The 56,889-nt window shown below is 71.4% G+C and carries 49 protein-coding genes (1 of these 49 only partly in view); 27 read left to right on the top strand and 22 right to left on the bottom strand.

The window, feature by feature from the left end; all coding sequences use genetic code 11:
- On the top strand, positions 1-510 hold the 3' portion of the coding sequence (gene rarD / locus ASF20_RS13740; protein WP_056222036.1) for an EamA family transporter RarD. Its footprint begins 348 nt before the window's first position; 510 of the gene's 858 nt are visible here — the last part of the coding sequence; its start codon lies off the left edge, out of view; its stop codon occupies positions 508-510.
- 86 nt (positions 511-596) lie between these two features.
- Positions 597-1,640 carry a P1 family peptidase gene (locus tag ASF20_RS13735; RefSeq protein WP_056274941.1) on the top strand — a complete coding sequence of 348 codons (1,044 nt, stop codon included), beginning with the start codon at positions 597-599 and terminating at the stop codon, positions 1,638-1,640.
- Positions 1,641-1,697: 57 nt separating this feature from the next.
- Here the strand turns inward: ASF20_RS13735 and ASF20_RS13730 are convergent, their stop codons facing one another.
- Positions 1,698-1,982, bottom strand: a complete 285-nt coding sequence (locus tag ASF20_RS13730) for a hypothetical protein (protein ID WP_056222045.1) — start codon at positions 1,980-1,982, stop codon at positions 1,698-1,700.
- A 28-nt stretch (positions 1,983-2,010) separates the two neighbouring features.
- Positions 2,011-2,217 carry a hypothetical protein gene (locus tag ASF20_RS13725; RefSeq protein WP_056222048.1) on the bottom strand — a complete coding sequence of 69 codons (207 nt, stop codon included), beginning with the start codon at positions 2,215-2,217 and terminating at the stop codon, positions 2,011-2,013.
- Between the two features lie 428 nt (positions 2,218-2,645).
- Between ASF20_RS13725 and ASF20_RS13720 the strand changes: the two genes are divergently transcribed.
- Positions 2,646-4,217 carry an ATP-binding protein gene (locus ASF20_RS13720; protein WP_056222051.1) on the top strand — a complete coding sequence of 524 codons (1,572 nt, stop codon included), beginning with the start codon at positions 2,646-2,648 and terminating at the stop codon, positions 4,215-4,217.
- Between the two features lie 20 nt (positions 4,218-4,237).
- Here ASF20_RS13720 and ASF20_RS13715 read toward each other — a convergent pair whose 3' ends face one another.
- Positions 4,238-5,134 carry a LysR substrate-binding domain-containing protein gene (locus tag ASF20_RS13715; RefSeq protein WP_056274939.1) on the bottom strand — a complete coding sequence of 299 codons (897 nt, stop codon included), beginning with the start codon at positions 5,132-5,134 and terminating at the stop codon, positions 4,238-4,240.
- 114 nt (positions 5,135-5,248) lie between these two features.
- Between ASF20_RS13715 and ASF20_RS13710 the strand changes: the two genes are divergently transcribed.
- Positions 5,249-5,638 carry a tautomerase family protein gene (locus ASF20_RS13710; RefSeq protein WP_056274938.1) on the top strand — a complete coding sequence of 130 codons (390 nt, stop codon included), beginning with the start codon at positions 5,249-5,251 and terminating at the stop codon, positions 5,636-5,638.
- Positions 5,639-5,647: 9 nt separating this feature from the next.
- Here ASF20_RS13710 and ASF20_RS13705 read toward each other — a convergent pair whose 3' ends face one another.
- Positions 5,648-6,700, bottom strand: a complete 1,053-nt coding sequence (locus ASF20_RS13705; RefSeq protein WP_056222058.1) for an ABC transporter substrate-binding protein — start codon at positions 6,698-6,700, stop codon at positions 5,648-5,650.
- A gap of 364 nt (positions 6,701-7,064) precedes the next feature.
- On the opposite strand from ASF20_RS13705, the gene ASF20_RS13700 reads away from it, so the two are divergent.
- Positions 7,065-7,478, top strand: a complete 414-nt coding sequence (locus tag ASF20_RS13700) for a DUF3597 domain-containing protein (RefSeq protein WP_056274936.1) — start codon at positions 7,065-7,067, stop codon at positions 7,476-7,478.
- A 113-nt stretch (positions 7,479-7,591) separates the two neighbouring features.
- Here the strand turns inward: ASF20_RS13700 and ASF20_RS13695 are convergent, their stop codons facing one another.
- Entirely contained in the window at positions 7,592-8,497 is a 906-nt protein-coding gene (locus ASF20_RS13695; RefSeq protein ID WP_056274934.1) for an ATP-binding protein, read from the bottom strand.
- A gap of 298 nt (positions 8,498-8,795) precedes the next feature.
- Between ASF20_RS13695 and yajC the strand changes: the two genes are divergently transcribed.
- From yajC to ASF20_RS13670, 5 genes are all read left to right on the top strand, one after another.
- A complete protein-coding gene (gene yajC, locus ASF20_RS13690) occupies positions 8,796-9,131 on the top strand; it encodes a preprotein translocase subunit YajC (protein WP_055949106.1) in 336 nt (111 codons plus the stop codon).
- Between the two features lie 80 nt (positions 9,132-9,211).
- Positions 9,212-10,822: a protein translocase subunit SecD gene (gene secD / locus ASF20_RS13685; RefSeq protein WP_056222070.1), complete on the top strand. Its 1,611-nt coding sequence runs from the start codon at positions 9,212-9,214 to the stop codon at positions 10,820-10,822.
- A gap of 191 nt (positions 10,823-11,013) precedes the next feature.
- Positions 11,014-11,961 (top strand): protein translocase subunit SecF, encoded by a 948-nt coding sequence (secF, locus tag ASF20_RS13680; protein WP_056274932.1) that lies wholly within the window; start codon positions 11,014-11,016, stop codon positions 11,959-11,961.
- An 8-nt stretch (positions 11,962-11,969) separates the two neighbouring features.
- The gene (locus ASF20_RS13675; protein WP_056222075.1) at positions 11,970-12,359 is read left to right on the top strand and encodes an MTH938/NDUFAF3 family protein; all 390 of its coding nucleotides are present in this window, start codon (positions 11,970-11,972) and stop codon (positions 12,357-12,359) included.
- Between the two features lie 13 nt (positions 12,360-12,372).
- A complete protein-coding gene (locus tag ASF20_RS13670; RefSeq protein WP_056274930.1) occupies positions 12,373-13,254 on the top strand; it encodes a phytoene/squalene synthase family protein in 882 nt (293 codons plus the stop codon).
- 114 nt (positions 13,255-13,368) lie between these two features.
- Here the strand turns inward: ASF20_RS13670 and ASF20_RS13665 are convergent, their stop codons facing one another.
- Entirely contained in the window at positions 13,369-14,292 is a 924-nt protein-coding gene (locus ASF20_RS13665) for a manganese catalase family protein (RefSeq protein WP_056222081.1), read from the bottom strand.
- 267 nt (positions 14,293-14,559) lie between these two features.
- Here ASF20_RS13665 and ASF20_RS13660 point away from each other — a divergent pair, with 267 nt between their 5' ends.
- Both ASF20_RS13660 and ASF20_RS13655 read left to right on the top strand, forming a co-directional pair.
- Positions 14,560-16,278: an L-lactate permease gene (locus ASF20_RS13660; protein ID WP_056222231.1), complete on the top strand. Its 1,719-nt coding sequence runs from the start codon at positions 14,560-14,562 to the stop codon at positions 16,276-16,278.
- 142 nt (positions 16,279-16,420) lie between these two features.
- Entirely contained in the window at positions 16,421-16,951 is a 531-nt protein-coding gene (locus ASF20_RS13655) for a GNAT family N-acetyltransferase (RefSeq protein WP_056274928.1), read from the top strand.
- Here ASF20_RS13655 and ASF20_RS13650 read toward each other — a convergent pair.
- From ASF20_RS13650 to ASF20_RS13635, 4 genes are all read right to left on the bottom strand, one after another.
- Positions 16,932-18,257, bottom strand: coding sequence for an MFS transporter (locus ASF20_RS13650; RefSeq protein ID WP_056274926.1), 1,326 nt, complete (start codon positions 18,255-18,257; stop codon positions 16,932-16,934). The genes ASF20_RS13655 and ASF20_RS13650 overlap by 20 nt on opposite strands.
- Positions 18,258-18,394: 137 nt before the next feature.
- Entirely contained in the window at positions 18,395-19,825 is a 1,431-nt protein-coding gene (gene trmFO, locus ASF20_RS13645; protein ID WP_056222087.1) for a methylenetetrahydrofolate--tRNA-(uracil(54)-C(5))-methyltransferase (FADH(2)-oxidizing) TrmFO, read from the bottom strand.
- Between the two features lie 63 nt (positions 19,826-19,888).
- Positions 19,889-20,863: a S1C family serine protease gene (locus ASF20_RS13640; protein WP_056222089.1), complete on the bottom strand. Its 975-nt coding sequence runs from the start codon at positions 20,861-20,863 to the stop codon at positions 19,889-19,891.
- Positions 20,864-20,956: 93 nt separating this feature from the next.
- Entirely contained in the window at positions 20,957-22,360 is a 1,404-nt protein-coding gene (locus tag ASF20_RS13635) for an FAD-binding oxidoreductase (protein ID WP_056274924.1), read from the bottom strand.
- Between the two features lie 269 nt (positions 22,361-22,629).
- Between ASF20_RS13635 and serA the strand changes: the two genes are divergently transcribed.
- The 3 genes from serA to ASF20_RS13620 all read left to right on the top strand — a co-directional run bounded on the left by serA (position 22,630) and on the right by ASF20_RS13620 (position 25,408).
- A complete protein-coding gene (gene serA, locus ASF20_RS13630) occupies positions 22,630-23,877 on the top strand; it encodes a phosphoglycerate dehydrogenase (RefSeq protein WP_056222096.1) in 1,248 nt (415 codons plus the stop codon).
- Positions 23,878-24,116: 239 nt separating this feature from the next.
- Positions 24,117-24,641, top strand: coding sequence for a sigma-70 family RNA polymerase sigma factor (locus tag ASF20_RS13625; RefSeq protein WP_056222237.1), 525 nt, complete (start codon positions 24,117-24,119; stop codon positions 24,639-24,641).
- The gene (locus tag ASF20_RS13620; protein WP_056274922.1) at positions 24,638-25,408 is read left to right on the top strand and encodes an anti-sigma factor; all 771 of its coding nucleotides are present in this window, start codon (positions 24,638-24,640) and stop codon (positions 25,406-25,408) included. Before ASF20_RS13625 ends, ASF20_RS13620 begins: the two co-directional genes overlap by 4 nt.
- 31 nt (positions 25,409-25,439) lie before the next feature.
- Here ASF20_RS13620 and ASF20_RS13615 read toward each other — a convergent pair whose 3' ends face one another.
- The 7 genes from ASF20_RS13615 to ASF20_RS13585 form a co-directional block, all read right to left on the bottom strand.
- Positions 25,440-27,671: a xanthine dehydrogenase family protein molybdopterin-binding subunit gene (locus ASF20_RS13615; protein WP_056274921.1), complete on the bottom strand. Its 2,232-nt coding sequence runs from the start codon at positions 27,669-27,671 to the stop codon at positions 25,440-25,442.
- On the bottom strand, positions 27,664-28,737 hold the full coding sequence (locus ASF20_RS13610; protein ID WP_056274918.1) for a xanthine dehydrogenase family protein subunit M: 1,074 nt from the start codon (positions 28,735-28,737) through the stop codon (positions 27,664-27,666). The genes ASF20_RS13615 and ASF20_RS13610 overlap by 8 nt, the downstream gene beginning before the upstream one ends.
- Positions 28,734-29,252 (bottom strand): (2Fe-2S)-binding protein, encoded by a 519-nt coding sequence (locus tag ASF20_RS13605; protein ID WP_056274916.1) that lies wholly within the window; start codon positions 29,250-29,252, stop codon positions 28,734-28,736. Before ASF20_RS13605 ends, ASF20_RS13610 begins: the two co-directional genes overlap by 4 nt.
- 75 nt (positions 29,253-29,327) lie before the next feature.
- Positions 29,328-29,768, bottom strand: coding sequence for a DUF305 domain-containing protein (locus ASF20_RS13600; RefSeq protein ID WP_056274914.1), 441 nt, complete (start codon positions 29,766-29,768; stop codon positions 29,328-29,330).
- 20 nt (positions 29,769-29,788) lie between these two features.
- A complete protein-coding gene (locus ASF20_RS13595) occupies positions 29,789-32,920 on the bottom strand; it encodes an efflux RND transporter permease subunit (RefSeq protein WP_056222112.1) in 3,132 nt (1,043 codons plus the stop codon).
- Positions 32,921-32,931: 11 nt separating this feature from the next.
- The gene (locus ASF20_RS13590) at positions 32,932-34,677 is read right to left on the bottom strand and encodes an HlyD family efflux transporter periplasmic adaptor subunit (protein WP_056274913.1); all 1,746 of its coding nucleotides are present in this window, start codon (positions 34,675-34,677) and stop codon (positions 32,932-32,934) included.
- 94 nt (positions 34,678-34,771) lie between these two features.
- On the bottom strand, positions 34,772-35,200 hold the full coding sequence (locus tag ASF20_RS13585; RefSeq protein WP_056274911.1) for a hypothetical protein: 429 nt from the start codon (positions 35,198-35,200) through the stop codon (positions 34,772-34,774).
- A 235-nt stretch (positions 35,201-35,435) separates the two neighbouring features.
- On the opposite strand from ASF20_RS13585, the gene cobF reads away from it, so the two are divergent.
- Positions 35,436-36,206: a precorrin-6A synthase (deacetylating) gene (gene cobF / locus ASF20_RS13580; RefSeq protein ID WP_056274909.1), complete on the top strand. Its 771-nt coding sequence runs from the start codon at positions 35,436-35,438 to the stop codon at positions 36,204-36,206.
- A gap of 240 nt (positions 36,207-36,446) precedes the next feature.
- Positions 36,447-37,724, top strand: coding sequence for a hypothetical protein (locus ASF20_RS13575; RefSeq protein WP_056274907.1), 1,278 nt, complete (start codon positions 36,447-36,449; stop codon positions 37,722-37,724).
- Positions 37,725-37,757: 33 nt separating this feature from the next.
- Here the strand turns inward: ASF20_RS13575 and ASF20_RS13570 are convergent, their stop codons facing one another.
- Positions 37,758-38,348 (bottom strand): PAS domain-containing protein, encoded by a 591-nt coding sequence (locus ASF20_RS13570; RefSeq protein ID WP_244476432.1) that lies wholly within the window; start codon positions 38,346-38,348, stop codon positions 37,758-37,760.
- Between the two features lie 345 nt (positions 38,349-38,693).
- On the opposite strand from ASF20_RS13570, the gene ASF20_RS13565 reads away from it, so the two are divergent.
- From ASF20_RS13565 to ASF20_RS13525, 9 genes are all read left to right on the top strand, one after another.
- A complete protein-coding gene (locus tag ASF20_RS13565; protein ID WP_056222129.1) occupies positions 38,694-39,332 on the top strand; it encodes a ParA family protein in 639 nt (212 codons plus the stop codon).
- A complete protein-coding gene (locus tag ASF20_RS13560) occupies positions 39,316-39,642 on the top strand; it encodes a ribbon-helix-helix domain-containing protein (RefSeq protein WP_056222132.1) in 327 nt (108 codons plus the stop codon). Before ASF20_RS13565 ends, ASF20_RS13560 begins: the two co-directional genes overlap by 17 nt.
- A gap of 370 nt (positions 39,643-40,012) precedes the next feature.
- Complete coding sequence (locus ASF20_RS13555; protein WP_056274906.1) at positions 40,013-41,539, top strand: septal ring lytic transglycosylase RlpA family protein; 1,527 nt, start codon at positions 40,013-40,015, stop codon at positions 41,537-41,539.
- A gap of 169 nt (positions 41,540-41,708) precedes the next feature.
- Entirely contained in the window at positions 41,709-42,935 is a 1,227-nt protein-coding gene (locus ASF20_RS13550; protein ID WP_056274903.1) for a D-alanyl-D-alanine carboxypeptidase family protein, read from the top strand.
- Positions 42,932-43,663: a dTMP kinase gene (gene tmk, locus ASF20_RS13545; RefSeq protein ID WP_056222144.1), complete on the top strand. Its 732-nt coding sequence runs from the start codon at positions 42,932-42,934 to the stop codon at positions 43,661-43,663. The genes ASF20_RS13550 and tmk overlap by 4 nt, the downstream gene beginning before the upstream one ends.
- On the top strand, positions 43,653-44,717 hold the full coding sequence (locus ASF20_RS13540; RefSeq protein ID WP_056275082.1) for a DNA polymerase III subunit delta': 1,065 nt from the start codon (positions 43,653-43,655) through the stop codon (positions 44,715-44,717). The genes tmk and ASF20_RS13540 overlap by 11 nt, the downstream gene beginning before the upstream one ends.
- Positions 44,718-44,808: 91 nt before the next feature.
- The gene (gene metG / locus ASF20_RS13535) at positions 44,809-46,383 is read left to right on the top strand and encodes a methionine--tRNA ligase (RefSeq protein WP_056274901.1); all 1,575 of its coding nucleotides are present in this window, start codon (positions 44,809-44,811) and stop codon (positions 46,381-46,383) included.
- Positions 46,384-46,457: 74 nt separating this feature from the next.
- Entirely contained in the window at positions 46,458-47,237 is a 780-nt protein-coding gene (locus ASF20_RS13530; protein WP_056275081.1) for a TatD family hydrolase, read from the top strand.
- Between the two features lie 72 nt (positions 47,238-47,309).
- Positions 47,310-48,119, top strand: coding sequence for an MBL fold metallo-hydrolase (locus tag ASF20_RS13525; protein ID WP_056274898.1), 810 nt, complete (start codon positions 47,310-47,312; stop codon positions 48,117-48,119).
- 144 nt (positions 48,120-48,263) lie between these two features.
- On the opposite strand, the gene ASF20_RS13520 is transcribed toward ASF20_RS13525, so the two are convergent.
- The 3 genes from ASF20_RS13520 to ASF20_RS13510 form a co-directional block, all read right to left on the bottom strand.
- On the bottom strand, positions 48,264-49,124 hold the full coding sequence (locus ASF20_RS13520; RefSeq protein WP_244472574.1) for an SGNH/GDSL hydrolase family protein: 861 nt from the start codon (positions 49,122-49,124) through the stop codon (positions 48,264-48,266).
- A 1,370-nt stretch (positions 49,125-50,494) separates the two neighbouring features.
- Positions 50,495-51,700: an acyltransferase gene (locus tag ASF20_RS23380; protein WP_082501335.1), complete on the bottom strand. Its 1,206-nt coding sequence runs from the start codon at positions 51,698-51,700 to the stop codon at positions 50,495-50,497.
- A gap of 51 nt (positions 51,701-51,751) precedes the next feature.
- Positions 51,752-53,128 (bottom strand): O-antigen ligase family protein, encoded by a 1,377-nt coding sequence (locus tag ASF20_RS13510; protein WP_156648066.1) that lies wholly within the window; start codon positions 53,126-53,128, stop codon positions 51,752-51,754.
- Between the two features lie 585 nt (positions 53,129-53,713).
- Here ASF20_RS13510 and ASF20_RS24090 point away from each other — a divergent pair.
- A complete protein-coding gene (locus ASF20_RS24090; protein WP_156394260.1) occupies positions 53,714-53,875 on the top strand; it encodes a hypothetical protein in 162 nt (53 codons plus the stop codon).
- 38 nt (positions 53,876-53,913) lie between these two features.
- Here the strand turns inward: ASF20_RS24090 and ASF20_RS13505 are convergent, their stop codons facing one another.
- The gene (locus ASF20_RS13505; protein WP_056274893.1) at positions 53,914-56,499 is read right to left on the bottom strand and encodes a hypothetical protein; all 2,586 of its coding nucleotides are present in this window, start codon (positions 56,497-56,499) and stop codon (positions 53,914-53,916) included.
- Positions 56,500-56,889 lie beyond the last annotated feature (390 nt).

Below are 56,889 nucleotides of genomic sequence, written 5' to 3'. Positions count from 1 at the left end.
CTGCGCCCGGTCCAGGCCGCGGCGGTGGCGCTGGCCGCCGGCGCCGTGCTCCTGGCCGTCGCCCTGGCGGGCAGCCTGCCCTGGGTCTCGCTCGCGCTGGCCGGCAGCTTCTCGCTCTACGGGCTCGCCCGCAAGGTCGTGGGCGTCGACGCCATGGTGGGCTTCGCCGCCGAGACGCTGGTGCTCCTGCCGGTGGCGCTGCTCTACCTCGCGGCCTTCGCGCCGCCGGTGATCCAGGGCGACCCCGTGCGGGCCGGCCTGATCCTGCTCACCGGAGTCACCACGGCCCTGCCGCTGATCTGGTTCGCGGCGGCCGCCGAGCGGCTCACCCTGGCGACGCTCGGGCTGATGCAGTACCTCGCGCCCTCCTGCCTCCTCCTCCTCAGCACCCTCGTCTACGGCGAGCGGCTGGAGCCGCACCGGATGGTGCTGTTCGGGCTGATCTGGCTGGCGCTGGCGATCTACGCCGCCGACGCCTATCGCGCCGCCCGGCAGGCGCGGGCCGGCTGAGGGCCCGCGCCGGAACCCCTCGCCCCGAACCCCTCGCCCGAAGCCCCGCCGCGTGCGATCCTGGCCCCCCCGGGAGGAGGTGACCCGTGCCGACCAACCGCATCACCGACATCGCCGGCCTCCGGGTCGGCCACGCCAGCGATCCGCGGCTCGCCAGCGGGGTCACCGCGCTCCTGTTCGACGCGCCCGTGGTGGCGGGCGTCGACGTGCGCGGCGGCGGCCCCGGCACCCGCGAGACCGACCTCCTCGATCCCGAGCGCACCCTGGAGCGCATCGACGCCCTGGTGCTCTCCGGCGGCTCGGCCTTCGGCCTCGACGCCGCCGCGGGCGTCGTCGCCCACCTCGCCGAGACCGGGCGCGGCTTCGCGATCGGCCCGGCGCGGGTGCCGATCGTGCCGGCCGCGATCCTGTTCGACCTCCTCAACGGCGGCGACAAGGCCTGGGGCCGGTTCTCGCCCTACCGCGACCTCGGCTACGCGGCGGCCCTCGCCGCCACGCGGGCGTTCGCCCTCGGTTCCGTCGGGGCCGGGACGGGGGCGGCCACCGCCAACCTGAAGGGCGGCCTCGGCTCCGCCTCGGCGGTCGTCGCGGGCCTCGCGGCCGCCGGCGTCGCGGCCGGGGGGCCGGCCGAGAGCGGATCGCCCGTGCGGGTCGGGGCGCTGGTGGCGGTGAACGCCTTCGGCCGGGTGACGCTGGGGGAGGGGCCGCATTTCTGGGCCGGCGCCGACGAGGTGGGCGACGAATTCGAGGGCCTCGGGTTGCCCGCCGCGATGCCGGCCGATGCCTTCGCCTGGCCGCCGCGCAAGGCGCTGGCCGGGGCGAGCACCACCCTGGCGGTGGTGGCCACCGACGCCGCCCTCACCAAGGCCCAGGCCCGCCGCCTGGCCGTGATGGCCCAGGACGGCCTCGCCCGGGCGATCCGCCCGGTCCACACGCCGCTGGACGGCGACGTCGTCTTCGCGGTCTCCACCGGGCGGGTGGCGCTGGCCGATCCCGTCACCGACCTCGCCCGCATCGGCGACGCGGCCGCCCGAACCCTGGCGCGCGCCGTGGCGATCGGCGTGCATCGCGCGACGGTGCCGCCCGGATGGACCGGGCCGCCGGCCTGGCGGGATCGCTTCGGGACGTGACCGGTTCGAGACAGGGCCGGCCGGTTCAGGCTCGGCGCGATTCGGGCTCGGCCCGGTTCACGTCTGGCCGAGTTCGGCCTTCGAATCCGCGATGAGGCCGGCGAGGCCGGCATCGACCTCGGCCCCGAGCAGGCGGCGTTCGGCCTCCGTCAGGTCGGCGGCCCAGCCGCGCTGGCCGAAGCCCTCCGCGCACTTGGCCCGCTCGGCCGTGAGATAGGCCTCCGTCTCGGCGGGCTGCGTCCGCATGGCCTGGACCAGGCCGAACCAGGCCGCGCGCTCCACCACCGCGAGGCGGGCGCGCAGGCGGATCATCACCGCGCGGTCGGGGTCGACGTCGTCCATGGCGTGTCCGGTCTCCGGGAGCGCCGCGTCAGCGCCGCGGCTCGCAGCGCGTCTTCACGTAGGTGCCCTGGTCGTTGCCGTGCCCCGCATTGGCGGCGAGCACGGGCCCCTGCATCAGGCATTCCTGCAGGGTGTGGGCGGGGCCCGTGATGATGTCGAGCGCCGTGTCCCGCGAGCAATCCGGGGCCTGGACGGTGGAGGCGCAGACGAGGGCGACGACGAGGACTGGGTTCATGGGGGGATTAACTGGATCAGGCCGGCGACGCGGCAAGGGCGGCCTTTGCCGCGGGTGCAGTTTAATGCCTGCGGGGTGATGCCTGCGGGGCGCCTCGACGCCGGCCGCTCTCCGCGCCGGCCCGCGTTCCTCCTTTGTTCCAGCAGGGGCTCTGGGATCGCGTCGGTCAAGGCCAAGATACCTAGGATATTGCGCCTAGGTTCTTCAACCTAGGACAAGAGGCTTATCCTCCGCATTGCCTTCCAAGGTGCCTCGAACGAAAGAGGAACAAAGGGGGCCGCCGGCTCTGTCTGCGCGCCGGGTGCGGCCCCTGGCCTGTGGATGCCGGGCCCGCGCGACGGACCGGCCCGATGGCGCGCGTGTTAAGGTCTTCGTGCGAGAGCCAGGAGGTGCGGAGGACCAGCCTCCGCGCGGGAGCCGGAGCAGGCATGACGGTCGGCATCGAGATGGGTCTGAGCATGGGGCCGGGGGCGGAGCCCGCGCGCCTCGACCTCGAGGAGCTCCTGGCGACGCGTCTCCTGGTCCAGGGCAATTCGGGCTCGGGCAAGTCGCACCTGCTGCGGCGCCTGCTGGAGCAGAGCGCCGGCGCGGTGCAGCAGGTGGTGATCGACCCCGAGGGCGACTTCGTCACCCTGGCGGAGGCCTACGGCCACGTGGTGGTGGACGGCGCCCACGGGGAGGCCGACCTGCAGGCCATCGCCGCGCGGGTGCGGGCGCACCGGGTCTCGGTGGTGCTCACCCTGGAGAGCCTCGACATGGAGGCGCAGATGCGCGCCGCGGCCGCCTTCCTGGGCGGGCTGTTCGAGGCCGAGCGCACCCACTGGCACCCCGCCCTGATCGTGGTCGACGAGGCCCAGATCTTCGCGCCGGCGGCCGCCGGCGACGTCTCCGACGAGGCCCGCAAGGCCTCGCTGGGGGCCATGACCAACCTGATGTGCCGGGGCCGCAAGCGGGGCTTGGCCGGCATCATCGCCACCCAGCGCCTGGCCAAGCTCGCCAAGAACGTGGCGGCCGAGGCCACGAACTTCCTGATGGGCCGCACCTTCCTCGACATCGACATGGCCCGCGCCGCCGACCTCCTCGGCCTCGACCGGCGCGGGGCCGAGCGCTTTCGCGACCTGTCCCGGGGCGAGTTCGTGGCGCTCGGCCCGGCCCTGAGCCGGCGGCCCCTGGCGCTGCGCATCGGCCCGGTGACGACCTCGGCGCGCTCCGGCTCGCCGAAGCTCGTGCCGCTGCCCGCCCCGGCGGATGCGGACCTGCGCGCCCTCATCCTCACCCGCTCGCCCGACGAACCGACCCTGGCCTGGGCGCCGGCGCCGCGCACGCCGCCGACCCCGCGCGCCACCCCGGCCGATCTGATGCGCGAGCTCAGCGCCTACCGTCCGGAGCCGGTGGAGGCGCCCGAGCCGATGAGCGAGGACGAGATCCGCGCCGGGCTCGACGCGGTCCTGCGCGGCATCGCCGCCGACCCGGATGCCGGCGGCCAGCCGGTGGCGGTGGTCTACCAGGACTTCCTCGTGCGCTGCCGGATGCGCGGCCTCGACGGCGAGGCGATCAGCCTGGCCGCCTTCCGCCGCCGCCTCGGGGTCGCCCGGGCCGGGTTCGACGGGGCCGACGTCGCCCCGGACGAGGCGGACGGGCGCTGGGAGGAGGCGCAAGGGGTCGCCGCCACCCTGCCGGACGAGGTCCAGGGCCTGTTCCTGCTGCTGGCCCGGGCGGCCCTCGCCGGCGAGCCCTGTCCCGGCGACGAGGCCCTGGCCCGGGCGATCGGCAGCCGCTCGCCCGGCCGGGCCCGGCGCCTGCTCGCCTATGTGGAGACCCGCGGCACCATCGTGTGCCGCATGGATTACCGCGGCAACCGCATCGTCGCCCTGCCGGCCCTGGCCTGCGAGACCGGACCCGGTGATCCGAAGGCGCCGGTCGAGGCCAAGTCCGGCGCCGCGGCCGCGGCGCCGCCGGCCGCGGAATCCGGCCTGCCGGGCCTGTTCGCCGCCGAGTAGGCCCGCGGGCGAACAGGCTCTCAGCTGAACAGACCTGGGGCCATCGCCGCGCGCAGCATCTCCGCGAGGCGGTCCAGCGCCGGGGAGCGGCGCCCGGTCGAGGCCCGCAGCGACAGACCGATCCGGGGCAGCGCCGGCAGGTTGGCCTCGGCCGGCTCCAGGGCGCGGAGGGTCGGCGGCAGCCCGTGGGGCACCCGCAGGGCGATGCCGAGGCCGGCGGCCACCGCGGCCCAGAGCCCCGTGAGGCTCGGCGACGCGAAGGCGACCCGCCACGGGATCGCGGCCCCGTCGAGGGCCCGCAGGCCGGCCTGGCGGAACAGGCACGGCGCGGCGAAGGCGACCAGGGGCAGGGTCGCGTCGGGCGCGCGCACGAACCCGTCCCGCGGCCCGATCCAGGCCATCGGCAGGTCGAGGCGCGCGAGCGGCGCCGGGCCCGGCCAGGCCTCCGACGGCACGGCGCCGGATTCCCAGGCCAGCACGAGGTCGAGGCGCCCGGCCTGAAGCCCCGCCAGCAGGGCGGCGTTGGTCTCCACCCGCACCTCCACCTGCACGCCGGGGTGCTGGCGCGCGAAGGGGCCCAGGAGGCCCGGCAGCCAGGTCTCGGCGAAATCCTGCGGCAGGCCGAGGCGGACGGTGCCGGCCAGCGCCGGTTCGCGCAGCCGGGCCAGGGTCTCGTCGTTGAGGGCGAGCAGGCGCCGGGCCGGGCCGAGGAGGGCCTCGCCGGCCTCGGTCAGGGCGAGGCCCCGGCCGGACTTCCGGGTCAGCGGCTGGCCGAGCTGCGCCTCGAGCTTGCGCAGCTGCAGGCTGAGGGTGGACGGCGAGCGGCCGAGGCGGTCGGCGGCCTTTGCGAAGCTGCCGAGGTCGATTCCGGCGACGAAGCTGCGCAGGGCATCGAGGTCGAGGCTGGTGGCGACCATTCGGTTTTCCCAAACGATCCGTTCGGATCTTCGCGATTTTCGCGACGATGCTGCGCCTCTAAGCCTGGATGGGTCAACACCACACCCCGCGAACCCCATCCGCAGGAGCCCCCCATGCCGTTCGTCCGCGTCACCCTCTCCGGCCCGCCCCCGAGCGGGCGCGCCCGCGAAGCACTCCAGGGGGGCGTCACCGCCCTGATGGCCGAGGTCCTGGGCAAGCGCGCCGACCTGACGGCGGTGCTGGTGGAGGGCACGGCGCCCGGGGCCTGGAGCATCGGCGCGGAACCGGTGGAAACCGCGGCCCATCTCGAGGCCACGGTCACGGCCGGCAGCAACAGCCCGGCCCAGAAGGCGGCCTTCCTCGCGGCGGCGCACCGGCTGCTCGCCGAGACCCTCGGGGCGGCCCTGCCCCTCGCCACCTACGTGGTGGTGAACGAGGTCCCGGCGGAGTCCTGGGGCTATGGCGGGCTCACCCAGGCGCAGCGCGCCCGGGACCGGGGCTGACGGGGGCCTTCAGCGCTTCGTGGCGGCCTCGTAGTATTTCGGCTCGAACAGGCCCTCCAGGGGGACGTCCTTGTCGAGGGTGCCGATCGAGACCTGGTAGGCCTGCATCGCCTTCGTGGCCGCGATGATCTGGCGCGGGTCGGCGGTGAACTTCGCCGCCGGCGAGGTCAGCGCCCGGGTGATGGTGGCGGTGTCGGTGATGCCCTTGCCCAGCGCCGCCTCCACGGGCTTGGCCGCGCGGGCCGGATCGCTCTTCAGGAGCTCGGTGGCGCGCACCACGGCCTTCACCAGGCCTTCCACGGCGGCGGGGTTCTTGTCGGCGAAGGCCCCGAACACGCCCACCACGGTGCCCGGCTGGTCGGGGAACATCTCGCCCCCGGTGGCGACGAGCTTGATGGCGGGGTTGCGCATCTGCACGATGGTGAGCGCCGGCTCGCGGATCGAGGCGCCGTCGACGGCCCCGGCCAGCATGGCCTGCTGGGTCGCGTCGATGCCCATCGCCACCACCTCGGCATTGGCCTTGTCGGCCTTGGCCACCTGCCAGAGCCAGTGCTGCAGGGTGGTGTTGGGCACCGAGCCCGGCGGCTGCGTGGCGAGGCGGGCGGGTTTGCCCTCCTTGGCCCGGAACTGCGCGAAGGCCTGCGCCTTGTCGGCGCCGTCGGCGAAGTAGGGCGCGAGCTTCGGGCCGGCCACGAACACCATCTCCTCGATGGCGGTGGCGGCCACCACCCGCACGTCGATGCCCTTGGTGCGGGCGACGGCCAGCGGCGCGACGCCGGCGACGTAGACGTCGATGGTGCCGGAGGCCAGGGCCTGGATCATGTTCGGGCCGGATTCGAAGGTGGTGAAGGTGGGTGCGAGGCCCGCCTCCTTCAGCCAGCCCTCGCCGTTGGCCACGAAGATCGGCGCCGCGCCGATCACCGGGATGACGCCGATGCGGACCGGGACCGGCGCGGCGGTCTGCGCCGCGGCCGGTCCGGCGGCGAGGAGGCCCGCGCTGGCGGCGAGGGTGGCGGCGAAGAAGGTCGCGGCGAAGGTGACGGTACGGCGGGTCGGGCGCATCGGGTGGTTCCGGTCGGGGGCGGGCCGAACCCGGGCGCGCACGCGGCGGGACGGCGTGCGGCGGCGCGGGGCCGGCCAGGAGGATGCCGCGCAGTGGCACGCACGGGGCGTCAGCGCAAGAATCCGCTCCGGTCTCGGCGCCCCACCCCGGATGTTTGGCGTTTTCATCTCCACCGCATGCGCGAAGGAGAAGATGAATCTCCCGCCGGCGAAGGGTTGCGGGCGGGCCGGCAAGGTCGAGAGCCCGTCGAATTCGCCCGCGCCGCCTTCGGGATCCGTCCCGTTACGGGAACGGGTCCGGACCCACCCCGTTGTCACCCCGTCGCGGCACCGGCCGCCGACGTGAGATTGAGGGAAACCTGTTATGAGCCTCCTCGGCAGCATCGTCAGCAAGATCCTCCATCCGTTCGGCGGCGGCGACGCGCAGGCCAAGCCGTCCGAGGCGAACGCACAGCCCTCCGCCGGCGGTTCGGACGCCCCCGCCTCGACCCCGACCAGCACCGGCGCCCCGGCCGGCGGCCCCGTCGACGTCGAGCAGGTGCTCAACGGCATGGCGGCCAAGAATTCGCAGACCCTGAACTGGCGCACCTCGATCGTCGACCTGATGAAGCTCCTCGACCTCGATTCGAGCCTCACCGCCCGCAAGCAGCTCGCCGACGAACTGCACTACACCGGCGACAAGGAGGACTCGGCCACGATGAACGTCTGGCTGCACAAGCAGGTCATCAAGAAGCTCGAGGAGAACGGCGGCAAGGTGCCGGCCGATCTCAAGGACTGATCTTTTCCGACTGATCCGGCGCGGCCTGCATCCGGGTCGCGCCGTCGGGGCAGGGGACGGCGTTCCCTGCCCCTTTTCTATGGTGGTCCGGGTCGCCGGCGCGCGGACCCGCCTCAGCCCTCCAGCCGCTGCCCCAGGCGCCCGGCGAGATCCTGGATGAACTGGAACGCGGTCCGGCCCGAGCGCGAGCCGCGGGTGGTCGCCCATTCGAGGGCCTCCGCGCGGACCCGGTCCGGCTCGGCGCGCAGACCATGGCGCGCGACATAGGCGCGGATCATCGCCAGATACTCGTCCTGGCTGCACTTGTGGAAGCCGAGCCAGAGGCCGAAGCGGTCGGAGAGGGAGACCTTCTCCTCCACCGCCTCGCCGGGATTGATCGCCGTGGAGCGCTCGTTCTCCACCATGTCCCGGGCCAGCAGGTGGCGCCGGTTCGAGGTGGCGTAGAACAGCACGTTCTCGGGCCGCCCTTCGATGCCGCCGTCCAGCGCCGTCTTCAGGGACTTGTACGAGGTGTCGTCCCCGTCGAAGGAGAGGTCGTCGCAGAAGACGATCCAGCGATGGGCGTCGCCCCGCAGGGTCGCCATCAGGTCGGGCAGGGCCTCGATGTCCTCGCGGTGGATCTCCACCAGCTTCAGGGGGAGGGCGCCGGGCGCCCGCGCCGCGTTGATCTCCGCGTGCGCCGCCTTGACCAGCGACGACTTGCCCATGCCGCGCGCGCCCCAGAGGAGCGCGTTGTTGGCCGGCAGGCCGTCGGCGAACAGGCGGGTGTTCGCCACCAGGGTGTCGCGGGCCCGGTCGATGCCGGTCAGGAGGCCGATCGCCACCCGGTTGACGCGTGGCACCGGGATCAGCCGGCGCTCCGGCCCCCACAGGAAGGCGTCCGCTTCCGTCAGGTCGACGGGCGCGCGCGGGGCGGGGGCGGCGCGCTCCAGGGCGGCGGCGATCCGCTCCAGCACCGGCAGGAACGCCGCCAGGGCTGCCGGATCGACGGCCGGGTCGGCGGGGGGCGTGGCGGTCATGGACGGCTCCTCGAACTCGGGTCCCGCGACGGGGCGGACAGGGCGGGTCGGACGTGGCGGGTCGGACGTGGCGGGTCGGACGTGGCGGGTCCCGTGCTTTACGGTGCCGGAGCGCCGCGATGAACCCGATAAATCGCGCCGCCGCCGGCGATTCGCGGCCCCGGACCCATTCGCCTCACCCGGGCGGCGTTGCTTTCACTTAGGCCCTGGCTATAGTCCGCGCGCTTTTTGACAAGCCCGGACGCCCCCTCGACCGAGGGTCTGGCGGCGCGGGCCTTATCCTTGAGGAGTCACCCGCTTGATCACCCCCGCCTTCGCGCAAGGGGCCACCTCGGCCGCTGGCGGAGCGGACATCGCCTTGCAGGTGGTGCCGTTCGTCCTCATCTTCGTCATCATGTACTTCCTGATCCTCCGCCCGCAGCAGCGCCGCGTGAAGGAGCATCAGAACATGGTCAAGAACGTCCGCCGCGACGACACCGTCGTGACCACCGGCGGCATCGTCGGCCGGGTCACCAAGGTCGCCGACGAGGCCTCGGAGATCGAGGTCGAGATCGCGCCCAACGTCCGCGTCAAGGTCGTGCGCGCGATGATCTCGGAAGTCCGCGTCAAGGGCGCGCCGGTCAAGGCCGCCTGAAGGCGGCGACCCGGGCGCTGCAGGCCGGGCCCACGGCCCGCGGCGCCCTTGAGGAAACGGACACAGGACGGACCCGGCCGATGCTGCGCTTCTCGAGAACCAAGATCGTCACGACGCTGGCCGTCATCCTGATCGGCCTCAGCCTCGCCGTGCCGAGCTTCTTCTCGGCCGAGCAGCGCAGCCACTTCATGGCCTCCCTGCCGAGCTGGTTCCCCAGCTGGATCGTGCCCCAGCGCGCCATCGTGCTGGGCCTCGACCTCCAGGGCGGCTCGCAGCTCCTCCTCGAGGTCGACCAGAACGACCTCGCCAAGTCCCTGACCACGGCCCTGCGCGACGACGTCCGCCGGGTCCTGCGCGAGGCCGGCGGGGTGACGCCGGAGGGCGGCATCCAGATCATCCCGCGCGGCGTCCAGCTCCGGATCTCCAACGAGGCCGCCCGCGCCAAGGTGCTGCCGAAGCTGCGCGAGCTCGCGCAGCCGATCTCCAACGCCCTGGTGGGCCAGGGCGGCGGCCAGACCCTGACCGTCGCCGAGAAGCCCGAGGGCGTGATCCAACTCACCCTCACGGATGCGGGCCTGACCGACCGGACGCGCCGGGCCGTGACCCAGGCCATCGAGGTCATCCGGCGCCGCATCGACTTCGGCGGCACCAAGGAGCCCTCGATCCAGCAGCAGGGCGCCGACCGCATCCTCGTCCAGGTCCCCGGTCTCCAGGATCCGCAGAAGCTGGAGGACCAGCTCGGCAAGACGGCCAAGCTCGAGTTCCGGATGCTGGCGGATTCGCCCTCCGGCGACGTCGACCTGCTGCCCTCCAAGGACGAGAAGGGGGCCCGCGTCCCCGTGGAGCGTCGCGTGATGGCCTCCGGCGCCGACCTCACCGACGCCCAGCCGGCCTTCGACCATCAGACCCAGGAGCCGATGGTCAGCTTCAAGTTCAACCTGAAGGGCGCCCAGAGCTTCGGCCAGGCGACCTCGGAGAATGTCGGCCGCCGCATGGCCATCGTCCTCGACAACGAGGTGGTCTCGGCCCCCCGCATCAACACGCCGATCACCGGCGGCTCCGGCCAGATCACCGGCAACTTCACCGTGGCCCAGGCCAACGAGCTCTCGATCCTGCTGCGGGCCGGCGCGCTCCCGGCCAAGCTCACTGTGGTCGAGCGCCGCGTCGTCGGCCCCGGCCTCGGCAGCGACTCGATCCAGGCCGGCAAGTACGCCACCCTGGTGGCCGGTGCCCTCGTCATCGCCTTCATGTTCGCCACCTACGGGGTGTTCGGCTTCTTCGCCAACATCGCCCTCATCGTGCACGTGGGCCTCATCCTCGGCCTGATGTCGGTGCTGGAGGCGACCATGACCCTGCCGGGTATCGCCGGCATCGTGCTCACCATCGGCACGGCGGTGGATTCCAACGTGCTGATCTACGAGCGCGTGCGCGAGGAGGTCCGGGCCGGGCGCTCCATCGTGTCGGCCCTCCAGGCCGGCTTCGACAAGGCCTTCGCCACCATCATCGATTCGAACTCGACCATGGCGATCGCCGCCCTGATCCTGTTCTTCCTCGGCTCCGGCCCGGTGAAGGGCTTCGCCGTGGTCTTCATCCTCGGCATCCTCACCACGGTCATCACCGCCGTCACCCTGACCCGGATGATGATCGCCCTGTGGTACAACATGGCCCGGCCCAAGGCGCTGCCGTTCTAATCCGCCGTTCGCCCGTTCACCGTTTGCAAGAGGAGGTCGATCCGATTTTCGCGTGATCCGCTCGGTCGCCACGCCACCACGTCAGTCCGGGGCGCCGCAAGCGAGCCCGGAATGACGGGGAGCCCGGAGGAGACGAGCGCGGCCACGCAGAAGCCCGATCGACCGCATCGCCGAAAGACCCGAGACCGATCATGCGCCTGCTCCGCCTCTGGCCCGACGAGTCGCACGTCGACTTCATGCGCTTCCGGCGCATCACCTTCCCGCTCTCGGCGTTCCTGTCGGTGGCGACGGTGGTGCTGTTCCTCACCGTCGGCCTGAACTTCGGCATCGACTTCAAGGGCGGCACCCTGGTGGAGCTGCAGGCGAAGTCGAAGACGGCCGATGTCGGGGCCGTCCGCCACACCGCCAACGGCTTCGGCTTCGGCGAGACGGAGGTGCAGGAGCTGGGCGGCGAGGGCACCGTCCTGGTGCGCTTCCCCCTGCAGCCGGGCGAGCAGGGCCAGACCGCCGTGATGCAGAAGGCGCACGCCGCCTTCGACGCCGAGTACGAATTCCGCCGCACCGAGACCGTGGGACCCCGCGTCTCCGGCGAGCTCGTGCAGTCCGGCACCATCGGCGTCGTGCTCTCGGTGCTCGCCGTGCTGTTCTACCTCTGGTTCCGCTTCGAGCGGGAGCTGGCGCTCGGCGCCATCGTGGGCACGCTGCACGACATCGTGCTGACGCTGGGCGTCTTCGTCATCAGCCGCATCGAGTTCAACATGACCTCGATCGCCGCGATCCTGACCATCGTGGGCTACTCGCTCAACGAGACCGTGGTGGTGTTCGACCGGACCCGCGAGCTGATGCGGCGCTACAAGACCATCCCCACGGTGGAGCTTCTCAACCTCTCCATCAACTCGACGATGTCGCGCACGGTGATGACCGCGACCTCGGCCTTCCTGTCGCTGCTCGCCCTGGTGCTGTTCGGCGGCGAGGCGATCAAGGGCTTCGCCATCGTGATGCTGGCCGGCGTCGTGATCTGCACCTACTCGGCGATCTTCGTCTCGACGCCGGTGCTGATCTATCTCGGCCTGATGCTCTCGGGCGTGAAGGCGCAGGGGCGCCCGGTCGGCGGGCGCGTGCCCCAGGCGGCGGAGTAGGGGCGGGCATGGCGTCCCTCGGCAGCCTGCACGACGGCTTCGTTCCCGGGCGCCACCTCATCGACGCCTACGGCAACGGCGGCTTCCGCTTCGCCGAGATGTCGCATCGCGGCTCGATCCTGGTCACGCCGTCGGGCATCCGGGCCTGGGACGTGGGCGCGCCCCGCGCCATCGACCGGAACAGCCTGCGCCCGATCCTCGCCGAGGCCGGGGCGGTGGACCTCCTCCTCATCGGAACCGGGCTCGAGATCGCGCCTTTTCCTGATGCGCTCCGGCGCTGGCTCAAGGAGGGCGGCATCGGCCTCGACGTGATGCAGACGGGGGCGGCGGCGCGCACCTACAACATCCTCATGGCGGAGAACCGCAAGGTCGCCGCCGCCCTGATCGCGGTCGCATGATGAATTGCGGGACATGACGGATTCGGACACCCGGACCAGCCCGGCCGAGGGCAACCTCACCTTCGCCTTCCAGCATTGCGAGGCCCTGGTCCGGGAGGGCGATCCCGACCGCTACTTCGCCACCCTCTTCGCGCCCGCGAGCGCCCGTCCCCACCTCTTCGCCCTCATCGCCTTCAGCCTCACCGTCGCGCGGGTCCGCGAGGCCGCCTCCAACCCGATGGCCGGCGAGATCCGCCTGCAATGGTGGCGCGACGCCCTCCAGGGCGAGGCCCGCGGCGACGTGAAGGCCAACCCCGTGGCCGCCGCCCTCGACGACGCCATCGTCCGGCGCAAGCTGGGGCGCCAGCCCTTCGTCGATCTGATCGACGCCCGGGTCTTCGACCTCTACGAGGACCCGATGCCCCGGGTGAACGACCTCGAGGGCTATTGCGGCGAGACCGTCTCGGCCCTGATCCGCCTCGGCGCCCTCGTCCTCTGCGACGGGGTCGAGCCCGGCGGGGCGGCGGCCGCCGGCCATGCCGGCGTCGCCTACGGGGTCACCGGCCTCCTGCGGGCGCTGCCCTGGCACGCCCGGGCCGGCCAGGTCTACCTGCCCGCCGACATCCTCAAGACCTACGGGGTCACCCGCGAGGACATCGTCACCGGGCGCGGCGGCCCCGGGCTCCTGCGGGCCACCGCCGATCTCCGGGCGCTGGCCCGCCGCCACCTCAAGGCCTACGCGGCGGCCCGCGCCACCATCGCGCCGGCGGCCCGCCCCGCCTTCTTAGCCGTCGCCCTGGTGGAGCCCTACCTCGCCGCCATGGAGCGGCCGGGCTACGACCCCCTCAACACCGTTGTCGAGATCCCGCGCTGGCGCCGCCTCTGGACCCTCTGGCGGGCCTCCCGCCGGGCCTGAGGGCGGGCCGGTCGCCCATGAAAAAGGGCGGCCCCCGAAGGAGCCGCCCGTCATCCCTAGCGAAAGAGGCGGCCCCGAACGAGCCGCCCCGTCATCCGTCGCGAAAAATCCGCCTCAGCGGGCCTTCTTCGTCAGCTTCTCGGCGATCTCGAACATCTCCTGGGGCGCGTAGTCCGGGGTGAAGGCCGAGGGCACGCCGGTGAGCTGGTGGATCTTGCCGCCGTCGGGCATCCCCTCGACGACGCTGAGCTCGCCCGGCGGGTCGCCCGGAAGCGCCACCTCGCCGTTGCCCCAGATGCCGGCCATCTCGGTGTAGTCGCCCGGGCTGAAGGTGTAGAGCCGGCGGTGCGAGCCCTCCTGCAGGTACTTCTGGCACTCGGGGATCTTGTCGAGGTTGATGTTCGGGGTCGGCAGGAACTTCTCGATCTCGACGCCGGTGATCTTCTTCAGCGCCAGGGCGTAGGCGTGGGCGTGCACCGAGCCGCGCACCAGCAGATAGCCGCAGACCTCGCGGCCCGTCGGGTCCGTCAGGGTCTCGTAGACGCGCAGCTTGTGCAGGCGGGCGCCGCACTCGAGGTGGAAGTTGTGCAGCAGGTCCACCACGACGTTGCCCGTGGTGGTGATGAAGTCGTTGTTCCAGGACGCGCCGTTGCTGTTGACCGGCGTGACGCCGCCGCCGTTCGACAGGAAGGCGGCCGCGAGGCGGATGTCCTTCATGTCCTCGAACGGGGCCTTCGAGATGTCGCCGCCGTCCTTCTCGTCGCCGTCGTTGTCGGGGCCGTTGTTCAGCATCGCCACGCCGTTGCTGACGAGCTCCACGTGACCGAGTTCCTCGGCCGTGATCGCGGCGACGAGGCTATAGAACGGGCGCAGCTTCGATTTGCTTCGAAAATTGAAGCTCTGGAACATGTAGTTTCCCAGGGTCGACATCTCGCCGTACTTGCCACCGAGCAGTTCCTGCAGGGCCGCAGCGGCGTTGGGATCCTTCCGCTTGGGGGCGGGAAGCTCGGCCTGTAGCTTGTCGACGCGCATAAACATGGATTAAATCTCCGCTTCCCGTCGTTCGGGGTCTCGACAGGGAAGTGGTCGCCGGACGCGCATGTTCCGCTGGCCCGGCCAGGAATGCGGCGGCCGCGGCGTCGCGGACCGGGGCGGGTGCGCCGGCGGCGCGGACGGATCTTCGTGCAACACCCTCTGAATACATGATTAACCGCGTTGAGCCGGCCGAACGGCTCTGCTAGCAACGGGAACAAGGCCCGGCATGAGATCGGGTTGCCCTGGAGGAGGACGGCCCCCGTGAACACAGTGACCACCTGGAATCAGGTCTACGACCCATTCGGGAACGCCTGGCTCTCGACGCTTGCGGCCTCGCTGCCCGTCATCGCCCTGCTGGGCATGATCGCGAGCGGCAAGGTCCAGGCCCATATCGCGGCCGTGCTCTCCCTGGTGCTCGCCTTCTGCGTCGCCGTCTTCCTGTTCGGCATGCCGGGCGACCTCGCCCTGCGCGCCTCCGGCTACGGCGTCGCCCTCGGCCTGTTCCCCATCGGCTGGATCATCCTGAACGTCATCTTCCTCTACCGCCTGACGGTGGAGAAGGGCTGGTTCGCCACCCTCCAGCAATCGGTGGCGGGCATCACCACGGACCGGCGCCTCCAACTCCTCCTCGTGGCCTTCGCCTTCGGCGCCTTCTTCGAGGGGGCGGGCGGCTTCGGCACCCCGGTGGCGGTGACGGGCGCGATCCTGATCGGCCTCGGCTTCTCGCCGCTGGCCGCCTCCGGCCTCTCGCTCATCGCCAACACGGCGCCCGTGGCCTACGGGGCGCTCGGCGCGCCCATCCAGGGCCTCGCCTCGGTGACGGGCTACGATCCCTACATCCTCGGCGCCATGATCGGCCGGCAGCTGCCGTTCTTCTCGATCATCGTGCCGTTCTGGCTGATCTGGGTGTTCGCGGGCTTCCGCGGCATGATCAAGATCTGGCCCCCGATCCTGGTCTGCGGCGGCTCCTTCGCGGCGGCCCAGTTCCTGATCTCGAACTACGTGAACCCCTGGATCGTCGACATCGGCGCCTCCCTGATCTCGATGGCCGCCCTGGTGGCCTTCCTCAAGGTCTGGCAGCCCAAGGAGGTCTGGACCTCCCCGGCGCTTCGCGGCAACGACCCGTCGATCGGCTACGTCAACGGCGGCCGTCCGGTCTCTCTGGGCGCCGCCGTCCCGGGCGACCTGCCCAAGGTGGATCTCGGCGGCCGCACCGCGACCTCCCGCGAGATCGCGATGGCCTGGGTTCCGTGGATCATCCTCTCGGTGATCGTGGCGATCTGGGGCACCGGCTGGTTCAAGAGCCTCGTCAACCCGATCTTCACCTGGAAGTACGAGGTCCCGGGCCTGCACAACGTCATCATGAAGGTGCCGCCGGTGGTGGCCAAGGCCCATCCGGAAGCCGCCGTCTTCGCCTTCACCTACATGTCCTACACCGGCACCGGCGTGCTGTTCGCGGCGATCATCTCCGGCCTGATCATGCGCTTCTCGCCCTGGCGCCTGGTGACGGCCTACATCGAGACGATCTGGGTCTTGCGCTACTCGCTCATCACCATCGCGGCGATGCTGGCTTTGGGCGTGCTCACCCGCTACGCCGGCGTCGACGCCACCCTGGGCCTCGCCTTCGCCGGCACCGGCATCCTCTACCCGTTCTTCGGCACGCTGCTGGGCTGGCTCGGCGTCGCGCTCACGGGGTCGGACACGGCCTCCAACGTGCTCTTCGGCGGCCTGCAGAAGATCACCTCGGAGCAGCTCGGCCTGTCGGGCATCCTCATGGCCTCGGCGAACTCGTCGGGCGGCGTGATGGGCAAGATGATCGACGCCCAGTCGATCGTCGTCGCCTCCACCGCCACCGGCTATTTCGGGCAGGAGGGCAAGATCCTGCGCTTCGTGTTCTGGCACTCGATCGTGCTGGCCTGCCTGGTCGGCGGCCTCGTGATGCTGCAGGCCTACGTGCACCCGTTCAGCGCGATGGTGATCCACCCGTAGGGGCGATCCGCTCGACACCCTGACGACAGGGCCCGCCCCGGAGACGATCCGGGGCGGGTTTTTTCGTGACCGCGCACGGCCCGGGGGCCGGCCGCCCGCGATGCCGCTTGTGTCCCGGGCCGCGCGGGGGCAAGTCCTGGGGATGTTCTTCCGCAAGCTCGCCGCGCGCTACAGCCTCGCGAACCTCAAGCCGGTGGAGACCGCGCGGCTGCGCCTCGCGCCGCTGGTGCCGTCCGACGCCGAGGCCCTGCGCGCCCTGACCGACGACCCGGCCATCACCGGGGCGGTCGACTTCCTGCCCGCGCCCTTCACCCTGAAGGACGCGCGCCAGCTCATCGGCCCGGCCAAGGTGACGAAGGACTGCTTCCTCGGCGCATGGCTGCGGACGGACGGGACGCTCGCGGCGGTGATCGGCCTGCACCTGCGCGGCGACCACGCCGCCGAGGTCGGCTACTGGGTCGGCGGCGCGGCCCGGGGGCAGGGGCTCGGCACCGAGGCGGTCACCGCCGCGGTGGGCCTGCTGCAGGAGCGCTTCCCCCACCGCGTCATCATCGCCCAGTGCCGCCCCGAGAACGCGGCCTCGGTCGGCCTCCTGCGCAAGGTCGGCTTTCGCGACACCGGCGACCCGGGCCAGCTGCCCGGACGCCGGATCTTCACGGTCGCGTCGGCGTGACCGGGGCCGGGATTCCGGTCGCCGGCAGGTCCGACGCCCGCCGGCGGTAGACGACGACCGTGGCCAGGAGACCGCAGGCGCCCCCCAGGGCGAGCCACAGGCCGGGGGCCGCCTTGTTGCCCGTCTCCGCGATGAGCCAGGTGGCGACCAGCGGCGTCATCCCGCCGAACAGGGCGGTCGCCAGGGAATAGGCCAGGGAGAACCCGGCCGTGCGCACCTCCGGCGGCACGATCTCGGTGAGCGCCACCACCATGGCGCCGTTGTAGCCGCCATAGAGGAAGGACAGCCACAGCAGCACCCCCAGCATGGTCTCGAAGCTCGGATGCGCCACGAGCCAGGCCAGGGCCGGATAGGCGGTGACGAGGGTCAGGCCCGAGAACAGCAGCAGGATCGGGCGCCGGCCGATCCGGTCGGAGAGCGCGCCCATCACGGGGAGCCAGACCAGGTTCGACACCGCGACGCAGAAGGTGACGATCAGGCTGTCGGTGTCGGAGAGCCGGAGGACGGTCTTGCCGAAGGTCGGGGTGTAGACCGTGATCGCGTAGAACGCGATCGTGGTCATCGCCACCATCAGCATCCCGAGCCCGACGATCCGCCAGTTCCGCCCCAGGGTGCGCAGCACCGCGCCCACCGGCGGGTGGACCTTGCGGGCCTGGAAGGCCGGGGTCTCCTGCAGCGAGCGCCGGATGTAGAACAGGAACGGCACCAGGAGGCAGCCGATCAGGAAGGGGATGCGCCAGCCCCAGGCGCCCATCTCGGCCGGCATCAGCAGGCGGTTGAGGGCGTAGCCGATGGCCGCCGCCGCCATGATCGCCACCTGCTGGCTGCCCGATTGCCAGGCGACGTAGAAGCCCTGGCGGCCGGGGGGCGCGAGTTCGGCGAGGTAGACCGAGACGCCGCCGAGCTCGACCCCGGCGGAAAACCCCTGGAGCAGGCGGCCGACCAGCACCAGGATCGGCGCCACGAGGCCGATGCTGGCGTAGTCGGGGACCAGGGCGATCAGGATCGTGCCGGCGGCCATGATGGCCAGGGTGACGATGAGCCCCTTCCGGCGGCCGACCCGGTCGACATAGGCCCCGAGCAGCACGGCCCCCAGGGGCCGCATGAGGAAGCCGGCCCCGAAGGTCATGAAGGTCAGCATCAGCGCGGCGACGTCGCTCTCGCTCGGGAAGAACGCCTTGGCGATGTAGGCGGCGTAGAACCCGAAGGCGAAGAAGTCGAACATCTCCAGGAAGTTGCCGCTCGTCACCCGCAGGACGGCGGCGGCCCGCGAGCCGGCCTGGTCGTGATCCGCATGGCCCGCCATCGCAGTTCCTCGCCTGATACGTTCGGCCTTGGGCCGTTCATCCCAGGGTGACCGCATTTTTTCGCCGCCGCTAGGGCGGGGGAGGGGCGGAGCGGTTTCAATGCGGGCGGCGTGTTCGGGGCGCCGCGGCAGGCTCCCTACTCGGCCGCGATCTGCGCCGGTCCGTGGCCGAGCCAGGCCGCGAGGTCGGCCCGGGCCCGGTCGGTCATCGCCTTCTTCTTGGCCACCGCCTTCTCCGGCCCCTTCAGGCGCTTGCCCCCCTCGCCCTTCGGGGCGTGGTCGAGGGGTGGGAACAGGCCGAAATTCACGTTCATCGGCTGGAACGAGCGCGGGGCGCCGGCCTCCTCGGCCGCGATGTGGCCGCCGGTGATGTGGCCGATCAGGGCACCCAGCGCCGTGGTGGCGGGGAGGGGCGCGAGGGCCTCCCCGCGGACCTCGGCCACCGCGAAGCGGCCGGCCATCAGGCCGATGGCGGCGCTCTCCACGTAGCCCTCGCAGCCGGTGATCTGGCCGGCGAAGCGCAGGGACGGCCGCGCCTTCAGGCGCAGGGTCGCGTCGAGGAGGCGGGGGCTGTCAAGATAGGTGTTGCGGTGGAGGCCGCCCAGCCGCGCGAACTCGGCGTTCTCCAGGCCGGGAATCGTGCGGAACACCCGGACCTGCTCGGAATAGGTCAGCTTCGTCTGGAACCCGACCATGTTGTAGAGGGTGCCCAGCGCGTTGTCCTGGCGCAGCTGGACGATGGCGCAGGCCTTCACGGTGGGGTCGTGCGGGTTGGTGAGGCCCACCGGCTTCATCGGGCCGTGGCGCAGGGTCTCGGGGCCGCGCTCGGCCATGACCTCGATCGGCAGGCAGCCGTCGAAATAGGGGGTCGAGGCCTCCCACTCCTTGAAGCCGATCTTGTCGCCGGCGACGAGCGCCTGGATGAACCGGTCGTACTGGTCGCGATCCATCGGGCAGTTGATGTAGTCGGCGCCCGTGCCGCCGGGCCCGACCTTGTCGTAGCGCGACTGGAACCAGGCCTTGCCCATGTCGATGGAGTCACGGTGCACGATCGGCGCGATCGCGTCGAAGAAGGCCAGCGACTCGGCCCCGGTCAATTCGCGGATCCCCTGCGCCAGGGACGGGGCGGTGAGGGGGCCCGTGGCGATGATGGTGCGGCCCCAGGCCTCGGGGGGCAGGCCCTCGACCTCCTCGCGCACGATGCGGATGCGCGGATGGCCCTCGATCGCCGCGGTGACGGCCCGGGCGAAGCCCTCGCGGTCGACGGCGAGCGCCCCGCCGGCGGGAACCTGGTGCGCGTCGGCCGCGCGCAGGATCAGCGAGCCAAGGGTGCGCATCTCCTGGTGCAGGAGGCCGACGGCGTTGCCGTTGGCGTCGTCCGAGCGGAACGAGTTCGAGCAGACGAGTTCGGCGAAGTCGCCCCCGTGATGGGCCTCGGTGCCGCGCACCGGGCGCATCTCGTGGAGCACCACGTCGTGGCCGCTCTCGGCGATCTGCCAGGCGGCTTCCGACCCCGCGAGGCCGCCGCCGACGATGTGGATGGGCAAGGATTCCGCGTGGTCCGTCATCGGCACGGGATAGACCCGCCCGGGACTTGGATCAATGCGGGGCTTGGATCAATGCGGGGCGGCTCAATGCAGCTGCGGCGAGACCAGGAAGCGCTCCCGGTCGGAGGAGGTCACCGAGAGCTTGAGGGGCTTGCCGTCGCGCTGGATCGTCAGGGGCACCCGCACCCCGGCCTCGCCCAGGGCCCAGACCTGGCGGAAGAAGCCCGCGAGGTCGGCCACCGGCTCGCCCGCCACCGCCACGATGACGTCGCCCGGGCGCAGGTCCGCCGCCTCGGCGGGACCGTCGTCGGCGAGCCCCATCACCACCACGGAATCCTCGCCGTCGCTGGCATAGAGCCCGAGCCAGGGGCGCACCGGCCGGTCGACGCGCCCGCGGGTGGTGAGGTCGTCGAGGATCGGCGGCAGCAGGTCGATCGGCACGATCATGTTGATGGTCTTCGGCCCGGCGGTGCCGCCCTGCTGCAGCTGCAGGGAGCCGATGCCGAGGAGCGCCCCGTCCGGTCCGATCAGCGCCGCCCCGCCCCAGTGCGGATGCGAGGGCGCGGTGAACAGGGCCTCGTCGAGGACGTATTCCCAGTAGCCGGCGAATTCCTGGCGGGCGACGATCTCCACGGCGAGGCTGCGCGCGCGTCCGCCGACCCCGGCCATCACGGCCCGGTCGCCGATCTTGACGGGCGCGGAGCGCCCGAGCTTCAGCGGCTTGATCCGCAGGTCGCCCAGCGCCTGGACGAGGCCGAAGCCGGTGACCGCGTCGAAGCCGACCACGTGGCCGGGCACGGAGCGCCCGTCATGGGTGGTGAGCCAGACGGAATCCGCCTCGGTCACGAGGTAGCCGATGGTGAGGACGAGGCCGTCCTCGCCGATGACGACGCCGTTGCCGGCCCGCTCGGTGCCCAGCGTCTCGGCGGTGAAGGCCTCCGGCGGTACCCGCGTGGAGAGCGCCACGACGGCGGTGAGCGCCTGCTCGAGGTCGTAGCCGTAATCGGCGGCCTTGGGCTGGGCGGATGCGGGGATCTTCCAGTCTCCGGGCGAGGCCATGGGCGCGTCTTTCCTGCCGTCGTGTCGTGTCGATGAGACCGGAGATAGGTCGCCGGCTCGGATTCCGACAGTCTGGAGCGACCCTGCGACCGCTCAAGGCCCGGCGCGCAGCACCTTGCCGGGATTGAGCAGGCCCTGGGGATCGAGAGCGCCCTTGATCCGGCGGGCCAGCGCCATCTCCTCCGGCCGCCGGTGGTGGACGAGGGCGTCGACCCGGTACTGGCCGATGCCGTGCTCGGCCGAGATGCTGCCGCCGAACCGCGCCACCGCGTCGTGGACGATGCGGTTGATGGCGTCCGATCCGTGCCCGGGGCCGATCAGGACGTTGTAGTGGATGTTGCCGTCGCCCATGTGGCCGAAGATGTTCGGCCGGGTGCCCGGCGCGCCCGCGGCCAGGGCCTCGCCCGCCGCCGCCAGGAAGTCCGGGATCGCCGGGATCGGCACCGAGACGTCGTGCTTCACGCTCTTGCCGGCCCGGGCCTCGGCCTCGGTGATGTGCTCGCGCAGGGCCCAGAGGGCGGCCGCCTGCGGGCCGGATTCGGCGAGCACGCCGTCGGTGGCGTCGCCCCGCTCCAGGGCCTCGCCCAGCAGCGTCTCGACGGCCTCGCGCAGGCCGGGCAGGCTCGATCCCGCCTCCATCAGCACGGTCCAGTCGGCGGCGGCGATGGGACTCGCCAGGCCCGCATGCTGGGCCACCAGGGCGAGGGATTCCCCCGCGATCAGCTCGAAGGCCTGGATGGTGTCGCCCAGCGCATCCTGGGCCGCCCGGAGGAGGCGCAGGGCCGCCGCCGGATCGGGCACCGCCAGGAGCGCCGTGGCGGTGTGGCGCGGGCGCGGCACCAGGCGCAGGATGGCGGCGGTGACGATGCCCAGGGTGCCCTCGCTGCCGATGAAGAGCTGCTTCCAGTCGTAGCCCGCATTGTCCTTGCGCAGGGCGCGCAGGCCGTCGACCACGGTCCCGTCGGCGAGCACCACCTCGAGGCCGAGGACGAGGTTGCGGGTCATGCCGTAGCGCAGGACGTTGAGGCCGCCCGCATTGGTGGCGATGACGCCGCCCAGCATGGCCGAACCCTCCGCCGCCAGGCTGACGGGGAGGAGGCGCCCTTCCGCCGCCGCCGCCTCCTGCGCCACCTTGAGGATGCAGCCGGCCTCCGCCTCCAGGGTCAGCCCGAGGGGGTCGACCCGGCGGATCGCGTTCATGCGGGCGAGCGACAGCACCACCTGGCCGCCGGAGGCGTCCGGGGTTGCGCCCCCCGCAAGGCCGGTATGTCCCCCCTGGGGCACCACCGCGACGCCGGCGGCGTGACAGGCCGCCATCACGGCGGCGACCTGCGCCGTGGTGCCCGGGCGCGCCACCGCCGCCGGCCGGCCCGGGAACAGGCGGCGCCAGTCGACGGCGTAGGGCGCGCAATCCTCCTCGCCCGTCAGCAGGCCGCCCCGGCCGAGGCTGGCCTCCAGGCGGCCGAGGAGGTCGGCCTGCGCGCGCGTCTGGCTCATCGGAAGGCTCCTCGTGCTGGCGGTCCGGCCCGGGCCGGACGGTCCGGGAAACGGGTCGTCCCGGCATTCCGGCGCCGGCCCGCCGGGTCAAGGGGGCGGCCTGACAATCGCCGCCGATGCTCAAGGCCGGGCCTTGACCGGACCCGTGAACTGGCTTCTCACACGGCCCATTCGGGCGCCGGCGTCACGGTCCCGGCCGCGTCGCGCGGCCTTCGGGGCCGGCGCCCCATCCGCCCGCCACGGGCGCGAGATCCGAGAAGAACACGACCATGGCCGAACGACTCTCCTTCCCGAAGGACAAGATCCGCGTCCTGCTGCTCGAAGGCATCAACGACAGCGCCGCCGAGCTGTTCGCCGCCGCCGGCTACACCAACGTCGTCCGGGTGGCCAAGGCCCTGGACCGGGAGGCCCTGCACGAGGCCCTGAAGGGCACGCACATCCTCGGCATCCGCTCGCGCACCCAGCTCGACGCGGCGGCCCTGGCCCACGGCGAGCGCCTCCTGGCGGTGGGCTGCTTCTCGGTGGGCACCAACCAGGTCGACCTCGAGGCCGCCCGCCACCGGGGCATCCCGGTCTTCAACGCGCCCTACTCGAACACCCGCTCGGTGGCCGAGCTCGTCATCGGCGAGATCGTGATGCTGCTGCGCCGGATCGTGCCGCGCTCGGTGGGCGCCCATGCGGGCGAATGGGACAAGTCGGCCACCGGCTCGCAGGAGGTGCGGGGCAAGACGCTGGGCATCGTCGGCTACGGCAATATCGGCTCGCAGCTCTCGACGCTGGCGGAAGGCATGGGCATGCGGGTGGTGTTCCACGACCAGACCGACAAGCTGCGCCACGGCAACACCGAGCCCACCGACAGCCTGGAGACCCTGCTGGCCCAGAGCGACGTGGTCTCCCTGCACGTGCCGGAGACGCCCGAGACCCACAACATGATCGGCGAGGCCGAGATCCGGGCGATGAAGCCCGGCGCCTTCCTGATCAACAACGCCCGCGGCACCGTGGTCGACCTCGACGCCCTGGCCCGCGCCCTGCGCGACGGCCACCTGCGGGGGGCCGCCGTCGACGTGTTCCCGGTGGAGCCCGGCTCCAACCAGGAGCGCTTCGTCAGCCCGCTCCAGGGCCTGCCCAACGTGATCCTGACGCCGCATATCGGCGGCTCGACGGAGGAGGCGCAGGAGCGCATCGGCTCCGAGGTGGCGCGCAAGCTCGTCGATTACTCCGACATCGGCTCGACCGTCGGCACCGTGAACTTCCCGCAGGTGCAGCTGCCCGCCCGTCCCACCGGCACCCGCCTGATCCACGTCCAGCGCAACATCCCGGGCATGCTGGGGCGCCTCAACGACACCTTCGCCCGGCGCGGGGTGAACATCGCGGCGCAGTTCTACCAGACCGACGGCGAGGTCGGTTACGTGGTGGTGGAGACCGACGTCACCGATGCCGACGCCGAGAGCCTGCTGGAGGAAATCCGGGCGCTGGACGGCACCATCCGGGCCCGCCTGCTCTACGAGCGCCGCTGAGGCGCGCGCAGTCGCCTGCTCTACGCGTGCCGCTGACGCGCGCGCAGTGGCGCACCGGCGCCGCCTCGGTTAACCTGGGTTGAGACGGTGCCATCCGAAGCACCGTCGCCGGACCGATCCCGCGCGCGCCGGAGACAGAGGAAGCCCAGCCGTTGCGTGCAAGTCCCCTGCGTGGCGGTTCCCAGCCCGATGGTCCCTCGGCGGACGATCCGGCGCGCACCGATGCGGTCCTCGTCGATCTGATCGCCCGGATCGCCCGGCGCGACGAGGCCGCCCTGCGGACCCTCTATGATCGGACGGCCCCGAAACTTCTCGGCGTGGTCCTGCGTATCCAGTCCGATCGCGGCCTGGCCGAGGACGTGCTGCAGGACGTGTTCCTGCGCATCTGGCAGAAGGCCGCCACCTACAGCCCGGCGGCCGGACGGCCGCTGGCCTGGCTCTGCACCATCGCCCGCAACCGGGCGATCGACGGGGTGCGGCGGCGAAGCGAGACGCAGGGGCCGGTGACCGAGGACGGGGAGGATTGGGTGGAGCGGCTGGCCGACCCCCACGACAGCGAGGGCGCGATCCTCGGGCGCAACGCCCTCCAGGCCTGCCTCGGCCGGCTCGAGGCGCTGCACCGCGACTGCATCGTGCTGGCCTATTGCGAGGGCCAGTCCCGGGAGGATCTCGCCCTGCGCTACGACCGCCCCGTGAGCACCATCAAGACCTGGCTGCATCGCGGCCTCGCGACCCTGCGCGGCTGCCTGGATGGTGCCCCATGACCCCCGATCCGGAGGAGCGCGACCTGCGCCTGGCCGAGTACGTGCTCGGCACCCTGCCGCTGCCCGAGCGGGCGGCGGTGGATCTCGAGCTCGCCGTGGACCCCGCCGCCCGCGCGGCGCGCGACGCCTGGGAACGCCGCCTCGCGCCCCTCGCCCTCGGGGCACCCGAGGTCGTGCCGGGGCCGGAGGTCTGGCCGGCGATCGCCCGGCGGCTCGCCGCCGACGGGCCGCGTCCCGCCTCGCCGATCGACGTCCATCCGGGCGGCGATCTCGGACCCGCCGCCAACGACGACCGCATCGGCGCCCTGCAGGGCGCCCTGCGGCGCTGGCGCCTGACCGCCGGCACGGCGGCCGCCCTGGCGGCGGGGCTCGCCCTGTTCATCGCCGTCGGCGGGCCGCGCCCCGGCACCGGGCCGGGCGAGGGCGACGGGCGCTACGTGGCGGTGGTCAGCCGCGGCGGCGAGGCCCCGGCGCTCCTCGTCAGCATCGACACCCGGGCCGGGACCGCCCGGGTGCGCCCGGTGGGGGCGCAGGCCCCGGCGGGGCACAGCCTGGAACTCTGGTACGTCGGCGCCGGCGCAACCCCGAAGACCCTCGGCCTCGTGGGCACCGACGCCAGGGTGCTGGACAAGGCGCTGGCCCTGCCGGCCGAGGCCGGCGCGCTGGCGGGCGGCACCTTCGCGGTCTCCGTCGAGCCGGCGGGTGGCTCGCCCACCGGCCAGCCGACCGGGCCGGTGGTCTATTCCGGCCCGCTGATCCGCGAATAGGCGGCGGGCCCGGGACGGCCGGCCCTGCGCCTCACCCCAGCAGCTTGTCCAGGGTGATCGGGATGTCGCGCACCCGCACGCCGGTGGCGTGCCAGACCGCGTTGGCGATGGCGCCGGCGGTGCCGGTGATGCCGATCTCGCCCACCCCCTTGATGCCCAGCGGGTTCACGTGCGGGTCGTGCTCCTCCACCAGGATCGCCTCCATGGCGGGCACGTCGGCGTTCACCGGGATGTGGTACTCGGCCAGGTTCCCGTTCATCACCCGACCCGAGCGCGGGTCGAGCAACGCGTGCTCGTGCAGGGCCAGGGACACGCCCCAGATCATGCCGCCGTAATACTGGCTGCGCACGAGGTGCGGGTTGATGATCCGCCCGGCCGCGAAGGCGCCCACGAGGCGCGTCACCCGGATCTGGCCGAGGTCGGGGTCGACCTTCACCTCCGCGTAGACCGCCCCGTGCGCGTGCATCGCGTAGGTCTTTCGCGATGCGGGGTCGCCCGCGCCCTGTCCCTTGGCCTCGACGGAGGTCCTGCCGGCGCGGGCCAGGATCTCGCCGAAGGATTCGGAGCGGGCGGGGTCGTCCCGGCGGGCGAGGCGGCCGTCGGCGGCGGTGACGCCGGCATTGCCGGCGCCGTAGAGGGGCGAGGCGCGGTCGTTGACGGCGAGCTCCGCCAGGGCGGCGATGGCGCCCTGCGCGGCGTTGTCCACCGCCGTGCCGCTGGTGGCGGTGCCGGTGGAGCCGCCGGCCAGGCCGCCGTTGGGCAGGTTCGAATCGCCGATGCGCAGCTCGACTTGGGTAATCGGGAGGCCGAGCCCGTCGGCGCCGATCTGCGCCAGCACCGTCCAGGCGCCCTGGCCCATGTCCTGGGCGGCGGTCTCGACGAGCCCCGTGCCGTCGGCCCGGATCGTGGCGCGGGCCTCGCCCTGCATCATCCCGGCCGGGTAGGTGGCGGTGCCGAGGCCCCAGCCGACCAGGAGCCCGTCGGCGTCGCGCATCTGGCGCGGCTGGCGCGGGCGGGCGGCCCAGCCGAAGCGCGCGGCTCCTTGGGCGTAGCATTCGCGCAGCGCCTTCGAGGAGAAGGGCCGATGGGTGATCGGCTCGACCTCCGCGTAGTTGCGCAGGCGGATCTCCAGGGGATCGAGGTCGAGCTCGAGGGCCAGCTCGTCCAGCGCACTCTCCACCGCGACGCTGCCCGAGGCCTCGCCGGGGGCCCGCATGAAGATCGGGGTGCCGATATCGGCCCGGGAGACCGCGTGCGTGGTGGCGATCGCGCCGGCCGCGTAGAGGTGGCGCGAGAGGATGCCGGAGGGCTCGATGAAGTCGTCGTGCCGGCTCGTCAGGGTCAGGGTGTGGTGGTCGAGGGCCGTGAGGGTGCCGTCCCGGGAGGCGCCGAGCTTCAGGGTCTGGCGCGTGGCGGCGCGGTGGCCGACCGGGCCGAACATCTGCTCGCGCCGGGTCACCAGCTTGACGGGGCGTCCCACGAGCTTCGCCGCCATGATGCCGAGGATCTGCGGCGCGGCGATGAAGCCCTTCGAGCCGAAGCCGCCGCCGAGATAGTGGCAGACCACGTGGATGTTCTCGGGCGGAATGCCGAACAGGCCGGCGAGCCGGCCCTTGGCGATCCAGAGCGCCTGGGTCGGCGTGTAGAGGGTCAGGCGGTCGCCGTCCCACGCGGCCACGCTGGCATGGGGCTCCAGGGCGTTGTGGTACTGCGCGGCCGTGTCGTAGGTCGCCTCGATCCGGGTCTCGGCCGCCGCCATGCCGGCGGCGAGGTCGCCCGAGCCCTCGTCGGTGGCCGAGCCGGCCCCGACGGTCTCGGGGCGGAAGATCTCGCCGGCCCCGAGGGCGACGCTGACGGGCTCCGAATCGTAGCGGGGCGCCAGCAGGGCCGCGCCCTCGGTGGCGGCCTCCAGCGTCTCGGCGATCACCACCGCGATCGGCTGGTTGGCGTAGCGCACGCCGTCGTTCTGCAGGAGGTCGAGGCGGAAGGCGAAGGGATTGTCCTTCAGGTCCGGCGACTGGGCGAGCGCCGGGGCGTTCTGCGGCGTCATCACCGCGACGACGCCGGGATGGGCCTCCGCCGCCGCGACGTCGAGATGGGTGACCCGGCCGCGGGCGACCGCACTCACCGCCATCACCGCGTGGGCCAGGCCCTCGGGTCGGAAATCCGCGCTGTAGCGGGCCGCCCCGGTGATCTTGGCATGGCCGTCGCGCCGGGTGAGCGGCTGGCCGATGGAGGCGCCGTGGCGCTGACGCTCAGGCATGGGCGGGGGCTCCGGCCGAAGGGATGAGGGGATGGGGAGCGAAGGGACTGGCCGGCAGCGCGGGGACGCGGTCCGGGGTGCCGGCGGCCGCCAGGGTGAGCGCGCGGACCACGATGCGGCGGGCGAGCTCGATCTTGTAGGCGTTGTCGCCCGAGGGCCTGGCGTCGGCCAGCGCCGCCTCGGCCGCCTTCGCGAAGGTCTCGGGCGTGGGCGCCGCGCCGGCCAGCAGATCCTCTGCCGCCCGGGCGCGCCAGGGCTTCAGGGCGACGCTGCCGAGCGCGATGCGGGCCTGCCCGATCCGGTCCCCGTCCATCGCCAGACCCACCGCCGCCGACACCACCGCGAAGGCGTAGGAGGTACGCTCGCGGACCTTGAGGTAGCGGCTGTGCCCGGCGAAGGCCTCCGCCTCGGGGGGCAGGGTAACGGCGACGACAAGGTCGCCCGCTTCCAGAACGGTCTCGCGCTCCGGGTGATCGCCGGGCAGGCGGTGGAACGCCTCCAGGGGCACGGAGCGGGTGCCGCCGGCCCCCGCGATCTCGACGGTGGCGTCGAGGGCGGCGAGCGGCACGCAGAAGTCGGACGGGTGGGTGGCGATGCAGTGATCGCTCCAGCCGAGCACCGCGTGGCTCCGGGTGACGCCGCCCAGCGCCGCGCAGCCGGCGCCGGGGTCGCGCTTGTTGCAGGCGCTGGCGGTGTCGTAGAAATACTGGCAGCGGGTCCGCTGCAGCACGTTCCCGGCGGTGGTGGCGGCGTTGCGGAGCTGGCCCGAGGCGCCCGAGAGCAGGGCTTCGGCGAGCGCCGGGTAGCGCCGGGCGATGGTCGCGTCGTGCGCCAGGGCCGCGTTGCGCACCAGGGCGCCGATCCGGGTCGACCCGTCGGCGCCGCGCTCGATGCGGTCGAGGCCGGGCAGGCGGGTGACGTCGACGAGGGTGTCGGGCCGGCTGATCCCGCCCTTCATCAGGTCGACGAGGTTGGTGCCGGCGGCGAGATAGGCCGCCCCCGGCCGGGCGGCGGCCGCCACCGCCTCGGCGACGCTGGTGGCGCGGATGTAGTCGAAGGCCTTCACGCCGCATCCTCCGCGAGCTGGCGGCCGGGCAGGACGTCCGGCCCGCTCATCGCCGCATGGGCGGTGAGCACCGCATCCGTGATGCCCGCATAGGCGCCGCAGCGGCAGAGGTTCCCGCTCATGCCCTCGCGCACCCGCTCGGGGTCGCCCCCGGTCTGACCCTCCTGGATCAGCCCGACCGCGCCGAGGATCTGGCCCGGGGTGCAGAAGCCGCACTGGAAGCCGTCATGCTCCAGGAAGGCGGCCTGGACCGGGTGCAGGGCGTCGCCCGCGGCGAGGCCCTCGATGGTGGTGATCGAGGCCCCGTCGTGGCTGACGGCGAGCGCCAGGCACGCATTCACCCGGACGCCGTCGAGGAGGATGGTGCAGGCCCCGCACTGGCCCCGGTCGCAGCCCTTCTTGGCCCCGGTGAGGTCGAGGCGCTCGCGCAACAGGTCGAGGAGGGTGACGCGCGCATCCTCCAGGACGACGCTGCGGCGCACGCCGTTCACGGTCAGCGTGATGGGAAAGCTCATGCGGGGGACACCTCCGGCCGGCTTGTCTGGAAAGGCTCCAGATAGAACCGGCGCGGTGCCCGACCAGGGGGGGCTTCAGCGCGCGGCGGCCTTCGCCTCCGCCTCCTTGCGCGCCAGGATGGCCCGCATCTGCGCGATCTCGGTGTCCTGCGCCGTGACGATGCGCTCGGCGAGCGCCCGGACCTCCGGGTCCTTCGAGTATTGCAGGGCGACCCGGGCCATGGCGATGGCGCCGGCATGGTGCGGGATCATGCCGGCGGCGAAATCGCGGTCGACATCGCCGGAATAGCGGATGTCCATGTCGCCGTGCATGCGCATGGCGGCCTCCTGGAACGCCCTGGTGGAGGGGGATACGCCGGCCTTCGCCGCGCCGGCGGGTTTTTCCGCGTGCGAATGGCCCGGTGTGGCGTGGCCGTGGTCGTGGCCATCCCCCGCGGGGTGATCCTCATGGGCCGGGGCGGCGCCCGTCAGGGCGAAGAGGGCGAGGGTGGCGAGGACGGCGGCGGCGGTCTTCATGGGGGTCGGTCTCCGGGAGATCAGAACAGGGCCGGGGCGGGGGCGCCCGCGGCCGGCGCCGAGGCAGGGCCTTGCGCCGCCTGGAGGCGGGCGAAGGCGCCCCGGCCGAAGCGCAGGACGAGGACGGGGGTGAGCACCGCGTCGAGGAGGGTGGCGCTGAAGAGGCCGCCGAAGATCGTGACCGCGACGGGGTGGAGGATCTCCTTGCCGGGCGCCGTGCCGTCGACGAGGAGGGGCACCAGGGCGATGCCGGCGGCCAGCGCCGTCATCAGGACGGGCACCAGCCGCTCGTTGCTGGCCCGCAGCACCAGGGCCGGCCCGAAGGGCAGGCCCTCGGCGATGCCGAGGTTGAGGATGTGGCTGATCTTCAGGATGCCGTTGCGGGCGACGATGCCGGTGAGCGTCACGAAGCCGATCATCGAGGCCACCGAGAGGGGCAGCCCGGCGAGGAAGAGCGCCGCGACGCTGCCGATGAGGGCGAGCGGCACGTTGCCCATGACGATGAGGGCGAGCACGCCGGAGCGGTAGCGGCTCGCCAGCAGGGCGAAGACCAGGGCCAGCGAGACGAGGCTGAGGAGCCCGATGGTGCGGGTCGCCTCCCCCTGCGCCTGGAACGCGCCCTCCAGGCTCGCGGTGATGCCCTGGGGGAGCGTCGTGCGCGCCAGCGTGTCGGCCATGGCGGCGGCCACCGCCGCGCCGTCCGCGCCCGCCTGGGTGTTGGCCTGCACGACCAGCCTGCGCCGGCCGTTCTCGCGAAGAATCTGGTTGGGGCCGTCGCGCTCGGTGATGTCGGCCAGCGCATGGGCCGGTACCCAGCCGGTGGGCGTCTCGATGAGGAGTTCGCGGAGTGCCGCCACCGAGCGGCCGGATTCCGGCAGGCGCAGGGTGACGTCGTAGCGGCGCAGGCCGTCCACCAGGGTCGAGACCACCCGACCGTTGGCCAGCCGGCTCACCGCCTCGACCACGGCGCCGGGGGCGATGCCGTAGAGGGCGGCGCGTCCGGAATCGACCCGGACCTCGAGCTGCGGGATCCGGACCTGCTTCTCGATGGACAGGTCGGCGATGCCGGGGATCGTCTCGAACGCGGTCGTGAGGGCTTCGGCCGTGCGGCGCAGGCCGTCGAGGTCCTCGCCGAACAGCTTGAGGGCGATCTCGGCCCGGACGCCCGAGAGCATGTGGTCGAGGCGGTGCGAGATCGGCTGGCCGACATTGAGCGAGACCGGCAGCACGCCCAGGCGCGCCCGCAGATCCGCCACGATGGCCGCGCGCGGCCGCCCGCCGGGCTTCATCGCGATCTCCAGGTCCGTGGAGTGGACGCCCTCGGCATGCTCGTCGAGCTCGGCCCGGCCGGTGCGGCGCCCGACCCGGTCCACCTCCGGGATGTCGAGGACCAGACCTTCGGCGATGGCGCCGATCCGGCTCGATTCGGCGAGGGAGATGCCCGGCGTGAAGGCGAGGTTGACGGTGAACGAGCCCTCGTTGAAGGCCGGCAGGAAGGCCCGCGGCAGCGTGGTGGCGGCGAAGGCCGCCGCACCGACGCCGAGCACGGCCGCCGCCATCACGGCGCGCGGGTGACCGAAGGCGAACGCGACGAGGCGGCCGTTGCCGGCCTTGAGACCGCGGATCAGCCGGCCCTCCGGCGCCTCCAGGGTCTTCAGGCCGGGGAGCAGCCAGGAGGCGAGGGCGGGTGTCAGGGTGAGCGAGACGAGCAGGCTCGACAGGATCGCGATGATGTAGGCCTGCCCCAGGGGGGCGAAGAGCCGGCCCTCGATGCCCGACAGGGCGAAGAGCGGCACGAAGACGAGGCAGATGATCACGGTCGCGTAGACGATGCCGGAGCGGACCTCGTTGGAGGCCGCCACGATCACCGCGAAGGCCGTGCGCGGCGCGCCCTCGTGACGGTTCTCGCGCAGGCGCCGCAGGATGTTCTCGACATCCACCACCGCGTCGTCGACGAGCTCGCCGATGGCGATGGCGAGGCCGCCCAGCGTCATCGTGTTGATGGACAGCCCGAGCGCGGAGAAGATCGCCGCCGTGGCGAGGATCGAGACCGGGATCGCCGTGAGCGAGATCAGGGTGGTGCGCGCGTTCATCAGGAAGGCGAACAGCACCAAAGCCACCACGGCGACGGCCTCGAGGAGCACCTGGACCACGTTGTGCAGGGAGGTCTCGATGAAATCCGCCTGCCGGAACAGCACCTTGTCGGCCTGGATCCCGGGCGGCAGGCTGGGGCCGAGCTGGGCCAGCGCCTCTTCCACGGTCTTCGTCAGCCGCACCGTATCGACGCCCGGCTGCTTCTCCACCGAGACGATGACGGCGGGCTTGCCCAGGTAGCCGCCATCGCCGCGCCGGGGCCGGGGGGCGAAATCCACCTCCGCCACCTGCCGCAGGTAGACCGGACCCGCGGGCGTGCCCACCACGAGGTTGCGCAGGTCGTCGAGGTCGATGGTCCGGCCGATGGCGCGGATCAGCACCTCGCGGGCCCCCGCATCGGTGAAGCCGCCGCCCGCATTGGTGCCGAAGCCCTCCAGGGCCTGGGTCAGGCTGGCATGGGTGACGCCCAGGGCCCGCATGGCGGCGGGGTTCGGCGCCACCCGGAACTGGCGCACCGCGCCGCCGATCGGGATGACCTGCGCCACGCCCGGAATGGACAGGAGGCGCGGCCGGATGGTGAAGTCGGCGGTCTCGCGCAGTTGCATCGGGCTCGCGGTCTCGGAGGTCACCGCCACCAGCAGGATGCCGCCCATGATCGACGAGACCGGCCCCATCTGGGGCATCACGTCGGCGGGGAGCTCCGAGCGGGCCAGCGCCAGGCGCTCGGCCACGAACTGGCGCGCCCGGTAGAGGTCGGCGTCCCAGGCGAACTCGACGGTGACGATGGACAGGCCGATGCCCGAGACCGAGCGCACCCGGGTGACGCCGGGCAGGCCGTTCATCCGGGTCTCGATCGGGTAGCTGACGCGCTGCTCGACCTCCGGGGGCGCGAGCCCTTCCGCCTCCGTCATCACCGTGACGGTGGGCCGGTTGAGGTCCGGCAGCACGTCGACGGGCAGGCGGGTCAGGGCGAGGAGCCCGGTCAGCACCAGGGCGGCGGCCAGCGCCAGCACGAGCAGGCGGTTGCGCAGGGACTGCGCGACGATGGTCTCGAACATCGGGCCTCTCCTCAGCGGATCTGGTCGAGGAGCTCGGCGCCCTGGACGACGACGCGGCGCCCGGCCGCGATCCCGTCCTCCACCAGCATCCGGTCGGCATCCAGCGGCGCCACCCGCACCGGGCGGCCGAGGAAGCGCTCGGCGCTGACGTGCTCGTAGACGAGGCTGCCGCCCTCCGCCCGCACGACGCCGGAGCGCGCCACCGGCAGGCCGGGGCGGGCCTGGCCGACGGGGGCCAGCACGGTGACGAACTGGCCCAGGCGCAGGCCCCTCGCCTCGCCCTCCACCGCGAACTGGACCGGCACCGCCTGGTTGCGGTCCGCGAGCCCCGTGCCGCGATAGGCGAGCTGCAGGGTGCCGCCGTCGCCCAGCCGCGCGGTGGCCCGGCTGCCCTCGGCCAGCGCCTCGAAGCTCAGGGCCTCGACCCAGAGCTTGCCCGGATCGACGATGCGGTAGACCACGGTGCCGGGGGCCGCCATGGCGCCCGCCACCGCGTTCGCCTCGGCGATGACGCCGTCGACGGGGGCGACGAGGGATTCGGGCTCGCGCCGGATGGCGTCGAGGGCGGCGCGGCGGTCCCGCAGGCCGCCGAGTTCCGAGCGGGCGTCGTCGAGCTGGGTCTGCGCCACCGCGCCGGTGGTGGAGAGCCGCTCGAAGCGCCCGACCCGGCGCTCCAGGATGGCGATCTGCTGGTCGAGCTCGCCCTGGCGCTGGCGCATGTCGGAGACGTCCACCGCCTGGACCGGCGGCGTCACGGTGGCGAGCACCTCGCCGCGCGTCACCCGGGTGCCGAGGCGGGGAAAGCCCCGCTCCGGCGGCGCCAGCCGGCCGCCGACGGAGGATTGCACCACGCCGCTGGCATTCGGGTCGGGGATGATCCGGCCCGGCAACGCGACGCTCCGGGTGACGGAGGCTTGCGCCGTCAGGCCGGTGCGCAGGGCCAGCAGCCGCTGCAGCGACTTCGGCACGAAGACCGAGCCGTCGGGCAGGCGGCGCGCCCGCTCCATCAGGGTGCCGCCGGTGAGCGCCGCCGGGGTGACGGGCGGCTGCGTCTGGTCGGGGCCGTGGCCCTCGTGCGCCTGCGCCGCGCCGCCGAGGAACAGGGCGAGCACCAGCGTCGCCCCGACGGCGAGGAGGACGGCCAGGATCACGGCCAGAGACTGGCCCGCGCGGCGCCGGAGCGCCAGGGCGAACGCCCCGAGCCCCATCAGGAAGCCGCCGGCCGCCAGCGCCGCCGGGCTCTGCCGCGCGAGGCGATCGGCCAGGGCCGTGGCCGAGGCGGCGGCGCCCGAGGCCGAAGGTCCGGCGGTCGGGGCCGCGATCGGGGCGGCCAGGTGGAGATCGAGGTCGAGGAGGTCGGTGCGGCCCTCGGCCGAGACGCCGACGACGAGGTCGTGGTCGGTCCCGGCCGCGAGCCAGGGCGCCGCGAGGCGGTAGGTGCCGGGCGCGGTCTCGGTGGCCTTGCGCCGGCCCTCGGGCGTCATCACGGCGACGCCCGCCTCCGGGACGGGGGCGTTGGTGGCGAAGGCGTCGAGGTAGAGCACGAGATCGGTGCCCTGCACCACGGCGACGAGCTCGAAGCGCTCGGAGACGGCCTCCGCCCGCGGGGCCGTCGCGGCCGGAGCCGGCGGCGCGTCCGCACCATGATCGTGGCCCTCATGGGCGAGGGCGGCCCCGGACAGGACGGGCAGGGCGGGGAGCGCGAGGGCGACGAGGAGGGCGAGCGCGCGCAGGGCGGCCGCAAGGCAACGGAACATGGACCGGGAGTCTTTCGCCGAGGAGCACGGAACGGCGTCCCGGCCGCGAGCCTCCATCGGGAGTCTCGCGGGCCTCATGGGACGCGCGGCAGCGTCAGGCGTCGAATCGAGGCGGTTCGGGGAGGGTTTCCGGGACGATGTCCGTCCGGGCGGGGAGGGCGCGTGCCAGGGCGCGGTCGCCGGGCCCGCGCGGGCCGGCCACGGCGTCGCTGTCCGGGGCGAGCCCGGCCCCGGTGCAGCAGGCGTTCGAGCTGCGGCAGCCGGCATGGCCGCAGAGGCCGTCGCAGGCGCCGGTGCTCAGCGCCTTGATCGGGGCGGCGGCCAGCACCACGCGGGTCCGGATCGCGGCCCGCGGCAGGAGGATCCGGTCTTCGCCGCCGAGCCGGGCCTCCGCCGAGACGGCGGGGGAGGGGGCGGTCGCGGCCACACCCGCGGCGTGCGGATGGCCCGCATGGGCTTCGGCGCCGGACGGCATGAGGCCGACGGCGATCAGCACGATCACCGCCGCGAGCCAGAGTGCCATGTGCCGGACGCGCATCATATCAACGACAGACATAGCACACCGCGCCGGGCGACGACAGGCCGGTTTTCGCGCAGGGCGTGCCCGCGGGCACCCCGGCTCGACCTAAGAGGCTGGGAACGCACGGGGTTTCTCGCGGCACCGGTTCCCCTCCCCCGCCGCATGCTCTAAGCGGGCGACCCGGAGGCTCCGCCTTCGGGCGGCACCGCCTGTAGGCGGCAGCGGAGGACGGCGCGCGATGAGAACTCTCCTGGTGATCGGGATCGGCACCGGCAACCCCGAGCACATGACGATCCAGGCGATCCGCGCCCTCAACACCGCCGACGTGGTCTTCGCCCTCGACAAGGGCCGCGCGAAGGCCGACCTCGTCGACCTGCGCCGGGAGATCTGCAGCCGGTATCTCACGGACAGGCCCTACCGCTTCGTCGAGGCCCAGGATCCCGAGCGCGACCGCAATCCGTCCGATTACGGAGCCACCGTCGAGGCCTGGCACGCCGCGCGCGCGGCGCTCTACGAGGCGATGATCGCGACGGAACTCGGCCCGGAGGGCTGCGGCGCCATCCTGGTCTGGGGCGATCCCTCCCTCTACGACAGCACGCTCCGCATCCTCGACCGCATCCGGGCGCGCCGAACCCTGGACCTCGTGGTCCGGGTGATCCCGGGCATCACCAGTGTCCAGGCGCTCGCGGCCGGCCACCGCATCCCCCTCAACCGCATCGGCGGGCCGATCACCATCACCACCGGCCGGCAGATCGCCGGCGGCCTGCCCGCGGGCAGCGACGCCACCGTGGTGATGCTCGACGGCCGGCCCCGCTTCGACCATCTCGACCCGGACCTGACCATCTACTGGGGCGCCTTCCTCGGGACCGCCGACGAGATCCTGGTCTCGGGCCGCCTCGGCGACGTGGCCGACGAGATCGGCGCCGTCCGCGCGGCCGCCCGCGCCCGGCACGGCTGGATCATGGACACCTATCTCCTGCGCCCGCCCGAGCCGGCCAGCGCGGACTGAGACCGCCTGCGACATGGTCGCCCATCCGCCGGAAGGATCCTCCGGCCTCCTGCCCGACCGACAGGGGATTCTCCCGCGTCGCCGCAGGGACACATCAACAAAAATCCCTTTCCTCCAAAGCTGGCGCGACCCGTGACTGTCCGAGACTTGGCCGGGTGTTTGCACGAGACTTCGCCGGGCCAATAATCGTCCGATCCGGCCGCGACGACTGTCGCGGGCCAGGATCGGGAGGGCTTGCGGATGGCGGCGCACGAGGTTCGGGCGGACGGGTTCGGAGGGCAGGGGCGCGCGCGGACGCTCTGTGCGGTGCTGGTCGCCGGGGTCGCCTGCGCCGTCCTGGCGGCCGCCGGGGCGCTTCCCGCCCTCGGCGCGGCCTACACCGCCCTGTCCCTGCACCTGGAGGACCGCTTCCACACGCAGGAGCCCGGGCCCCCGGCGCGCATCGCCCTCGGGCCGGAGGGGCGCGACATCCGGTTCGCCGGGGCGATCGGGGCGGGGACGGCCGCGCGCCTCGCAGCCCTGCTGGCGATCCATCCGGAGGTGACGCGCATCCATCTCACCAGCGAGGGCGGCCTCGTGGAGGAGGCGACGGCGATCGGCGACCTCATCGCCGCCCGGGGCCTTGCCACCTACGTGCCGGACTATTGCGTCTCCGCCTGCACCCTGGCCTTCGTGCGCGGGGCCGAGCGCTACCTCGTGACGGACGGCCGCCTCGGCTTCCATGCCCCCTACGATCCCGGCCTGTTCGGCCAGGTGGTGCAGGCCGACGCCTCGGCCGAGCGGGCGGCCTACCTGGCCGCCGGCGTCGACCCGGCCTTCGCCGCCGAGGCCCTCGCCGTGGCCTCCGACAGCCTGTGGATCCCCGAGCCCGCCCGCCTGATCCGGGCGCGGGTCGCCACCGCGCTGGTCGACACCGACCGCTTCCCCGATTCCACCCTCGACGACGATCCGAGTTCCGCCGGCGCCCGGGCGGCGATCCTGGGCGCGCTGCCGCTCCTCGGCGCCCTCGCGGGGCGGGGCGCCCTCGCGGGGCGGGGCGACGTCCTCGACGCGCTGGCGGCCGCCTATCTCGACGGCTACCGGGCCGGCCTGCCCGAGGGCGCGGCCCTGGACCGCCTGCGGGCGGGGGCCGCGCGCGCCATCGCCCGTATCCTGCGCGGCGCCGACGACGCCACCTGGGTCGCCACCGGCCGCGTTCTCCTGCGGGCGATGCGCCGGGCCGACCCGCAGGTCTGCCTCAGCATCGGCGGAGCGGGCAACCTCCTGGCGGCGCAGGACATCCTGGACGACGATGCGGCCGCGACCGTGCTCGCCCGGGCGGCCGGGCAGGGGGCGGGCGCGGCGATGGCCGCGCCCGCTGCCGAGCCCGCGCGCACGACGCGCATAGCCCGGGACTGCGCCGGCCTGATCGCGGCCTACGCCGAGGCCCTGGCACGGCCCGGAGCCGGGCCGATCCTGCGGGAGCTCGCGAGCCACCGGGGCCACCCGACGCGGGAGGCCACGGCCCTGCCCCGCTGATCCGGGCCCTTCGTCTCATCCGGGCTCTTCGTGTCAGTGCCGCTGGCCGTCCGGACTGTCCCGGAGGTGGCGGGCGAGCTCGAGGCCGATCTCCACCATCAGGCGATCGAGGAGCCGCGACAGGCCGGGCCGGGCGAGATCGTCGGCGAGGCCGCGCAGGGCGATGGCGTGTTCGGCCATCCGGTTCACCGCATGCTGGTCCCGGGGGCCGTCCGCGCGGTCCTCGGCCAGGTCGAGGACGATGCCGCGCGCCCGCGCCGGGGTCCCCGCGGCGTCGGGCTCGATGCGTCCGCGCAGGTCCAGCCGGCGCAGGTCCAGCCGGCGCGGGCCGCGGGTGCGGAAGGCCACCGCGAAGGCGCCGCCCCGGGCGATCGCCGCGTGGAGGGCGTTGTCGACCCGCGCCCGGTCCGCGTCGTGGATGCGGGCGAGGAAGCGCGCCAGCGGCACGCCCCGCGCGCCCGCCTCCGGCGGCCACCCGACGGCCCGGGCCACCGGGGCCGAGACGACGAGGCGGTCCGCCCAGATGTCGTGCACCCAGGCGCCGACCACGCCCGAGGCGGCGAGGGCCGCCCGCAGGCCCCCGGGAATGTCGGCCTCCGACTCCGGCGGCGGGGATCGCATCATGGGTCTCCTCACCGGCAGGAGCGGATCCGCGCAGACGACCTGAGGTTGCCTGATCGGCCGCACAGAGCGCTGGGCGTGCAGCACCCTAGAGCGGAAGATTCGCTGCGAAAAGGGTCCCAGGCCGAATTCCACGCGAGACCGGCAACCTGAAATTGCCTGTCCACATCTCCGCCGCCGCGCCGGGCTTAACCGTTGGTTAACCATGATCGGCGACATCCGGGATCGCAGCATCCTTGGGTCACAGGACGGAAGGCCACCGCCCCGTCCACCGGCGATCCAGACTGCCGGATCCGTCCGCCCCCAACCGTCACCCGAACTCGTCGACGCTCGCGAAGGGATGCCAGGATGAAAGCCATCACGTTCGTCACCCAGAAGGGGGGCAGCGGCAAGAGCACGCTCTGCATCTCCCTGGCGGTCGCCGCCCAGGAGCGCGGCCTCTCGGTCTGCATCCTCGAGATGGACCGCCAGGCCACGATCAGCGACTGGCTCGACCATCGCACCGCCGAGGGCCCGGAAGTGGCGCAGATCGACGCGACGCAGATCGAGGGCGTGATGGCCCAGCTGCGCGACTCCGCCTACGACTACGTCTTCATCGACACCCCCGGCGTCGATTCTGCCGGCACCCTCTCGGCGATCCGCGCGGCCGATCTCTGCGTCATCCCGTGCCGCCCGACCCCGGCGGACCTGCGCGCCTTCAAGCCGACGCTCGCGGCGATCTACCGGCTGGAGAAGAAGTTCGCCTTCGTGCTGAACCAGACCCCGCCCCGCTCCTACCGCATCCGCGATGCCGCCGACGGCCTCGCCGTGCTCGGCATCCTGCCGGACGTGAACATCGTCGCCCGCACCGATCACCAGGACGCCATCGGCGTCGGCCAGGGCGTCACCGAGTTCAATCCGAAGGGCCAGGCCGCCTCCGAGGTGCGCAAGCTCTGGAGCTGGATCGAGAAGCGCATGCAGGTGAGCAAGCATGCCAAAGCCGCCTAAGCTGAGTCTCGCCTCCATCGTTGCCGCCTCGACCCCGCCGGGCAAGTCCCACCAGGGCCCCCAGCAGACCGCCGAAATCGTCCAGCTCGACACCGGCGCGCCCCCGCTGCGGCGCCCCACCGCCACCCTGAAGCAGCGCGCCCGTCAGATGTCGGTCTACCTGGAACCGCCAGTCTACGATCAGCTGCGCGACATCGCCCATGCGGAGCGGGCCAAGATGCACGGCCTGATGCTCGAGGCCCTGGATCTGCTGTTCAAGCAGCGCGGCGCCCGCTCCATCGACCAGCTCAACGAGCCGGACGGGCGCTGAGTACGAAAGAAGAGCCCCAGCAAGAGTTTGCCGGGGCTTTCCAATGTTTCGGATCAGCCTCGTGCGGTGCGTGACGGCCCGCGGCCGCGATCGATCGGACCACGATTTTTCACCGATCCCGCAAAGGCTTGGCGGACGATCCTCAGGCTGAGCCTCCGTCCGGGCTCGCGGCCCCGGCCCCGGCCCGGTCCCCCCGCCGGGACAGGCCTGCGTTCAGCCTTCCTTTACGGCATTCGGACAATCTTATCCGTCTCGGGAGGGGCGCAGGACGCCGGTCCCGGGGGGCTCGTCCGGTCCTGCTCTCGCCCGCCGGCGGTCCCTCTCGAATATGTTTTGTGGATCGGGGCGGGGGCTGGGGCGGATCATCGCGATGGCGCGTACGACGAAGCCGGGACATCCGGGGCCGGCCCCGCTGCCGCTCTGGCGGCTGCTGGCGGTCTCGGCCGTGGCCCTCACCACGGCCAACTGCGCGCAGTCCCCGCAGAAGCTCGCGGGCGCCTCCGGAACCGGCTCCAGCCTCGATCCGAAATACGGCGTCAAGGCCAGCCCGCGCCTCTACAACGAGGGCGACGTGATCCCGAAGGGAGGCGGCCGGCGCTTCTCGGGCAAGCCCTACGTGGTGGCCGGGCGCACCTACGTCCCGCGCGAGGACGCCAAGGGCTATGTGCGCGAGGGCCTGGCCTCCTGGTACGGCTCGGCCTTCCACGGGCGCATGACCGCCAACGGCGAGGTGTTCGACCGCCACTCCATCGCCGCGGCGCACCCGACCCTGCCGCTGCCGAGCTACGCCCGCGTCACCAACCTCGCCAACGGCCACTCGATGATCGTCCGGGTGAACGATCGCGGCCCCTATCACGCCAACCGCCTGATGGACGTCTCCGAGGAGGTGGCCGAGGCGCTCGAATTCCGCCGCAGCGGCACCGCACGGGTCCGCGTCGAGTATGCCGGCAAGGCCTCCACCGCCGGCAGCGACGACCGCAAGCTCCTCGCCACCCTGCGCACCGACGGCCGGCCCGCCGCCGTCAACGGCCCCTCGCCGGTCATGCTGGCCGATCTCGGCCCGGACACGGCGCAGGTCTCCGCCGAGCGCCTCGCCCGGGCGAGCCGCCCCGCCCTGGCCTTCAAGGAGGCCGACGACCAGCCCGCGGCCGAGGCCGCCCCGGTCGCCGCGACCGAGGCGGCGCCGGCGCCCCCTCCGGCCAAGCCCGCCCCCATCCTGGTGGCGAGCGCCGCCACCGTCGCGGTCCCGGCCGCGCTGCAGCCGACGGCTCTGCGGGCCGAGGGGTTCCGGCCCGTGCGGCACAGCCCGTCCGAGCCGCACCAGACCCTGGCCGCCGCCCGGCCCGCGCCCCTCAGCCTGACCCCGCCGCCCCTGCGGCTCGCCGGGGCGCGGCCCGAGCCGCACGCGACCGCGAGCCGCCTCGCCGCCGCGTCGCCGGCCGGTAAGGGCCAGGGCCAGGGGCTGGGGCAGGGGCTCGCGACGGTCGCCCAGGCCGGCGGGGCGCCGGCCAGGAGCGATCCCCGCGCCGCCACCGCCCGCTTCGCCGCCGCGACCCCGGCGCCCGCATCCCGGACGGCTCCCGCCGGGCTGTCGGCCGCCGGACCGAGATCGGGCCACCAGCCCGGTGTCGCCCGGATGGCGGTCGCCAGGACCGGTTCGGAGGCCAGGACCGGTTCGGAGGTCAAGGCGGCGCCCAAGGCCGTCGCGGTCGCCAAAGCCGTCGCGGTCGCCAAGCCCGTCGCGGTCGCCAAGGCCGGTCCGGTCGGCAAGCCGGCCGGCAAGGCCGCCGGTCTGGCCCAGGTGACGCCCCCGGCCAAGGCGACCCCCGCGGCGCGAACGGCTCTCGCCGCCAAGGCGCCGGCCCGGACCCGCGCCCAGTTCGCCGAGGCCCGCTGAGACGCCCGCCGAGGCGGCATGCGGCGCGTCCGCGGCCGTCGGGACCCATCGACGCGCGAGGGGACCCACACGTGATTTGGGTTCGATCTCGGCGCCAAATACCTGTAACGTCACGCTTGATCGTGGGGGCGATGCACGGGGCGGCGTGAGGCAGGGCGTGAGACAGGGTATGAGTGTGAGAGAGCTCCTCGCGGGTCGGAACGGAGCGGGCCGCGCGGCGGTGCCGGGGCTGGTCCTGGCCGCGGCGCTGAGCCTGTTCGCGGCGGGCTCCGCCCTGGCCCAGAGCTTCCAGACGGCGGCGCCCCACGCGATCCTGATCGATGCCGATTCCGGCTCGGTGCTGTTCGAGAAGGGGGCCGACGAGCTCTTCTCCCCGGCCAGCATGGCCAAGCTGATGACCACCGAGATCGTGTTCAACGAGATCCGGCAGGGCCGGCTGACCATGGACTCGGAGTTCCAGATCACCGAGGACGCCTGGCGCCGGGGCGGAGCGGGGGGCGGCGGCTCCTCGATGTTCGCGCAGCTCAACAGCCGCATCAAGCTGTCCGACCTGCTGCGCGGCCTCATCGTGCAGTCGGGCAACGACGCGGCCATCGCCATCGGCGAGGGCATCGCCGGCTCGGAGGAGAATTTCGGGCGGATGATGACGGCGCGGGCGCGGGAGATCGGCCTGACGCGCTCGACCTTCCGCAACGCGACCGGCTACTCGGCCCCCGACCAGAAGGTGACCGCCCGCGATCTCGCCAAGCTCGCCCTGCACCTGATCGAGACCTACCCGGACCTGTACAAGATCTTCGCCGAGCGCGAGTTCACCTGGAACAAGATCAAGCAGCAGAACCGCAACCCGCTGCTGACGCTCGATCTCGGCGCCGACGGGCTTAAGACCGGCTACCTCGAGGAATCCGGCTACGGCCTCACCGGCTCGGCGGTGCAGAACGGGCAGCGCCTGATCATGGTGGTGAGCGGGCTGAAGACCGCCCGAGACCGGGCGGCGGAATCGCGCAAGCTGATGGAGTGGGGCTTCCGCGCCTTCGAGCCGCGCCAGGTCTTCACCGCCGGTGAGACCGTGGCGGAGGCCTCCGTCTACGGCGGCGCGGCGGGCAGCGTGCCCCTCGTCGCCAAGAAGGCCGTGCGGGTGCTGCTGCCGCGGGGCTCCGGCGACAAGATCACCGCCCGGGTGGTCTATCAGGGCCCCCTGGTCGCCCCGGTCGAGCAGGGGCGCGAGATCGGCCGCCTGCGCATCACCCGCGGCGACACCCAGGCCCTCGACCAGCCGCTCTATGCCGGCGACACGGTGGAGGCCGGCACGCTCCCGCAGCGGGCCCTCGACGCGGCCTGGGAGGTCGGCACCGGCCTGTTCCGCAAGGCGTTCGAGAAGGCCGGCGCGAAATCGTGACGGCGCCCGGGACGGGGGGAGGGACCTTCATCACCTTCGAGGGCGGGGAGGGGGCCGGCAAGTCCACGCAGATCCGCCGCCTCGCCGCGCATCTGCGTGCCGAATCCGGCCGCCCCGTGCTGACGACGCGCGAGCCCGGCGGTTCGCCCAAGGCCGAGCGGATCCGCGAGGCGCTGCTCGCGGGCCTGGCCAAGCCCTACGGCCCCTTCGCCGAGGCCCTGCTGTTCTCCGCCGCCCGGATCGACCACCTCGACACCCTGATCCGCCCCGCGTTGGGGCGAGGCGAGATCGTGCTCTGCGACCGCTTCGCCGATTCGACCCGGGCCTACCAGGGCGCGGCCGGCGGCCTGGACCCGGATGTGCTGGTCGCCCTCGAGGGCGTCGTCGTCGGCCCGACCCGGCCCGACCTGACCCTGATCCTCGACTGCGAGCCGGAGCTCGGGCTCGCCCGCGCGCAAGCGCGCCGCGCCGCGGGTGCCGAGGGCGCGGTCGACCGCTTCGAGGCCGAGGCCCTGGCCTTCCATGCCCGCCTGCGCACGGCCTTCCGCGCCATCGCGGCGGCGGAGCCCGGACGCTGCGCCGTCGTCAACGCCGCCCTGCCCGCCGACGCCGTCGAGGCCGCGATCCGCGCCGTGGTGGCCGAGCGCCTGCCCGGGCTGCTGCCCGCGCGGGCCGGCCATGGCCGGAGCGACGACCGCCCCGGGACGGAGCACGGCGATGCGGCCTGAGCGCGCCCCCGAGGACGTCGAGCCCGGAGACCTGACGGAAGTCCCGCGCCCGCGCGAGCAGAGCGATCTCGTCGGCCATGCCGAGGCGGAGGCCGCCTTCGTCGCGGCGATCGCCTCGGGGCGCCTGCACCATGCCTGGCTCATCGGCGGCCCGCGCGGCATCGGCAAGGCGACGCTGGCCTACCGGGTCGCCCGCTGGCTCATCGCCCATCCGGCGGCGCAGGGGGCGCCCGCGAGTCTCGCCGTCGACCCGGACCATCCGGCGGCGCGCCAGGTCGCGGCCCTGTCGCATCCCAACCTCGTGGCCCTGCGCCGGACCCGGGCCCCCCAGGCCAAGACCCTGGCGACCCGGATCTCGGTGGATGCGGCCCGCGGCGCCCTCGCGCTGTTCGGCTCCACCGCGGGCAATGCGGGCTACCGCATCTGCATCGTCGACAGCGCCGAGGACCTCAACGCCAACAGCGCCAATGCGCTCCTGAAGATGGTGGAGGAGCCCCCGCCCCGCTGCCTGTTCCTCATCGTCAGCCACGCGCCGGGCCGGCTCCTGCCGACCATCCGCTCGCGCTGCCGGGCCCTGACCCTGCGCCCCCTCGCGGAGGCCGAGGTGGCGCGGGTGATCGGCGGCTTCGCGCCGCCCTTCGTGCAGCCTGGCCGCGAGGCGCTCGCCCGGGCAGCGCAGCTCTCGGAGGGCTCGGTCGCCGAGGCCGTCGCCCTGCTCGATCCCGCCCGGGCCAGCCTCGTCGCGGAGGTCGAGACCCTGCTGGCCCGCCTCGACCACCCGGACTGGCGCCGCATTCTGGCCCTGGCCGAGAAGCTCAGCGGGCGGGACTCCGACGACCTCTTCGCGGCCAGCCTCGACACGGTGTTCCGCTTCGTCTCGGCCGAGCTCGACCGGCGCCGGCACGCGCCGCCCGCCCGCCTTGCGGCCCTGGTCGAGGTGTGTGACAAGATCGCCCGCGCCGCGCGGGAGGCCGCGACCTACAATCTCGACCGCCGGCCGCTGGTCCTGTCCCTGTTCGGCGACCTGGCGGGCGCGCTCCGCGACGCCGCCTGACGGGGCCTGGTCGTCTCCCGCCGTCCTGTGATCCCGGGACCCGATTCCGGGGCCTGATCCTGTGAACCCTGTATCCGGGGAACCCCTCGACGTGACCGCCACCGACCCGGCAACCGCGAAGACCTTCGGTCTCTCCACCGCGATCTCCTATCCCAACGGCGCGCCGCATATCGGCCATGCCTACGAGGTGATCGCCACGGACGCGATCGCCCGCTTCAAGCGCCTCGACGGCTACGAGGTGCTGTTCTCCACCGGCACCGACGAGCACGGCGTCAAGATCCAGCAGACGGCGGCCAAGGCCGGGATCACCCCGCGGGACCTCGTCGACGCCATGTCCGCGCGCTTCCGTGCCATGGCCGAGGCCCTGGATTGCAGCCACGACCGCTTCATCCGCACCACCGAGCCCGACCATTACGCGGCCGCCCAGGAGTTGTGGCGCCGGATGGAGGCCAACGGCGACCTCTACCTGTCGAAATATGCCGGCTGGTACTCGGTGCGCGACGAGGCCTACTACGCCGAGGACGAACTCGAGACCGGACCCGACGGCGTCCCCGTGGCCAAGGCCACCGGCACGCCGGTGACCTGGATGGAGGAGGAGAACTTCCTGTTCCGGCTCTCGGCCTACCAGGATCGGCTCCTCGCCCTCTACGAGGCCGAGCCCGACTTCATCGGCCCCGAGACCCGGCGCAACGAGGTGGCGAGCTTCGTGCGCTCCGGCCTCAAGGACTTCTCGGTCAGCCGCACGAATTTCGACTGGGGCGTGCCGGTGCCCGGGCACCCCGACCACGTCATGTACGTCTGGGTCGACGCCCTGACGAACTACCTCACCGTCACGGGCTTTCCCGACCAGGCCGACGCGCGGACGAAGTTCTGGCCGATGGACCTGCACGTCATCGGCAAGGACATCGTCCGCTTCCACGCGGTGTACTGGCCGGCCTTCCTGATGTCGGCGGGGCTGCCGCTGCCCAAGCGCGTCTTCGGCCACGGCTTCCTGCTCTCCAAGGGCGAGAAGATGTCGAAGTCGCTGGGCAACGTCGTCGACCCGATGGACCTGATCGCGACCTACGGGGTCGACGCGGTGCGCCACTTCGTGCTGCGCGAGGTGCCCTTCGGCGGCGACGGCAATTACAGCCACGAGGCGATCATCACCCGCTACACGGCGGACCTCTCCAACGGGCTGGGCAACCTCGCCCAGCGCTCCCTCTCGATGATCGCCAAGAACCTCGGCGGCACGGTTCCCGAGCCCGGCGTCCTCACGGAGGACGACCGCGCCCTGCTGGCCCTGGCCGACGCCTTGCCCGCCACCGTGCGGGCGGCCATGGACCGGCTCGCCCTCCACACGGCGCTGGCCGAGATCTGGGCCGTGATCACCGCCGCCGACCGCTACTTCGACGCGCAGAAGCCCTGGGTCCTGCGCAAATCCGATCCGGCCCGGATGGCGGCGGCGCTCTCCGTCGTGGCCGAGACCCTGCGGGCCATCGGCATCCTGGTGCAGCCCTTCATGCCGGGCTCCGGCGCCCGGCTCCTCGACCTCCTGGCCGTGCCGGCGGACCGGCGCCAGCTGGCCGATGTGGGGGAGGGCGGTCGCCTCGTGCCGGGGACGCCGCTCCCCGCCCCCGTCGGCCTGTTCCCGCGCTTCGTGGAGCCGGAGGCGTCTTCGGCGTGAACGACGGCGTCTCGTCCGACGGCGTCTCGTCCGACGGCATCTTGCCCACCCCACCGTTTTCCGAGCCTCGCCTCATGCTGGTCGACAGCCACTGCCACCTCGATTTTCCGAATTTTTCGGAGGATCTGCCCAACGTCCTCGCCCGCGCCCGCGCGGCCGGGGTGACCCGGATGGTCACGATCTCCACGCGGATCGCCAAGGCCCGGACCTACGAAGCCCTGTCGGAGGCCAACCCCGAGATCTGGCACACCATCGGCACCCACCCGGACGGGGCGGGCGATGAGCCCGACGTGCCGACCGAGGCCATCGTGGCGCGCACGCACCATCCCCGCTGCATCGGCATCGGCGAGGCGGGCCTCGACTTCCACTACGACAACGCCGCCCCCGAGGCGGTGCAGGAGCGGGTCTTCCGCCGCCACATCGCGGCCGCCCGCGAGACCGGCCTGCCGCTGGTGATCCATTCCCGCGACGCCGATGCGGAGATGGAGGCGATCCTCGTCGACGAGATGGGGCGCGGCGCCTTCACGGCCGTTCTGCACTGCTTCTCGTCGGGGGCGCGCCTGGCCGAGGTCGGCGTCGAACTCGGCTTCTGCGTGTCCTTCTCCGGCATCGTCACCTTCCGGCGCTCCCACGACCTGCGGGCGATCGCCCGGTCGGTCCCGCGCGACCGCCTCCTGGTGGAGACCGACGCCCCGTTCCTGGCGCCCGAGCCCCATCGCGGCCGCACCAACGAGCCGGCCTACACGGCGGACACCGCCCGCGCCCTCGCCCAGACCCTCGAGATGGAGTTTTCGGACTTCGCCGCGCTGACGACGGCCAATTTCCACCGCCTGTTCCACAAGGCCGCGGCCTGAGCCGGGCAGGGGGCTCGGATCGGGCGTGACAGGCCCCCGCCCCCTCCGATACCAACGGGGGCGGAGGTGCCGATGGGCGCATTGCGATTGACGATCCTCGGCTGCGGCTCGTCCGGGGGCGTGCCCCGCGTGGGCTACGGCTGGGGCGCCTGCGACCCGCAGGAGGCGCGGAACCGGCGCCGGCGCTGCTCGCTCCTGGTGGAGCGGCAGGACGGCGGCCCGGCAGGAGCCACCACCCTCCTCGTCGACACCTCGCCGGACCTGCGCGAGCAGCTGCTCGGCGCGGCGGTCCAGCGCCTCGACGCGGTGCTGTTCACCCATGCCCATGCCGACCACACCCACGGCATCGACGACGTGCGGCCCCTGGTCATCCACATGCGCCGGCGCATCCCGGTCTTCGCCGACGCCCGCACGCGCCGCCTGCTGGAGGCGCGGTTCGGCTACTGCTTCGAGACGCCCCCCGGCAGCGAGTATCCGCCGATCCTCGACATGCACGACCTGGCGGACGGGGAATCGACGGTGGTGGAGGGGCCGGGCGGGGCGATCACGGCCCTGCCCTTCGGCCTGGAGCACGGCAACGAGGCGGCCCTCGGCTTCCGCTTCGGCCCGGCGGCCTACGCGCCCGACGTCAGCCTGATGCCGGCGGCGTCGCAGGCGCGGCTGCACGGCCTTGACCTGCTGATCATCGATGCCCTGCGGGACACCCCGCACCCGACGCATTACTCGGTCTCGGATGCCCTGGCGCTGATCGAGACGGTGCGGCCGCGCCGGGCCATCCTGACCAACCTGCACACGGATCTCGACTACGCCACGCTGAGCGCCAAGCTGCCGCCGAACGTCGTGCCGGCCCATGACGGGCTGAGCGTCACGCTGGATCTCTAGCGTTCGTCCGGGATCGGGGGAAACCGGTTCTCCCGAGAAGACGAACGGCGAGACGAGGAATCGCCAGTCCGTCTCGGCCAGGATGAACCGGACGGACTCCCGGGAGGAGGGCGGTCCGCCGCCTCCCCCGATCCCCTCCTCGGCTCAGTTCTGGGTGCCGGCGTCCTGCGGCAGGCCCGCATTGGCCAGGAGCTGCGCCGTGGCGGCGCGGGCCAGGCGGTCGTAGCCCGCATCGGTCATGTGCAGGCCGTCGGGACCGATCATCTGGGTCGGGGACAGGAGCCCCTGGGCGGCCCAGGCGCGCATCATCGCGTTGCGGCGGATCACCGGCACGTTGAGCTCGGTGGCGATGGCGTGCAGGGCGGCGCCGTAGGCCTCGGCCCCGGCGGTGGTCGAGAGCTTCTTGCACCATTGCTGGTCCATCAGGACCACGTCGGCACCGGTGGCCCGCATGGCGAGGATGCCGGCGCGGGTGAGTTCGGCGAAGCGCGCGACGCTGACACCGCTCATCGGGTCGTTGCTGCCGGTCTGCCAGATCACGAGGTCCGGCTTGTCGGCGAGCACGTCGCGCTCCAGCCGCCGGGCCATGGCCTCGGAATCGTCGCCGCCCTTGCCCCGGTTCAGCACCGTGACGGCGGAATGCTCCGCGCCCATCGCCCCGAGCCGCGCCGTGAGGTCGCGCTGGAGCTGGGCCGGGTAGGTGGTGGCCGGCGAGGAGGCGCCGGAGCCCTCGGTCGAGGACGAGCCGAAGGCCACGATGCGGACGGCCTGGCCCTGGGCGATCAGGCCGGCGAGACGGGGCAGGCGGGCCAGCGCCCGGCGCGGGATCGCCGTCCGGACGATCGGTCGGGCCGTCTCCATCGCCGCGGCCTGGGGCGGCTGCACCAGGGCGGTGCGCTGCGGCTCGGCCTGCGCGCGCGCCGGCGCGCCGGTGGCGAGCGAAACGGATCCGACGGCCAGCAGGACCAGGCTCAGGGCAGCGGAGGGGCGTGCAAGGATCGGCATCGCATTCGCTTCGGAGAGGATCGATTCGGACGGGCATCCGCTCGGCTGGTGCCCGGTATCATGTATTATGAGGAGGAATTGTGACATCCGCCAGCGGTTTAGCACCCCTGGCGGTCGCTGCGCGCCCAAGAACTGGCAACGACGTGAATCGCCCGTGTGGAGATTGCATGAATACGCGGTGTCGGGAATGGGTGAACCCTTCGTCGCGGGAGGCCCCTGCCCCGGTTCGACGGCTTTTGGTTCCATAATATATCTTATGCGAACGGTGTTTCCCGGCCTGAATCGGGGGGTGTGGGGCGGGCGAGCGAGGTTCGCGGCGGGCCTGTCGCCGCCGAAACGAGGCGCTGCGGAACGCTGATGGAGCGCCCCTACCCCATTCCCGTGCCATCGCCGGGACGATCCGACCCGTCGGCGGGCCAAGACGGTCTGGGACGCCCTCAGAGCTGAGACGAAGCCGGCACAGCCGGCTGAGGACGTCCGGACGCTGCCGAAGTGCGACCTCGACACCAGCTCCGAGGACGGCTTCGGTCCGGCCGGCTGCCCTGAAGCTCGCCGGCCTGGACTGCAAGGGTTTCGGCCGGGGCAGGGCGCTGATCCGGGCGACGACCTACAACCCGGCTGCCAGGGGTATCCTCACAGGCCCGTTCCGCGTCATCGAGCGGACGATCCTCTCGGCGGGTGAATCTCGGCCAGGCGCCCTCCCCGTTCGGCGGCTCCTGCGATGAACGCCCCGGGCTGCTGACCTTCTGCAGCAGCGCCAGACCGGCGACCTCGTGGGCCGCTCGCCCGAGCCTGCCGACGCGCAGGCGGTCGCCGCGGGCCGGCAGCGTGCCGAGGCGGACGATCTGGCGCCGAAGACCGCCTTGGCATTGCCCTCCCCGACCGGGTCTGTTCCCGCCTCGATCCGGCCGGGGCCGCGGAGGCCAGCCGCCGCAAGGGCGTGGCCCGCGACGCGATCCAGACCGCGGCGGCCGACAGCACTCGACCGTGGCGCTGTGGAAGCAGGTCACCCCGCACATGGGTGCGCGCACCGTCCAAGGCGTCGTCGTTCTTCTCGCACGTCTCGCGTGACCAGGCGAGGGGCAAGCGGACCCTGCAGGTCGAGGGCCAAAGCCCGAAGAGCGTCTCCCGAAGTGGCGCCGATCCCCTCCCCCTTCGTTGTGACCGGCCGGCTCTGGACCGGGCTGATGAGGAGATCGGATTGGACCGGAGGAGCCGACGATGGAGTGGGGGCAGACGACGAGAGCGGACTCGGTTGTGCTCACTCTGCAACGGGTCGAGGTCCGGACAGCCGCCCTGTGAACCCCTCCAACCCGATTCGGCCCAAAGTAAAAGCGCTCTCGGAGTGAGATTTCGAGACTTGGCGTGACTCAAATCTGACCGTTTTTATCGCGGAAACCGAGCGATATCTTAAGGGGCCGCAGATCGGACACGGCGCGGCCCCATTGAATAAACACCTTTTCCACGAACATATTTGCCAAGATGCCAATCACAACGACCAGAACGATAAGGGGGATCAGCGAAAAGACGGGGTCCAGATCTAAGTAATTGAAGCTCAAGTCCTTATTTTTCATGAAAACATAAAATACGATACCGTGGAAAAGATAGATTCCAAAGGATATTTCGCCTAACAGGCGGGACGAAGAAGTACTGAGTGAACCGAATAAGTTATTTCCGCACGCGACAATGATAAAGAACTGCCCTGTAAAGATCAGGGCGGTTCCTTCTGCGTAGGGGAACAGAAACATACCGGTCAACAGCAGGAGCAACGATCCAAAGGCAACCCTGGATGATGCGAGTTTGTCGGCAATCGAGGGGCGGATCGAACATTCGTGCGCGATCATGCCGATGAAGAAGAGCGGGAAGAACCGGAACGCGATGCCGGAGAAGCTGAATGCGCTCAGGGAAAGCGAAACGAGGAGGAGTGCTCCCGGCAAGATCCACGTCGGATACCGGACAGACCAGAAACTCATCATCAACGCACAGACTGGTAAAATCGAAAAGTAGAAGATCCATTCATACTTCAGCGACCAGAAAACATAGGCATTGACGCGCCCGCTGTCCTGGTAACCCATCAGGGGCGGCTGCGACCAGGCGGCCAACCAATGAGACAGGGGAACAAGGTCATTTCGACTCAAAGTCGTGCTTCGTTCATATCCAATAACGAGGCACACAACGATCAGAGACAAAGCAACCAGTGGAATGATGCGAAAAAAGCGCTTGAGATACAGGGGTAGCCAAGCGGTCTCAAAAAAACCTTTCAGGATAACAGGATAGAAGAGATATCCAGTAATCATGAAGAAAATCGCGACTCCCGTTGAGCCAAGCTGATTGAAGAAATGGATGGCCGGTGGGCGCCAGCCGATGTTCAGGTGATAACTATTGAGCCAAATCACAAAATGATGGAAAACCACCGCAAGAGCCAGGAATCCTCGAAGTCCATCAAGACTGCTGGCTCCGCGCGGTCGCTTGGGCAATTCAAAACCAATCAGCACGAACAGTTTCGCTACAGAGATCGCAGCGCAAAGAGCCAGGACGCTCAGGAGCACGATGATGATGGCGTAGGAGGTTGACATGAGTGCGTTTACACAACCGAGGAACGGGGGATCTTTGATCGTATGTCTGACCTATGCCGACGTATGAGATCTCATTCGGCACTGGGACTCGGTCAGGCCCGCTCGTATGCCCAACAAAGACGCTAGAAAAATCCAGTTGTATCCCCAGATATGGACAGTAAATGCAGCGAACGCATACAAAAAGATGCAGATCGCCAAACCGCGTCGCGCGTCTTCGACTTCGGCCCCGAGGGGCCGCAGTCGGCCGACGGCAACCGTGATGCCCGTGGACAGCAATGCTAAAGCAAGTAGGACGGATCCCGGAATGCCATACCGAACCGTCTGAACCAACCAGAGGGAATCAATCGTCGCCGACATTTCGTCACCTCTGATCCAATCGGCGAGACCGATACCGAAGAAGGGGGCAGAGCGTACATTCACCAGACCCCACCGCCAGATTTGAAGCCGGTAAAGTCCCGTTTGCGGGTCCAGTGTGAGATGATCGATCATCACGCGAACAGGATCGTCAGCCAAGAAATAGATCAGAAACAGGCTGTAGAGCGATACCAGCATTAAGAGCGTGAACCGCCAGGGTTTTTGATCGAAGGCGCGGTAGTATAGATAAAGCAGGATGGACAGGGCACATGAGAGAAACGGCGCAGACGAGAGCGCCAGGCCCATACCGAACAACGAAACAAAGCACCAAATGAGTTTTTGAATATGGCTCAAAGTCGAATGTAGAAAAATCACGAAGCACATTGCGAAGAATGTACCCATCAAGATCGGATGTTCGATCGCTCCTTGCGCACGGATCAGCCCGAACCTGTAAGATGTGAACTCGATTGCTGAGGTTCCGCCCGTGAGGACTTGGCCAATCTTGAAGACAATGTTGACGCCTGAAATAATATCGGTCATTGCCCATAGACAAAGCGCCGATACGACAACCCTCAACGCGGACACAAACAAATAATAGGTTTCTATTGTACCGAAAACCGTTCTGCCAATCAGGTAGGCAAACACGAACTCGATCGCAGAGACGGCGCCGATACCGCCGAGAGCTTTGGCGCCGGTGTTGTAATACAGCGCCACAAGCATCCAACTGCAAAGTGCAAAGACGATGATGTCAGAGACCACCAGGGCATAGCCGTTGCCTCTGATTTTGTAGAAAATCTCTCGGACCGCAAAAGTCGTTGCAAGTATTAAGAGCACGCGTGCAAACGACAGTGCGTTTGCCAAAGGAAGAATCATGCTGGAGGGAATGACGAAACAGCCTGGATAGATCAGCCTGACAGCCCTTGCCCCCCGGAGGTTGGCGGCATAGGTCACGGGCGATTGCCAATTTCGTGCTGTCCGTCCCTGTCTCAGGGTGTTCCGCCAATCCCCCCGCAGCGCGTGTTCTCGGCCGAACGAGGATGGCTTCAAGTCCCGTGCCGCCTTGGTCGCTTTCACGTTGACGTGCTCATTCGGTGCGTGCCCAGCGATTTGGAAGGAAAAGCAAAACCTGTAGATGATTTAAGTAACATACTGGATATCATCGTTTTTGCGGCCTTTCGACGCAACAACCCGAGTTGAACTTCAGCGCGTGCGAGATTGCAAGGTTTTATTTGGGTCAGAGCAGAAATGGGCGTCTTTCTTCATTGATTGATGTGATGAAGACTGCCTCCGTTGAGGTCGTGTCTCTGTAAGCTGACCGCCGCATACCGGGAGATTTTCTGCTTATATGTCAGCGAAAAACTCGGGTTTTTGTGAAAAATCTCCGTTCTGTCCGTCCATCGGACCCCGGTAAACCTCCTCCGTCTGAAGAGTTTGGTTGTTCTCGATCGAGATCTCAGTCGTGCGCCGCGGACACTCAAGACCTCAATCTCATCTTACGGTTCTACCGTCGGAGTGACGGCTCCTTGACTTGGAAGCGACCGCGGACGTCGGAGTGACGGCGGCTGGCGTAGACAGGAACGGGGCAATCGCAGACGGCGCGGTTCGCATCCTCAGGCCAGCGCGCGCTCGTGGAGAGGACGTCCCGCACACGACACCCTCGTGCGCGACAGCGATCGCGCGGTGAACATCTTGGATCACGACGGCACCGGCGGCAGCATCGGCGCGGGTCGCGTCGACACCGGGACGATCATCCTGAAGGGCGTCGACATCGGTCCGTCACACCAGGCGGCAGTCTCATCGTATAAGGCCCGGACCCCGTGACCAGGAGAGGTCCTCGCCGAGGAGGCATGGGGTCTGGATCAGGCGGGGAGCGCGGTGTGGCCGCGCCCAGCGGCGATCGTGCCGGGCTTCGGAGTGAAGGCCGCGTCGATGTCGGCGATCATTTCCGCCAGGGCGCTCTGTCGGACCTTGTGGCCGTAGCCGTTGAAGCCGGTCTGTGGGTCGAAAGTCTCGAAGAACGCGGTCCCGCCGGAGAACACCTCCGGATAGCTGGTCCCGCTGCCGCCGTTCGGCGTGTAGGCGTTCACATAGGCGTTGTTCTGTGCCCTGTAGCGGAAGGGCACGCCGGAATAGGCCGCGGACCCGTTCTGCGCCGTGATGAAGCCATCCGGCGTGGTCGGATCCGCTGCGCGGATCGTCCCGCCGAGCGTTGCATGCTCCCAGATCGCCCCGAGAATATTGCCGCTGATATCCATCTCGAAGCCTGACCAAGCGACCCAGACGGTGGATCCTGCCGTATCCGGTCGGTTGCCGGCCGGAGCTCCGGCGGATGCGGACACCTGATAGTACCCGCCGTTGTAGAGGACGACCTGACCGAGTGCGTAGGCCAGGGCCGCAGAATAGGCACCCCGGTACCTCACCCAGGGCTCGACGCTTCCGTTGAAGCCGTTCGCATAGCCGCGATCGTCGATGGATTCGCTCATGAAGCGGATGAGGGTGTTGAACGCGTACTGCGCTGTCGCGACGGATCGCGCATTCGCAAGCTGCGCGCCGTTCGGAGTGTTGAACAACATGAAGTTGCCGGCGATGTACTGGCGCTGATCGAGGTCACCCATGAGCGAGTTCATCTCGCCCTGGTTGGAGAAGGAGCGGATCGAGGCGGCTCCCCAGAGGTAGTTTCCGACAACGCAGAAGTCGCGAACCTTCGGGATGTCGTTCGGCGCGGCGACCTGATGGAAGTCGGCATGCTCGTTCGAATGCTCGTGGATGTCGAGCATCCGGGTCACGCCATTGCCATAGATGCGAACCCTCGACCCGTTCGCGATCTGGGATGCAGACAGGTTCGAGGACGCGACGGCCGGGTATTCGTCGATAAAGTCGTTCGAGCCGCGCACCGCGAAGGTGCGGGCGATCTCACAGTCGTTGGCGAACCCGATGTCGAAGGCCACGAAGTAGCCGTTCACGACGCAATCGTGGAAATACGCCCTGTTGGCGTTCCGGATGAACGCCCCCGTCAGCACGCGGACATCGGATGCCCCGGAGGAACCCGTTCCGAAGCCGCAGCCGTTGAACGCGATGTCTCCGACGTTGCCGGAGGAATCGGCCAGGACCTGGAACTGGGTCGCACGGGAGGCGAGATTGTTCGACTGGCAGAGGGCTCGCTGCGTCGTCTCGCTGAGAGGATAGTGACTGAATGCGGTGGCGGGCGTGTGACCGCTGCCGGCGGTCACGATGGTCAGCGGTGACTCGGTCGTGAGCCGTCCATCGTCATCTACGTCGAACCAGCCCTCGAAGCCGATACCGGCGCTGGCGAGGAAGGTCCCGGAGCCGGCCGACGTCGTCGCGATCGCCGCCCCGCCGACCGTTGCGGAGATCGTGAACGCGTTCGCGTCGAGAACCGTCTTCACATAGTAGTTCACGCTGGCGCGGATGCCGGCCGGCAGCGTGCTTTTCACGTCCGGGATCTGGCCGGCACTGTTGAAGGTGACAGCCGTGTTGGCCGCGAGCCCGTGCTGGGTCCAGCCGATGACGGCCGGGCTCCCCTGGGAGATCGTGACCGGTGTGTTGCCGACCTTCTTCGAAACGTAGGCCCGACGCTCATGGGGGCTGGCGAGGTAGCCGACGCCGACCTGCTGCACCGAGGCGACGCCTGTGACGGCGCCCTGGGCATCTACGGTCGGGGTCCAGATGAACGGGGTCGCGACGTTCGTGAACTTGGCATTGTAGGCATCGACGTTCGGGACCAAGCGATGGTCGATCCTCTCCAGGACCAAGGGTCCGAAGGCGCCCGTCGCCCTGTTGGCGGCGGCGAACCCAGAGGTCCGGTCGCCACGGGATTTCACTGTCAGCGACCCGCCGCGCGCCGTCGCCTTGGCATTCCGATCGAGCGTCCTCGTCCTGGCGATGAGGTTGGCCGCGCCGATGCCGAAATTCGGGTTGTCGAGCGTGCCGTCGTACTTCCGGGTGAACGCGCGCGCCCCGAGCCACACCCCGGGCGGAAGGGCAATCGTCCAGTCCGTCGTGAGAGACGACGCGGTCGCGGCCTCGGCGGCGGTGAACGCGGCGTCCGTGTCGACGTCGAAGGTGTCGGCTTCGACCGTGACCCGGATCGCGGAATAGTAGGTTCCGCCGCCCTGCACCGGCAGATCGTAGGTCCCGGACCCCAGGTTGGCGGAGTCTCCGGCCTTCGAAACCGACAGCGTCCCGCGCGCGTCGATCGCGAAGTAATCCGCCGGCCCCGTGCCGGGGACGAACGCCGTGCCCGCCGGAAGCTGCTGGATCACGACGCCCGATGCGGTCAGCGCGCCGACCGAAACGGCCAGTACGGACGAGGCTGGCGGCGTGACGTTCGCGTTCTCGGGTCGAATGACGGAGCGCGCGTGGGCATCTGCCATCAGGCCGAAGAGCGAGAAGCCAACGAGAAGGCTGCGGCGGGTATGCGTCATGACGGGACAACCTCGATCGGGAAACCGTTGCGGTGGTCGCGGGCGTTCTGCAGGAGACCGAGACGGCCAGGATGTCGATCCTGCCCGCCGGTTCTGCCGGATCATCCGGAACCGCTGTGGCCCAGAGCCGTCGGAACGATCGGAGATCGCCGCGTTCGATGAGGGGCTGGGCAACGCCCGAACCTGCAGCGTCCGCATCGTGGAGGCCCGCGCGGCCGGCATCGATCAGGACGGAGACGCCGTTCGGACTGCGCTGAGGCTAGCTTGGAGCGGCGGACAGCCCGAAGGGCGGATCGGCCGGCTCACCCATGGTAGGCGGCGCTGTGTACGACGGAGGATTCTCCGAGTTCGACGAGGCGCTTGAGGTCGGCGCGGTTCATCACGCTGCCC

Source organism: Methylobacterium sp. Leaf88 (assembly GCF_001422795.1).
In the GTDB taxonomy this organism is placed as follows: Bacteria; Pseudomonadota; Alphaproteobacteria; order Rhizobiales; family Beijerinckiaceae; genus Methylobacterium.
The sequence above is the reverse complement of the archived record's forward strand: the minus strand, read 5'-3'. Positions and strand labels throughout refer to the sequence as shown.

Bases quoted from the DNA above. Each gene is read 5' to 3' on its own strand.
- ASF20_RS13730 (WP_056222045.1), bottom strand. From the start codon at position 1,982: ATGGACGACGTCGACCCCGACCGCGCGGTGATGATCCGCCTGCGCGCC.
- ASF20_RS13725 (WP_056222048.1), bottom strand. From the start codon at position 2,217: ATGAACCCAGTCCTCGTCGTCGCCCTCGTCTGCGCCTCCACCGTCCAG.
- ASF20_RS13720 (WP_056222051.1), top strand. From the start codon at position 2,646: ATGACGGTCGGCATCGAGATGGGTCTGAGCATGGGGCCGGGGGCGGAG.
- ASF20_RS13715 (WP_056274939.1), bottom strand. From the start codon at position 5,134: ATGGTCGCCACCAGCCTCGACCTCGATGCCCTGCGCAGCTTCGTCGCC.
- ASF20_RS13710 (WP_056274938.1), top strand. From the start codon at position 5,249: ATGCCGTTCGTCCGCGTCACCCTCTCCGGCCCGCCCCCGAGCGGGCGC.
- ASF20_RS13705 (WP_056222058.1), bottom strand. From the start codon at position 6,700: ATGCGCCCGACCCGCCGTACCGTCACCTTCGCCGCGACCTTCTTCGCC.
- ASF20_RS13700 (WP_056274936.1), top strand. From the start codon at position 7,065: ATGAGCCTCCTCGGCAGCATCGTCAGCAAGATCCTCCATCCGTTCGGC.
- ASF20_RS13695 (WP_056274934.1), bottom strand. From the start codon at position 8,497: ATGACCGCCACGCCCCCCGCCGACCCGGCCGTCGATCCGGCAGCCCTG.
- secD (WP_056222070.1), top strand. From the start codon at position 9,212: ATGCTGCGCTTCTCGAGAACCAAGATCGTCACGACGCTGGCCGTCATC.
- secF (WP_056274932.1), top strand. From the start codon at position 11,014: ATGCGCCTGCTCCGCCTCTGGCCCGACGAGTCGCACGTCGACTTCATG.
- ASF20_RS13675 (WP_056222075.1), top strand. From the start codon at position 11,970: ATGGCGTCCCTCGGCAGCCTGCACGACGGCTTCGTTCCCGGGCGCCAC.
- ASF20_RS13670 (WP_056274930.1), top strand. From the start codon at position 12,373: ATGACGGATTCGGACACCCGGACCAGCCCGGCCGAGGGCAACCTCACC.
- ASF20_RS13665 (WP_056222081.1), bottom strand. From the start codon at position 14,292: ATGTTTATGCGCGTCGACAAGCTACAGGCCGAGCTTCCCGCCCCCAAG.
- ASF20_RS13655 (WP_056274928.1), top strand. From the start codon at position 16,421: ATGTTCTTCCGCAAGCTCGCCGCGCGCTACAGCCTCGCGAACCTCAAG.
- ASF20_RS13650 (WP_056274926.1), bottom strand. From the start codon at position 18,257: ATGGCGGGCCATGCGGATCACGACCAGGCCGGCTCGCGGGCCGCCGCC.
- trmFO (WP_056222087.1), bottom strand. From the start codon at position 19,825: ATGACGGACCACGCGGAATCCTTGCCCATCCACATCGTCGGCGGCGGC.
- ASF20_RS13640 (WP_056222089.1), bottom strand. From the start codon at position 20,863: ATGGCCTCGCCCGGAGACTGGAAGATCCCCGCATCCGCCCAGCCCAAG.
- ASF20_RS13635 (WP_056274924.1), bottom strand. From the start codon at position 22,360: ATGAGCCAGACGCGCGCGCAGGCCGACCTCCTCGGCCGCCTGGAGGCC.
- serA (WP_056222096.1), top strand. From the start codon at position 22,630: ATGGCCGAACGACTCTCCTTCCCGAAGGACAAGATCCGCGTCCTGCTG.
- ASF20_RS13620 (WP_056274922.1), top strand. From the start codon at position 24,638: ATGACCCCCGATCCGGAGGAGCGCGACCTGCGCCTGGCCGAGTACGTG.
- ASF20_RS13615 (WP_056274921.1), bottom strand. From the start codon at position 27,671: ATGCCTGAGCGTCAGCGCCACGGCGCCTCCATCGGCCAGCCGCTCACC.
- ASF20_RS13605 (WP_056274916.1), bottom strand. From the start codon at position 29,252: ATGAGCTTTCCCATCACGCTGACCGTGAACGGCGTGCGCCGCAGCGTC.
- ASF20_RS13600 (WP_056274914.1), bottom strand. From the start codon at position 29,768: ATGAAGACCGCCGCCGCCGTCCTCGCCACCCTCGCCCTCTTCGCCCTG.
- ASF20_RS13595 (WP_056222112.1), bottom strand. From the start codon at position 32,920: ATGTTCGAGACCATCGTCGCGCAGTCCCTGCGCAACCGCCTGCTCGTG.
- ASF20_RS13590 (WP_056274913.1), bottom strand. From the start codon at position 34,677: ATGTTCCGTTGCCTTGCGGCCGCCCTGCGCGCGCTCGCCCTCCTCGTC.
- ASF20_RS13585 (WP_056274911.1), bottom strand. From the start codon at position 35,200: ATGGCACTCTGGCTCGCGGCGGTGATCGTGCTGATCGCCGTCGGCCTC.
- cobF (WP_056274909.1), top strand. From the start codon at position 35,436: ATGAGAACTCTCCTGGTGATCGGGATCGGCACCGGCAACCCCGAGCAC.
- ASF20_RS13575 (WP_056274907.1), top strand. From the start codon at position 36,447: ATGGCGGCGCACGAGGTTCGGGCGGACGGGTTCGGAGGGCAGGGGCGC.
- ASF20_RS13570 (WP_244476432.1), bottom strand. From the start codon at position 38,348: ATGATGCGATCCCCGCCGCCGGAGTCGGAGGCCGACATTCCCGGGGGC.
- ASF20_RS13565 (WP_056222129.1), top strand. From the start codon at position 38,694: ATGAAAGCCATCACGTTCGTCACCCAGAAGGGGGGCAGCGGCAAGAGC.
- ASF20_RS13560 (WP_056222132.1), top strand. From the start codon at position 39,316: ATGCCAAAGCCGCCTAAGCTGAGTCTCGCCTCCATCGTTGCCGCCTCG.
- ASF20_RS13555 (WP_056274906.1), top strand. From the start codon at position 40,013: ATGGCGCGTACGACGAAGCCGGGACATCCGGGGCCGGCCCCGCTGCCG.
- ASF20_RS13550 (WP_056274903.1), top strand. From the start codon at position 41,709: ATGAGTGTGAGAGAGCTCCTCGCGGGTCGGAACGGAGCGGGCCGCGCG.
- ASF20_RS13540 (WP_056275082.1), top strand. From the start codon at position 43,653: ATGCGGCCTGAGCGCGCCCCCGAGGACGTCGAGCCCGGAGACCTGACG.
- ASF20_RS13530 (WP_056275081.1), top strand. From the start codon at position 46,458: ATGCTGGTCGACAGCCACTGCCACCTCGATTTTCCGAATTTTTCGGAG.
- ASF20_RS13525 (WP_056274898.1), top strand. From the start codon at position 47,310: ATGGGCGCATTGCGATTGACGATCCTCGGCTGCGGCTCGTCCGGGGGC.
- ASF20_RS13520 (WP_244472574.1), bottom strand. From the start codon at position 49,124: ATGCCGATCCTTGCACGCCCCTCCGCTGCCCTGAGCCTGGTCCTGCTG.
- ASF20_RS23380 (WP_082501335.1), bottom strand. From the start codon at position 51,700: ATGTCAACCTCCTACGCCATCATCATCGTGCTCCTGAGCGTCCTGGCT.
- ASF20_RS13505 (WP_056274893.1), bottom strand. From the start codon at position 56,499: ATGACGCATACCCGCCGCAGCCTTCTCGTTGGCTTCTCGCTCTTCGGC.